Origin of the sequence: Arthrobacter sp. NicSoilB8 (genome assembly GCF_019977355.1) — a bacterium.
Taxonomy (GTDB): domain Bacteria; phylum Actinomycetota; class Actinomycetes; order Actinomycetales; family Micrococcaceae; genus Arthrobacter.
This window is the reverse complement of the sequence record NZ_AP024655.1, coordinates 3,092,191-3,149,861: the sequence shown is the minus strand read 5'-3', so window position 1 is coordinate 3,149,861 and position 57,671 is coordinate 3,092,191. Positions and strand designations below refer to the sequence as shown.

At 67.1% G+C, this 57,671-nt stretch carries 41 protein-coding genes and 1 pseudogene (2 of these 42 only partly in view); 28 read left to right on the top strand and 14 right to left on the bottom strand.

Annotation, left to right across the window (positions count from 1 at the left end):
- The 12 genes from LDO15_RS14175 to LDO15_RS14120 form a co-directional block, all read left to right on the top strand.
- Nucleotides 1-712 carry the end of a glycosyltransferase gene (locus tag LDO15_RS14175; protein ID WP_223979619.1) on the top strand. Its footprint begins 1,211 nt before the window's first position, so the window shows 712 of its 1,923 coding nt (coding positions 1,212-1,923); the start codon falls outside the window, past its left edge; its stop codon occupies nt 710-712.
- A gap of 7 nt (nt 713-719) precedes the next feature.
- On the top strand, nt 720-2,030 hold the full coding sequence (wecC, locus tag LDO15_RS14170) for a UDP-N-acetyl-D-mannosamine dehydrogenase (RefSeq protein ID WP_276572924.1): 1,311 nt from the start codon (nt 720-722) through the stop codon (nt 2,028-2,030).
- A 13-nt stretch (nt 2,031-2,043) separates the two neighbouring features.
- A complete protein-coding gene (locus LDO15_RS14165; protein ID WP_223979617.1) occupies nt 2,044-2,859 on the top strand; it encodes a hypothetical protein in 816 nt (271 codons plus the stop codon).
- Between the two features lie 4 nt (nt 2,860-2,863).
- Nucleotides 2,864-4,795 (top strand): glycosyltransferase, encoded by a 1,932-nt coding sequence (locus tag LDO15_RS14160; protein ID WP_223979615.1) that lies wholly within the window; start codon nt 2,864-2,866, stop codon nt 4,793-4,795.
- Between the two features lie 108 nt (nt 4,796-4,903).
- Nucleotides 4,904-7,072 carry a glycosyltransferase family 2 protein gene (locus LDO15_RS14155; protein WP_223979613.1) on the top strand — a complete coding sequence of 723 codons (2,169 nt, stop codon included), beginning with the start codon at nt 4,904-4,906 and terminating at the stop codon, nt 7,070-7,072.
- Nucleotides 7,073-7,082: 10 nt separating this feature from the next.
- Nucleotides 7,083-8,228, top strand: a complete 1,146-nt coding sequence (locus tag LDO15_RS14150; protein ID WP_223979611.1) for a hypothetical protein — start codon at nt 7,083-7,085, stop codon at nt 8,226-8,228.
- Complete coding sequence (locus LDO15_RS14145) at nt 8,117-11,269, top strand: hypothetical protein (protein ID WP_223979609.1); 3,153 nt, start codon at nt 8,117-8,119, stop codon at nt 11,267-11,269. The genes LDO15_RS14150 and LDO15_RS14145 overlap by 112 nt, the downstream gene beginning before the upstream one ends.
- Nucleotides 11,270-11,281: 12 nt before the next feature.
- Nucleotides 11,282-12,607: a hypothetical protein gene (locus LDO15_RS14140; protein WP_223979608.1), complete on the top strand. Its 1,326-nt coding sequence runs from the start codon at nt 11,282-11,284 to the stop codon at nt 12,605-12,607.
- A 323-nt stretch (nt 12,608-12,930) separates the two neighbouring features.
- Nucleotides 12,931-13,581, top strand: coding sequence for a hypothetical protein (locus LDO15_RS14135; RefSeq protein ID WP_223979607.1), 651 nt, complete (start codon nt 12,931-12,933; stop codon nt 13,579-13,581).
- Nucleotides 13,582-13,603: 22 nt separating this feature from the next.
- Nucleotides 13,604-16,297, top strand: coding sequence for a glycosyltransferase (locus LDO15_RS14130; RefSeq protein WP_223979606.1), 2,694 nt, complete (start codon nt 13,604-13,606; stop codon nt 16,295-16,297).
- Between the two features lie 65 nt (nt 16,298-16,362).
- Entirely contained in the window at nt 16,363-17,682 is a 1,320-nt protein-coding gene (locus tag LDO15_RS14125) for a glycosyltransferase 61 family protein (RefSeq protein ID WP_223979605.1), read from the top strand.
- A 221-nt stretch (nt 17,683-17,903) separates the two neighbouring features.
- Nucleotides 17,904-19,190, top strand: a complete 1,287-nt coding sequence (locus LDO15_RS14120) for a UDP-glucose/GDP-mannose dehydrogenase family protein (RefSeq protein WP_263428172.1) — start codon at nt 17,904-17,906, stop codon at nt 19,188-19,190.
- 145 nt (nt 19,191-19,335) lie between these two features.
- On the opposite strand, the gene LDO15_RS14115 is transcribed toward LDO15_RS14120, so the two are convergent.
- From LDO15_RS14115 to LDO15_RS14090, 5 genes are all read right to left on the bottom strand, one after another.
- Nucleotides 19,336-20,199, bottom strand: a complete 864-nt coding sequence (locus LDO15_RS14115) for a glycosyl hydrolase (protein WP_223979603.1) — start codon at nt 20,197-20,199, stop codon at nt 19,336-19,338.
- Between the two features lie 272 nt (nt 20,200-20,471).
- Entirely contained in the window at nt 20,472-21,404 is a 933-nt protein-coding gene (locus LDO15_RS14110; protein WP_263428171.1) for a glycosyl hydrolase, read from the bottom strand.
- A 193-nt stretch (nt 21,405-21,597) separates the two neighbouring features.
- The gene (gene wecB, locus LDO15_RS14100; protein WP_223979602.1) at nt 21,598-22,743 is read right to left on the bottom strand and encodes a UDP-N-acetylglucosamine 2-epimerase (non-hydrolyzing); all 1,146 of its coding nucleotides are present in this window, start codon (nt 22,741-22,743) and stop codon (nt 21,598-21,600) included.
- A 50-nt stretch (nt 22,744-22,793) separates the two neighbouring features.
- Nucleotides 22,794-23,120 (bottom strand): hypothetical protein, encoded by a 327-nt coding sequence (locus LDO15_RS14095; RefSeq protein WP_223979601.1) that lies wholly within the window; start codon nt 23,118-23,120, stop codon nt 22,794-22,796.
- A 163-nt stretch (nt 23,121-23,283) separates the two neighbouring features.
- Nucleotides 23,284-23,871 (bottom strand): YdcF family protein, encoded by a 588-nt coding sequence (locus tag LDO15_RS14090; protein WP_223979600.1) that lies wholly within the window; start codon nt 23,869-23,871, stop codon nt 23,284-23,286.
- Between the two features lie 446 nt (nt 23,872-24,317).
- Between LDO15_RS14090 and LDO15_RS14085 the strand changes: the two genes are divergently transcribed.
- The 5 genes from LDO15_RS14085 (at nt 24,318) to rsmD (ending at nt 32,111) form a co-directional block, all read left to right on the top strand.
- Nucleotides 24,318-26,774, top strand: coding sequence for a hypothetical protein (locus tag LDO15_RS14085; RefSeq protein ID WP_223979599.1), 2,457 nt, complete (start codon nt 24,318-24,320; stop codon nt 26,772-26,774).
- Between the two features lie 226 nt (nt 26,775-27,000).
- Nucleotides 27,001-28,044, top strand: a complete 1,044-nt coding sequence (gene thiL, locus LDO15_RS14080; protein WP_223987397.1) for a thiamine-phosphate kinase — start codon at nt 27,001-27,003, stop codon at nt 28,042-28,044.
- A 22-nt stretch (nt 28,045-28,066) separates the two neighbouring features.
- Nucleotides 28,067-29,257 carry a DAK2 domain-containing protein gene (locus LDO15_RS14075; RefSeq protein WP_223987394.1) on the top strand — a complete coding sequence of 397 codons (1,191 nt, stop codon included), beginning with the start codon at nt 28,067-28,069 and terminating at the stop codon, nt 29,255-29,257.
- The gene (locus LDO15_RS14070) at nt 29,247-31,496 is read left to right on the top strand and encodes an ATP-dependent DNA helicase RecG (protein ID WP_223979598.1); all 2,250 of its coding nucleotides are present in this window, start codon (nt 29,247-29,249) and stop codon (nt 31,494-31,496) included. The genes LDO15_RS14075 and LDO15_RS14070 overlap by 11 nt, the downstream gene beginning before the upstream one ends.
- Nucleotides 31,497-31,520: 24 nt before the next feature.
- Nucleotides 31,521-32,111 carry a 16S rRNA (guanine(966)-N(2))-methyltransferase RsmD gene (gene rsmD, locus LDO15_RS14065; RefSeq protein ID WP_223979597.1) on the top strand — a complete coding sequence of 197 codons (591 nt, stop codon included), beginning with the start codon at nt 31,521-31,523 and terminating at the stop codon, nt 32,109-32,111.
- Between the two features lie 64 nt (nt 32,112-32,175).
- Here rsmD and LDO15_RS14060 read toward each other — a convergent pair whose 3' ends face one another.
- The 3 genes from LDO15_RS14060 to LDO15_RS14050 are packed head-to-tail and all read right to left on the bottom strand — an operon-like array spanning nt 32,176 to nt 35,083.
- Nucleotides 32,176-32,961 (bottom strand): fused MFS/spermidine synthase, encoded by a 786-nt coding sequence (locus LDO15_RS14060; protein WP_223979596.1) that lies wholly within the window; start codon nt 32,959-32,961, stop codon nt 32,176-32,178.
- A gap of 2 nt (nt 32,962-32,963) precedes the next feature.
- Nucleotides 32,964-34,172: an aminotransferase class I/II-fold pyridoxal phosphate-dependent enzyme gene (locus LDO15_RS14055; RefSeq protein WP_223979595.1), complete on the bottom strand. Its 1,209-nt coding sequence runs from the start codon at nt 34,170-34,172 to the stop codon at nt 32,964-32,966.
- Nucleotides 34,169-35,083 (bottom strand): SDR family NAD(P)-dependent oxidoreductase, encoded by a 915-nt coding sequence (locus LDO15_RS14050; protein WP_346655962.1) that lies wholly within the window; start codon nt 35,081-35,083, stop codon nt 34,169-34,171. The genes LDO15_RS14055 and LDO15_RS14050 overlap by 4 nt, the downstream gene beginning before the upstream one ends.
- Before the next feature lie 48 nt (nt 35,084-35,131).
- Between LDO15_RS14050 and coaD the strand changes: the two genes are divergently transcribed.
- The 7 genes from coaD (at nt 35,132) to LDO15_RS14015 (ending at nt 40,884) form a co-directional block, all read left to right on the top strand.
- Nucleotides 35,132-35,632 carry a pantetheine-phosphate adenylyltransferase gene (gene coaD / locus LDO15_RS14045; protein ID WP_223979594.1) on the top strand — a complete coding sequence of 167 codons (501 nt, stop codon included), beginning with the start codon at nt 35,132-35,134 and terminating at the stop codon, nt 35,630-35,632.
- Nucleotides 35,633-35,808: 176 nt separating this feature from the next.
- Nucleotides 35,809-36,333, top strand: a complete 525-nt coding sequence (locus LDO15_RS14040; RefSeq protein ID WP_223987388.1) for a YceD family protein — start codon at nt 35,809-35,811, stop codon at nt 36,331-36,333.
- Between the two features lie 36 nt (nt 36,334-36,369).
- Nucleotides 36,370-36,573 (top strand): 50S ribosomal protein L32, encoded by a 204-nt coding sequence (gene rpmF / locus LDO15_RS14035; protein ID WP_056738282.1) that lies wholly within the window; start codon nt 36,370-36,372, stop codon nt 36,571-36,573.
- A 21-nt stretch (nt 36,574-36,594) separates the two neighbouring features.
- Nucleotides 36,595-37,329: a ribonuclease III gene (rnc, locus tag LDO15_RS14030; RefSeq protein WP_223979593.1), complete on the top strand. Its 735-nt coding sequence runs from the start codon at nt 36,595-36,597 to the stop codon at nt 37,327-37,329.
- Nucleotides 37,330-37,338: 9 nt separating this feature from the next.
- Nucleotides 37,339-38,310, top strand: a complete 972-nt coding sequence (gene mutM / locus LDO15_RS14025) for a bifunctional DNA-formamidopyrimidine glycosylase/DNA-(apurinic or apyrimidinic site) lyase (protein ID WP_223979592.1) — start codon at nt 37,339-37,341, stop codon at nt 38,308-38,310.
- Nucleotides 38,311-38,494: 184 nt separating this feature from the next.
- Nucleotides 38,495-39,844 (top strand): MFS transporter, encoded by a 1,350-nt coding sequence (locus tag LDO15_RS14020; protein ID WP_223979591.1) that lies wholly within the window; start codon nt 38,495-38,497, stop codon nt 39,842-39,844.
- Nucleotides 39,841-40,884 carry a hypothetical protein gene (locus LDO15_RS14015; RefSeq protein ID WP_223979590.1) on the top strand — a complete coding sequence of 348 codons (1,044 nt, stop codon included), beginning with the start codon at nt 39,841-39,843 and terminating at the stop codon, nt 40,882-40,884. The genes LDO15_RS14020 and LDO15_RS14015 overlap by 4 nt, the downstream gene beginning before the upstream one ends.
- 25 nt (nt 40,885-40,909) lie before the next feature.
- Here LDO15_RS14015 and LDO15_RS14010 read toward each other — a convergent pair whose 3' ends face one another.
- The 3 genes from LDO15_RS14010 to LDO15_RS14000 are packed head-to-tail and all read right to left on the bottom strand — an operon-like array spanning nt 40,910 to nt 45,674.
- Nucleotides 40,910-41,893 carry an NAD-dependent epimerase/dehydratase family protein gene (locus LDO15_RS14010; RefSeq protein ID WP_223979589.1) on the bottom strand — a complete coding sequence of 328 codons (984 nt, stop codon included), beginning with the start codon at nt 41,891-41,893 and terminating at the stop codon, nt 40,910-40,912.
- Nucleotides 41,890-44,658, bottom strand: a complete 2,769-nt coding sequence (locus tag LDO15_RS14005) for an alpha/beta fold hydrolase (protein ID WP_223979588.1) — start codon at nt 44,656-44,658, stop codon at nt 41,890-41,892. The genes LDO15_RS14010 and LDO15_RS14005 overlap by 4 nt, the downstream gene beginning before the upstream one ends.
- Nucleotides 44,652-45,674 carry a 3-oxoacyl-ACP synthase III gene (locus tag LDO15_RS14000; protein WP_223987385.1) on the bottom strand — a complete coding sequence of 341 codons (1,023 nt, stop codon included), beginning with the start codon at nt 45,672-45,674 and terminating at the stop codon, nt 44,652-44,654. Before LDO15_RS14000 ends, LDO15_RS14005 begins: the two co-directional genes overlap by 7 nt.
- A gap of 267 nt (nt 45,675-45,941) precedes the next feature.
- Here LDO15_RS14000 and smc point away from each other — a divergent pair, with 267 nt between their 5' ends.
- Nucleotides 45,942-49,562, top strand: a complete 3,621-nt coding sequence (gene smc, locus LDO15_RS13995) for a chromosome segregation protein SMC (RefSeq protein ID WP_223979587.1) — start codon at nt 45,942-45,944, stop codon at nt 49,560-49,562.
- 36 nt (nt 49,563-49,598) lie between these two features.
- Here the strand turns inward: smc and LDO15_RS13990 are convergent, their stop codons facing one another.
- On the bottom strand, nt 49,599-49,832 hold the full coding sequence (locus LDO15_RS13990; protein WP_223979586.1) for a hypothetical protein: 234 nt from the start codon (nt 49,830-49,832) through the stop codon (nt 49,599-49,601).
- Nucleotides 49,833-50,171: 339 nt separating this feature from the next.
- Here LDO15_RS13990 and LDO15_RS13985 point away from each other — a divergent pair.
- Nucleotides 50,172-51,874, top strand: a pseudogene (locus tag LDO15_RS13985) (DUF222 domain-containing protein).
- Between the two features lie 277 nt (nt 51,875-52,151).
- Complete coding sequence (gene ftsY, locus LDO15_RS13980) at nt 52,152-53,360, top strand: signal recognition particle-docking protein FtsY (protein WP_223979585.1); 1,209 nt, start codon at nt 52,152-52,154, stop codon at nt 53,358-53,360.
- Nucleotides 53,361-53,427: 67 nt separating this feature from the next.
- Here ftsY and LDO15_RS13975 read toward each other — a convergent pair whose 3' ends face one another.
- Both LDO15_RS13975 and LDO15_RS13970 read right to left on the bottom strand, forming a co-directional pair.
- Entirely contained in the window at nt 53,428-55,143 is a 1,716-nt protein-coding gene (locus LDO15_RS13975) for a hypothetical protein (RefSeq protein WP_223979584.1), read from the bottom strand.
- A 124-nt stretch (nt 55,144-55,267) separates the two neighbouring features.
- Complete coding sequence (locus LDO15_RS13970; RefSeq protein ID WP_223979583.1) at nt 55,268-56,518, bottom strand: MFS transporter; 1,251 nt, start codon at nt 56,516-56,518, stop codon at nt 55,268-55,270.
- Between the two features lie 250 nt (nt 56,519-56,768).
- On the opposite strand from LDO15_RS13970, the gene LDO15_RS13965 reads away from it, so the two are divergent.
- Nucleotides 56,769-57,671 carry the 5' portion of an ammonium transporter gene (locus LDO15_RS13965; RefSeq protein ID WP_223979582.1) on the top strand. 462 nt of this gene lie beyond the right edge of the window, so the window shows 903 of its 1,365 coding nt (coding positions 1-903); the start codon lies at nt 56,769-56,771; its stop codon lies off the right edge, out of view.

Sequence of the window (57,671 nt, the reverse complement as noted above, 5' to 3'; positions counted from 1 at the left end):
GCTGGCCGTGACGGCACCGCGTGCCCAGGTGTCGGTCCTCGTTTCAAGCTTCCGCCCGCAGCAACTGGAGCACGTCATCGCCGGCGTGGCTGCCCAGCAGGGCGTGGATGTCCAGCTGGTCTACCTGGCCCATGGGTTTGAGCTCGACGGCGCCGCGTTCCGGCGGAAGTGCCTGGATGCCGGGATTACCGACGTCGTGGTTCTTCAGGAACCGCAGCAGAGAATGCTCGGCGAATGCCTTAATTCGCTCGTGGCGCACGCCGACGGTTCGTTCGCCACCAAATGGGATGACGACGACATTTACAGCCCCCTGTACCTGGGCGACCAGGTCCACGCCATGATGTACTCCGAAGCCGAGGTTGTGGGAAAGCGGGCGCACTACATGCACCTTTCCGGTGCCGGGGCCACCATCCTGCGCAACCCCCAGCTGGAACACCGCTACGTGGAAGCAGTGTCCGGGCCCACCATATTCGCCGCCACCGATACTTTCCGGCGTTTTCCGTTCGAGCCGCTGCAACGCGGAGAAGATTCGCGGTTCCTCAGCGACGTCATCGAGTCTGGCGCCCGGATCTATTCGGCGGACCGCTTTAATTACTGCCAGATGCGCGGCGCCGACGTGTCGTCGCACACCTGGCCAATCACCAATGAAGAGCTTCTGGCTTCTTCAAAGATTCAGTTCTTCGGTTCGCCCGAAGACCACATTTTAGTTTAGGGGAGACATGGACGAGACGATTTTTGATGTTGCCGTCATCGGACTTGGCTACATTGGCCTGCCCACCGCGGCCAGCTTCGCCGCCAAAGGCAAGCTCGTGGCCGGCGTCGATGTGAAACAGGCGACCATTGACGCCGTCAACCGTGGCGAGGTTCCCTTTGTGGAGCCGGACATGGGTGTGGTGGTCTCAGGCGCTGTCAGCCTGGGCAACCTGGTCGCCATGTCCACCGTTCCCGCGGCCGACGCGTTCATCATCGCTGTGCCCACCCCGCTCGCCGAGGGCAACGGCGCCGATCTGTCCTACCTTCGCAGCGCCGTCGAGGCCCTGGCGCCCAAGCTCCGCGGCGGCGAACTCGTCGTCTTGGAATCGACGTCGCCTCCCGGCACGACGGAACGCCTGGGCGCCTACCTCCTGGAACTGCGTCCGGACCTGTCACTCGACGCGGCTCCCGGACGCAAACAAGTGCACATCGTGCACTCTCCGGAGCGGGTTCTGCCGGGCCGGATCATGATCGAAATCGTCACCAACGACCGCGTCATCGGCGGCCTCACCGAAGAGGGTGCCCAGCTGGCCAAGCGGCTGTACGAGGTCATCTGCCAGGGTGAAATCCTGTTGACAGACGCCACCACCGCCGAGATGACCAAACTGGTGGAAAACACGTTCCGCGACGTCAACATCGCCTTCGCCAACGAGCTGTCGCTGATTTGCGACAATCTGGGCATCGACGTCTGGAAGCTGATCGAGCTCGCGAACCACCACCCCCGCGTCAACGTCCTTCGCCCCGGCCCCGGCGTGGGCGGACACTGCATCGCCGTGGATCCCTGGTTCATCGTCGACGCCGTCCCGGAGCACTCCGGCCTGATCCGTACGGCCCGCGAAGTCAACGACTCCAAGCCGCACCACGTTGTCCGGCAGGCTGTGGAGGCACTTGCCGACCAGCCTGGCGCCACCGTGGCCGTCCTCGGCCTGGCTTTCAAGGCCAACATCGACGACGTCCGCGAGTCGCCGTCGGTGACGATCGTCCAGGAACTGGTCCGGCAGTTGCCGGAGAGCACCGTCCTGGTGGTCGACCCGAACGTCGAGGAGCTCCCCGCGGCGCTGACGGCCTCCGGCCTCACCCGCCTCCACGGCGCGGAGGAAGCCGTAGCCGCGGCGGACCTCGTGCTGCTCCTGGTGGACCATGATGAATTCCTGGCCCTAGACTTCCTGTCCCTGGAGGGCAAGCAGGTCATCGACACCAAGGGCATTTGGAACCAGCACGATCTTGCAGAGTCCGGCCGGCCGCACACGCCCGTAGGGGCCAACGTAAGTGGATAGGGGAAGCCACGCCGTGTCCGCGTCCATTGAGGAAGAGCTGCGCAATGCCGGCTTTGCCCTCAAGGCCCTGCACACGCCGCGGCGCGAGACTCCTCTGGTCCGGATCCTGATTCGGGCCGCTAAGGCAACGGATCTGGAGATTGCGGGGACCGTCGCATCACTTTTCGGCTCCGCCTGCCAGGACTTCGCCGTCGACATCCTTACTCAGGACGGCGGCCGTCCCAAGCTCGAAGAGTGGCTTGGCACCGACCGCCGCTTTTCATTTCTCGAGACCGACGGCCAGCACATCGCGGAGGCCGACTACACCCTGGTGCTCAGCGCCGGAACGGCCCTGGGCCTGCACTCGCTGGAGGCCATGATCGACAGCCTGCGGCAGACGCAGGCACTTGTCCTCAGAGCCCTGGTGGACGGGCAGCCCGGCGCGATCGAACTGTGGCGGACAGCCACGCTTCGGGAGCTGCGGGAAGCCGGTGACCCGGAGAAGAACGCACGCAGCTCCGGCGGCGAACGCTGGGTCTCCGGCAGCGCCCTCGGCCTGCACGACTTCCGGCGGCCCAAACCGAAGCTGCACCTGCGCAAGGGTGCCGCGGCAACCCTTGACCTGAACATCGTGGTCCGGGACCTGGCGGACAGCGCCACGCGCCTGGACTACGAGCAGCGGATCCGGCACCTCGAGGCACGGCTGAAAAAGTCCGAAGTCGAGCGCCGCCGCCTGGAACAGGGGCTAGCCCCGAACCGGGGCATTTCGCGCGCCCGGGCGATTGCCCGCAAGGGCCCTGCCTATATCCTTGGCCGGCTCAAAGCCCGCACCCGCCGGGCCGGGAGCTAGCAGCATGCAGATCAAGAGCGTCGCGGTCGGCTCCGCCGGCCAGCCCATGGCCCGGCTGGCATTGGACCTTGGGCTGGACTACGCCCGCACGGACTGGGAGCACCGCGATCCCCGGACCGGCTCCGACTGGGAACACGGCGTCCCAGCGGAGCAGTTGTGGTGGGACAGCTATGTCGTCCAGGCGGAATCGCTGGCCGAGGCCCGGGCGCTGCTTCCGCTGTTCCGCAGCGAAGGACGGGCGCAGCGCTTCGTCCTGGTCATCCGGGGACTCTTCCCGGCCGCCGACCTGCCGGTCTGGACCCCGCGAAGCCTCCAGATCAAAGCCGGCGCATCCGCCATGACCGTCCCGGGGATTGGCTTCGCGGTGCTGGTCGAAGGCGGCAAATGGGTGAATGTGCATGCTGCGGCCCTCGCAGCGCTGGGCTGCTGCTCGCCCGCCACGCCGCGGCCGGTGCTGGGCGGATTGCGGGTCGGTTTCACGGAGCCCGCCGGCAGCGCCTGGCTCGCCGGGGACGCGCTGGGCAGCTTCATGACGGAGCAGCTCCTGCGGCCCGAGCCGGATGACATCTATTCCGTGGACGTGCTGATCGGGCACAGCGGGCTCACGCAGCAGCTCGGCGAACAGATGGCCGACAACCCCGGGCGTGTGACGCCGCCGGTCTGGACCCCGCCGGGGACGGTGCTGCCGCCCGTTGATACCGCCGTCGTCTCGCCCATGGGGTTCCTGCCATTCCCGGAGAAGCCGGCGCGGGCGCTCGAGCCGGGCGAACTCGGCCCCGGCGGAGACCTGCGCGAAGCCGACCTGGCCGCCTTGCGGCCGCACGACTACCTCGAGGTGAACGGCACCCGCTTTGGCGGATTGGACTGGCAATTGGCGCGGCGCCTGAGCCAGCTGGCCGTCGCCGGCGTGCCGCTGCTGACCCGGGAGCTGCCGGCCCCGGTGCGGTCCCTCCTCGGCCACAGGCTGGTGGATTGCATCGAGGCTTTCGACGCCGACGACCCGCCCGTGCTGCGGGAATCGAAGTCGATCGAGCTTCGCCGGACGGCCCTGGACCTGTACAGCCCGAAGGCCGTCTGGAACTCCCTGCTGGGCCAGTTGGGCAAGCCGCTGCTTCCCTCGCCTTCCGTGAGCGTGATACTGGCCACCCGCCGGCCCGAGAAGTTGGCGTCCGCCCTGGACCAGCTGGCACGCCAGAGCTGGGAAGCCTTGGAAGTGGTGGTGGTCCTGCACGGCTTCGACGCCGAACTGCCCGAGGTCCGGCGCGCCGTCGAGGCCTACCCCGGCGAGCTGCAGCTGCGCTCCGTTCCGGCCGACATGATTTTTGGCGACGTGCTCAACGCCGGCGTCCGCGCCGCCAGCGGAGACCTGGTCTGCAAGATGGACGACGACGACTGGTACGGCCCGCACCACCTGCGGGACCTCGTTCACGCCAAGGACTTCAGCGGCGCCACCCTGGTCGGGGCCCAAGTCGAATTCGTGTACCTGGAAAGCCTGGACATCACCACGCGCCGGCCCCCGCTCGGCGAGCAGTACTCGGACCACGTGGCGGGCGGCACCATGATGCTCGGCAGGGACGAACTGCGTGAGCTGGGGGGATGGCGGCCCGTCCACCGAGCCGTCGACCGCTGCCTCCTGCAGGCAGTCCAAACCGCCGGGGGACTCATTTACCGATCCCATGGCCAGAACTACCTGATGCAACGACATTCCGGCGCGGATTCGCACGGCGGACACACCTGGAATCCGGATGACAGCATCTTCATTCAGAGTGTGGCCGAACAGTGGGACGGCTTCCGGCCGCCGCCGCAGATCGGGGCCGTCCCGGGCACCTCGGGCGTCCCCGGGGGAACAAGGCTCGAGGACATGCGCAGCCACTTCGCCCGCGTGCCGGATCCCGTCGCGTCCCAGTCCTCCCACACCACCTACCCGCACATTTAGAAGGCTCAGCGAATGAAATTTCTACAAGCGCTCCGCAGAATTGCGCGCCTGTCCCCGAAGAAGAAAGCGGCCGCCGCTTCTTTCGCCGCCCTCTTTGCCCTGGTAGTGGTGGCCGCCTACGCACGCAACCCGTTGCTCCTTGGATTCCTGGTGGTGGCATTCATCGCGGCTCTCTTGCTCGCTGCGATGCGCCTGGACCGGCTCCTGCGTTCAGCCAGGCGGGCGGTCAAGTCCGCCCCTGTCCATCGCCGTCACCTGGACGCGCAGAAGAGGCCGGGCGCGCTGGCCTGGTGGGGGCGGAAGTCGATGATTTCCAACGCCAGGCTGGTACAGCGGCTGACGAAGCTCCGGTCTGTCGACGGCCGTGACGCTTTGGTCAGTTCAGTGACCTCCGGCAGGTGGAGCTGGGCGGACATGGCTACCGGGCTCGAGATGTACAGGATCGGCGGGAAGTCCCGCGAACGCGTGCAGCCAATTCTGAATTCCGCGCGCCGGTCCGCGCTGCTTCAGCTGGCCGATCTGTGCTACCGGCAGAACATCCTCAAAGACGACATTCTCAATGCATCGACGCTCTATACATTTGTCTATCAGAGGCTTGGCGCGGAACCGTTCCAGAACAAGCGACGCGGTGAGTTCTTCCTCGACTCCCTTGCCCGGACTGGGCAAGGCGCCGAGGTCATACGACTTCAAGGTCTCTACGACTCGGCCGAGATGAACGCCAACGATCTCCACCTGTATCGGGCCAACGCCGCGAATCCCTTCAAAGATGATTCCGCAGACGTGGACGCCTGGCTTCGCGAGATCAACGCGATGTACGAAAACGCGGGGCTCGCCCGGCTGACGCTGGCAGAGGGACCCGAACCTGCGTTCTTGCGGCTCACAACGGAAGCCGTCCTGCCCGTCACCGGCGGACCGCTCGTCACCGTCATCATGCCGGTGTACCGGCCGGACGAATTCACCGACCTTGCCATTAGCTCAGCCATCAAGCAGAGCTACCGGAACCTTGAAATCATCATCGTCGATGACGGTTCCGGCGGTGACGCCGCCGACCGCCTCAATAAATGGGCCGCAGAGGACAGCCGTATCAAGGTGGTGTTGAACGAGCAAAATTCGGGAGCGTACACGTCGCGCAATATCGGCTACTCGATGGCCGGCGGGGAGTTCCTGACAATTTTCGATGGTGACGACTGGCAGCACCCCCAGAAAATTGAACGGCTTGTTCGAGCGGCCGAGAAACAGGCCGATCGACGGCTTGTCTCCGCGCCCTGGACCCGCGCAGACGAGGACCTCTTCTTCCACTACCGTGGCTGGCGCGGCGCCTTCATCACTCCGGCGCACGTCTCCGCTATGTTCCACGTCGGGACTATCAGGGAACGGCTGGGGCATTGGGACTCCGTCCGCAAAGCAGCGGATACAGAGTTCATCCTCCGTTACCAGGCCCTCGTGCAAAGTGAGGAGCCGCTGGAAGTGACCGAGGCTCCGCTGACACTGTCCCTGGTCAGCAGCTCAAATCTTTCGATTGACGATTTCCGCCTGGGCTACCGGTCTCCGGACAGGGTGGCCTACCGGGATTCTTACGAACACTGGCACAAGAAGATCGAGTCCGGTCAGCACAGCGGGCACCTGCCCTTCCCCCAGACGAAGCGCGCGTTTCCCGCGCCGCTCCGGTTCCTGCCGGATGCGCAGCAAAGCCTGGAACTTGATATTCTTTTCGTCGGCGATTTTGGCGATGAATCGGGGGCATCCCAACTCATGTTCGACCACCTGAAGTCAGCGCAAGAGCAGGGGCTGAGGATCGGGCTCATGCATTTTCCGAGCCTTCTCCACGCAGACGCCATCGACAAGTCATACTCGGCCGAGCTGCTGGAGGATTTTGCTGAGGGCCGGCTTCATCGCGTCGAGGTTACCGACAGGGTCTCGTCCGAGGTCGTCAACATCTACGATCCGACGGCATTCCAATACAGCCGCGAGCTTCGCAGCGGCCACCAGGCCGGTGAAGTGGAAATCTGGGCCAGCGAGCCGCCGTACATCCACGAGTCTGATGAACATAAGTACGATGTAGGAGCGGTCGAGCGGAACGCGATGGCCGTATTCGGGGTTCCGGTTCACTGGACCCCCTTGGACCCGGCAACTGAACAAGTCTTTTTGAAGACCCGGTACGGCTGGCCGACGGTCAGCGATGAGAACGAGGCCCCCGAGCCTGCGGACACGGATGAGTTCGAGCCTGAGGAGTTTGCGCACGAACTGACAGGCTCAAACCCGAGTCCCTCACGTTAGGAGAGAAGCCGTGACCCTGCCGTCCACGACGCCCGGCAAAGCCTGGGATGAGCGGAACGCAGTCGAGATCCGCCGGTACGCTTCGGCCGGCGACATTGACCACACCTGCTCCGGGGCCTACGAATTCGTGGTGCCGGGCTGTTCGGGCGGACGCCTGGATATCACCGCACTGTACATTCCCAAGGCATCCAGGACGCTGATCGTCAGTTTCCACGGCTCGTTGCAGCGGTCCAAGTTCACGCTGCCCCGCTTCGAGTGGCGGAACACCATTGCCCCGTTTGATGCCGCTCAACTGTTCGTGGCGGACTCGAGCCTGCACATCAACAGGGCCATGGCGCTGGCCTGGTATATCGGAAATTCAGAGCAGGATTTCAGCTCGGACGTGGCTGACCTCATCAAGGACATCGCCGCGGCTGCAGGGTACGACAGGATTCTCCTGACGGGGTCCAGCGGCGGCGGATTTGCCGCGCTGGCGATCTCCCGCCAGATCGATGGCTCGGCGGCGGTCTGTTTCTCGCCACAAACCCGCGTCGGAGACTACGTCAACTCAGTGGTCAGCACGTTCTATCGCGCGTGCTTCCCGGGGATGGGGGGATACGCCGCCGTTGAAAGGGCACACCGTTCCCGGTTCGACCTGCGCCACCTGTACGCGGCGACGCCCGACAACAATTTCGTTCGGTTTGTGCAAAACACGCGGGACACCGACCACTACAGCAAGCACTACGCGCCGTTCGCCACCATGCGGGGGGTTGATCCGGCGGTCGGCGGCCTCGATGCATCCGGGCGGATTGAATTTGTGCCTCTGGCCTTGCAGGCAGGCCACGTGCCTCCGCCCCGGGGCCGGTTCCGGCAGCATCTTCAAGCGGCACATGCGGCGTTCTTCGGGAGTGACTTGAATAGTCTGGACGCCGGGGATTCCCGGACCGCCGGCTCCAGGCGAAGCGAAAGCACACCCACACACGAGGCCCGGCGCGGCCCGGCCATCGAGCCCGGCCCGGTGACGGATTCCGATCACCCGGCCAACGCTTCAATTGAGAGACAGGTATGGCAGACGACTCGCAGAATTCTGGTCAGAGGATTTCATTTCGCGAAGAAATTGCGGAAAAGGCTGCGTTGCCTCGTCCGCTCTTTCGCGACCTCGTGGCGAAGGATGTAACGTTCTTCGACCAACAGTGGTACGAAGCCCAGTGCGGGCAACGCTTCGATTCGCGCGCTGACGCGGTGAGGGACGCGGCGTCGAAGATGAAGGCCAGCCGGTTCTCGCCGCACCCGCTGTTCGATTTCGAATGGTTCCGGGAAGCGATGCGCCGGCGCCATCCGTCCGTTGAGCCCGCCTACGCGCTGCTGTTTCTCCCGGGCCGCCCTGTGGCCAATCCGCACCCCGTCGTGGACCTGGACGCCGTGGCGAGGCTTCATCCGGAATCCTTGAAGGATCCCCACGGAGTGTTCGGGTGGCTCCTTGCATACCTTGGAGTCGAATCCGGGGCCGAGCTGCCGGGCATCAGTAACGGTGCTGCCCCGGTGCTGTGGAACACGTTCCGCTCAGACATGATCGGGCAGGCAAAGGCCTGGCGTCAGGAGTTCGAAGCCCAACGGCGTCAGAAGTCAGAGGCGGAATCAGCCGGATTCGATTCCAGTACGAGCGAGCAGTACCTGGCGGCAATGGCCGCGCAGTCCATGGAGGCTGACGAAGGTACCGGGAAACCGGTGGTGTCCGTCATTGTCCACGGACACGACACTGCAGATGACCTGCAGTCAGCATTGGCATCCCTCCACGAGCAGGCGTCGGTGAGGGCGGACGTGATCGTCGTCGACCAGACCGACGGCGGAGCGCAGGCCTCCGCGTCCGGTCGCGACCTCCTGCCTTCGCGTCGACTGGATGCGAGGAACCTCGATACCGCATCCGCACTGAATTGGGCCGTTCGGGAGGCAACCGGACGGTATGTGGCGTTCCTGGGCCCCGGGCACCGCTGGGATCCCCGATTCCTGCAGACAATGGCCTGGTCCCTGGCGGCACAAGACGCCAGCCACGGTTTTTCGGTTCTCCACGAGAAGGCACCGAACAAGGCAAAAGACCGCTTTCACGTGCGTTTCGATGAAGAGGCCCTGCTCTCCGGCGGGGCGTTCAGTCTCAGCAACTGGATGGTGGAGAAGAGCCTCCTCGGTCAACACGCATTCGACGCCGGGCATGGCGAAGCCTGTGGCTTCCAGGCTGCCTGGAACGTAGGGAAACAGGCTGATCCGTTTCTGGTCCCCTTCATCGGTGCCTCGTCCGAACGACCCTCGCCGGGTTCTTCGAAATTGGCTCGGAGAGTCTTCGACGTGTGGCTCGAAGGGGTTCGCAAAAGCGCGATGGTCGACTGGCATCCGCAACGAGCAGCCGAGGATCGTCTCCCGGGTGTGTCGGCGATCCTCGTCTGGAAGGACGAATCCGCCTTTGAACTCTCGAAGACCCTGCGTTCCCTAACGCGCCGCAATTCCGGCGTCTCCGAAGTCGTCGTCGTCGCTGCCAAGACAGAGCGCTTCGGACGCTTCACGGTGCAAGCCGAACGGAGCCTGGCCACCGTGCCCGTCAAATTTCGGGTCGTGCCCTCAGCATCGTCAGCCCTGCTGGCCAACGTTGGCTTCGCCGAGTCGGCCCACGACCGTCTCCTCTTCGTTCGCCCGGGAACTGAATTCGAAGCAAGCCAGGTCGGCGAGCTATCGGTGATGCTGACACCTGGCGTAGCCGCCGTCCAGCCGGCACTGGTGGATCAGGACGGAACCGTCATATCGGCGGGGTATCAGTACACCCCGGCCGCAGTGCAGGCGAGGTTGCCTTTCGTGTTCCTTGAAGGGCACCACGAGGACGATCTGAAGAGCATCAGCGCAACGATACCGGCCGCGGGGGCAAGCCTCACGGCCATGCTGGTAGGGGCAGACGCCTTCTCCCGCCTGGAAGGTTTTGCCGCCGACCTCCCGGAGAGGTGGTTCGATGTCGACTACTCGCACCGGGCTGCGCGGGACCTGGGGCAACTTACGCTGGTGGCGGCATCGGTCCGGGTCATGGCGAGGAAGCCCAACGCGGCGCCGTCAGAACCCTGGTCACAGTCCTCGACTGAGCGCTTTATGGGCCGGTGGTCCGGGGCCTCGACGCGGAGCGCCGAGGATGTCTGGCGCGGCACGCCCTATTCCCTCATGGGCGCACGCTTTGACCCGGATGCACGAGAGGCGACCGATCGATGGATCCCGCGGCCCATCCTCAGGCGGACAGCGCCCCCCCAGGAGGGAACCACCGCTCCTTCCGTCATTGCCATCAAACACTGTGCCCCGGGGGGAACCCGGGGCGAGCGTTGGGGCGACACCTTCTTTGCACGTCAGCTGGCGGACGCCATGCGGGAATTGGGACACCACGTCTACGTTGACAACCGGGCTTCGGCAAGGCGCTTATCCACCTATCTCGACCAGATAAACATCGTGATTCGCGGACGCTACGACATTCCGCCCATACCCGGTGCGCTCAATGTTCTGTGGATCATTTCGCATCCCGAGCTGGTCCAGCCAGAAGAACTGATGGGTTTCGACCTGGTGTACGCGGCCAGTGAGAGCTGGGCGATGTGGGCATCGCGCAAGTACGGAGTGGACGTGCGGCCCCTGCTTCAGGCAACGGACGTGAGCCGCTTTCGGCGGTCGGGAGCCTCCAACGTCCGATCGGCCGATGTGCTGGTGGTTGGAAACCGCCGCTGGGAGTACGAACGGCCATCGGCCAAGGGACTGACACTTCTTGAAACAGATCTGAACCGGGGGATCTACGGCGAAGGCTGGGCGGGCGAGCCGGCCATGAGTTCAATGGTGCTCGGCGAGTACATCGATAATAGTCAATTGCCAGGTGCATACGCCGGGGCAAAGGTCGTATTGAACGATCACCATCCGTCAATGCGCCAGAGCGGCTTCATCAACAACCGGATATTTGACGCCCTTGCCCTTGGAACTCCGGTCATTTCCGACTCCATAGCCGGCGGTGTCGAGGTGTTCGGGGACCGCGTAAAATGGTACGAATCTGCGGACGAAATTCCCCTGCTGGTTCGGGACGTTATTGACAACCCCTGGTCAGGGCCCGAGCAGGATGAAGTGGTGGACTGGATTCGGGAAAGCCATTCATTCGGCAGCAGGGCGAAGAAAATTCTTCATGACTTACAACAGTGCTTTGGCGAGTAGGAACAGAACTTAATGGGCGGCTACTTCGAACGACTTCACGACGACGGCAGAACGGTGTCCGGGTGGGCGTATTCGGCACATTGCGCCAGCAATGGTGATCTTCTGGTCCGCGTCCTGCTGCGCGGAGCCGAGATCGGACGCGGGAATCCTTCCCGCGTCCGCGGGGACCTGTCCCACATCACCGACCAGCCCGCCGGATTCGAGATCAAGTGCGAAGAGGACGTCTCGGCGCTTGATGTCCTGGCCGGTAATGTTGTGGTCGAAATAAATGACGGCTCCCATCCCGAAGTTCTCAGGTTGTCCTCCGGAAATGCAAATCGACTGAGGTTGAAACTAGCCAATGAGTGGACAGGGGCAGGTTTTGTCGCGCCGGATCAGCCTCCTCAGCCCTCAATCATGACCGCAAATCAATCCTCTCTCGACACGATCATGGACAATGCCACAAATGGCGCGGTGTCGTCGGTATATTTGCCTGTTGGGCTGAAGTCGCCGGATGAGTCCGCCGTATTGGGACACGATGGACACCTCTTCCTCGTGGGCGGATCGAATGGATTGATCGATCTTTATGCAGAGGATCGTCCCAGCGCGGCCGAGGGGGCCGCTCAATGGATTGAAATCTACGACCATCGATTTGAGTCCCTCAGTCGCCGCGGCGTGGAATACCTCCAAACAATAATCCCGGAAAAGCTGACAGTGCTCTCACACTTGGCGCCGGTAGATGTGACTGTTCCTACGCCGCGGATGGCATTGATTGAAGAAACAGCGGCGAACAGGGACTACTATCGCGAATCACTGTCGATCCTGAGCAGCTGGCCGGGGCAGGCCGCCTACCGCACAAATGACCTGCACCTGTCAGCAGCGGGGGCCAGGGCATGTTTTCTTGCCATGACCACTCATCTGGATCCGCGGTTCAGAGATCTGGCGCTCCGTGTTCAGTTGTCAGACTCGAAAATCTCGGGAGGGGATCTCGCAGACAGATTTTTCGGTGTTCCAATCCTGGCGCGGGAAGCCAGGGCGACCCGCGCCTCAGTGGAGCACCTTGAGGAAGCCCTTGAACTCGTGGAAACTTTCGATCCTCCGTCTGGCCACCAGGGTAAGCGCCGGGTGTGGACCAATGCGTCTGCCCCTAGCTCGCTGAAGGTTCTTGTGTTCGGCAACTCCTTCTTCGGCGATGGACTGCATCCCGATCGTCTGGCCTGGTGGTTCGCCAGGTTCTTCAAGCAATTCCGCTTCGAATGGTCACCCTCGTTCGACTATGAGGTCATCGACTCCTACAAGCCCGATATTGTGATCGGCCAGACAATTGAGCGGTTCCTGCCAAAGGTTCCCCTGCAGTGAACCCCCGTTTGTCCGAGTGGCCATTGGGACCCGGACTCGTTAGTGTGGGGTGCGCGACGCGGCATTCAGGCGACGCGCCGGGCCGGTAGGAGAGAGTGCGGTCCCGGTTGCTATAGTGGGTCGGGGCGTAGCTGACTCGACGGAAAGGTTTGGCTTTTCCTCGTCATCTGCAGAGGGTGACTCAGATCGTACTGAGTGTCGGCTGGATTGAGTCTCTGACTCCACTTTTGAAGCCGCTTCCGTGGTTCCCCAGCATCGTCGCTGATCAATTTGAACTGACTGGCTGAACAACACCGGGAGAAAATTTGAAATCATCGAATCATGTGGCCATCCACCAGAACGCGATGGACCCCGGTGCTGAAGCCGAAACACCTATTGAGTGGTTGCTTGACCCGGCTGACCTTGCCATGGCATATCAGAAAAGCGCCGCTCTGCGGGCTGCGAGAATCACCTCCCTGCTGAAGCAAGTTGAAAAGCTGGAAACCAAGGTGGAGAAGCTGGCTCGCGTCAACGAGGCGTCAGCCAGCCAGCAGGCGTCAGTCGAAAATGCCGCAAAGCTGCACCCGAAAGACGTCGAGGTCCTTCAGAGCAAGACTTCCTGGCAAAAAAGCCAGATTGCCAAGCTTGCCGGCAAGAACGATGCCCTGCAAAGCAAAGTCGTGTGGCAGAAGAACAAGCTGGATCGGCAGGATACCGACGTGGCTGCCCTGAGAAGCAAAGTCCAATGGCAGCGGGGAAACCTGGCCAAGCAGGCGGAGAAAACGGCCGTTCTGCAGACGAGACTGGCGGCGCAGAAAACCACACTGGCCAACCAGGAAACCCTCATGAAGTCCCAATCGGTCCGTATCCAAGACCTGGAGAAGCGGAATAGGGCTTTGGAGAAGCAGTTCGAAGGATATTTGAAGTTCAGGTCCCGCCGAAGCGTGCGCGTGTTGCGAGGTATACGGAACCGGCTGCGCTCGTGGTTCAGCTAGCACTAACAACTATGAATGCGCTTTGGCCGGTAGTCGGAAATGTGTTGGGAGAATTTTGAGTAATCCTGTTGTGAGTAATTGGTCCGCCGAAGTAGTCGCCGAACTACTGCCACGCTTGTCAAGCGCGCGCGGCACCACGGTGACCATACCTGTCCACAACGGTGGCGCACGAGTCGTTGAGCGGTGCATCAGCTCAGTGCTGGAGCACTCGGGCGGCGCCCGTGTCGTCGTGATCGATGACGCGACCGTTGATCCCGCCGTTCTGGAGGTGCTTGCCGGCTTTAGCGATGCGGGAGCCGTTGAACTGCACCGCCACGAGACAAATTGGGGTTATACGCGAACAGCGAATCACGCCTTCGCGCTGGGCGGCGAGGACGACGTTGTCCTGCTGAACAGCGACACCGTGGTTGGGCCCGGATGGCTTCGCCGGATGCGTTGGACGGCATATTCGCGCGCCAACGTGGGGACGGTCAGTGCAGTTTCCGACAACGCCGGAGCCATGGCCGTTCCGACGCCCGGGAGATTCAATGAATGGCCGGAGCACCTCACCTGGGCCGAAGTCAGCCGTGGCGTCGCGAAAAAAGTGAACGTCGCGTCCATGGAGCTGCCTTCCGGCCACGGCTTTTGCATGTTCGTTCGACGGGACCTCATCAACGCAATCGGCGATTTCGACGAGGTGGCATTCCCCCAGGGCTACGGCGAAGAAAACGACTTCTGCCAGCGTGCCATTAAGAGCGGCTTCCTGAATCTCTTGGCGCCTCACGTGATGGTGGGCCACGCCCGGAGCCAGTCATTCGGCGAAGAACGCAGGGCCGCGCTGGTCCAGGTTGGCCGCGACGCGGTGGACGCCATGCACCCGGAGTACACGTCCGACATCCGGGCATGGAACTCCTCTGCGGAGATGGCACAGATCCGCACAGACTTTTCCTCCCATCGTGAATCCCTGGCGCGTGCGAGCTCAGTCAAGCCTGTGCTCCTGTACGTCATACACCGCTCGGGCGGCGGCACGCCCGCTACCAACAAGGACCTGCTGTCCCAGCTCGTCGACGCCCAGGACAGCTTGCTGTTGGAAGCTACGGCGACCGCCATCACGCTCTATGAGTTCACCGACGGTGTCTTCCACAAGCTCGAGACGTGGAAACCCACGCCGAAATTCGACGTGACCGACACATGGCGGGATGACTACGCACAGTACGTTGCAGAACTTATCCTCCGGCACAATGTTGAACTTGTGCACATTCGGCATCTTGTCAATCAACCGCTGACAACAATCCCAGAAGTCTGCCGGTTGATGAGTGTCCCGATGATTCTTTCGACACATGACTTCTACTACATTTGCCCCACGATTCACCTGCTTGACCAATCGCTGAAATATTGCGGCGGCGTGTGCACTCCAGGGGAGGGCACGTGCACGCTGCCCACCGCATTCGTCAAGAATGTTCCGTCGTTGAAGCACGACTGGGTCCACGAGTGGAGGCGGCGTGCAGCGGGGGTCCTCGACAGCGCGTCAGCCGTGATTGCAACAACTCCTTCCGCGGCTTCGATCTACGCGGACAATTACCCGGCCTATCAGGGCAAGCTGGAACTGATCGAACACGGCCGCGATGTGTCCGCGATCGGATTCCTGCGCGAGGGCGATCGGTTGCCCGGCCCCATGCGGGTCATGCTCCCGGCAAACTGGGCGCCGCAAAAGGGCATAGACCTCATCCAGGAGTTGGTGCGGCGAACGAGTCCGCATGTTGAGTGGCACGGCTTTGGCAAGAACAGCAAGAGCCTCGGAGACCTTGTCATCGGGCACGGCGAGTTCACGCGGGCCAACTATGCTTCACTCGCCCGGGAAGTTGACCCGGACTTCGTCGGAATCTTCTCCGTCTGGCCAGAGACGTATTCCCATACAGTCACCGAGGCCTGGGCGTTCGGCGTTCCAGTCCTTTCAACGGATATCGGGGCGCCGGCTGACCGGATTCGGCTTCATGGCGGCGGCCAGGTAGTTTCCCTGGACCCGGACTTGGCTGTCCAGCAGATCCTCGCCCTTGCCACGGCGCCGGAGGAATGGCCCGTGCTCCGTGCCGCAGTCCCACGGGACGCGATTCGTTCTGACGTCACCATGGGCCAGGACTACGCGATGCTTTACTCCAAACACATGCACGGCCAGGATCTGCCTCCGATTCTTGGAGTCTTGGATTCCGCCCCGACGGACTCGGCGGCCCGTTCTGACGGCCAGAGCCTGCAGTCGCTACTGGGCAGCATCCACCTATCCCGACTCGGCTTGGTGCGCCGCCTCGTTGTCAACGACCTGATCAGCGGCGCCGACGCAACGCAGTACGCCTCGGTCGTCGTTTCAGCCTCGGCTTTGGATAACGACACGGCCAGGCGAGTACTGGAACTCTCGAGGATTTCCGATCGACGGCTTGTCTTCGACCTTGACGACGACCGCCTCGCCGCTGAGGGCGCGGGACACCTGGAAAGCGCCGTCGTAGTGGCGCTGCTGCAGGCCTGCGACTTGGTGATCTCGCGCTCCGCCTCGCTGGCAAATCTCGCGGAACCGTTCGCGAAGAATTTGGTCTCGTTCGACTTCAGCGCCAATTCAGGGCAGCGGTTCGACCGTGAGTACCTCCAGGCCTGGCTGCAAACTATCGCCGGACTTGGGGACAACCAGCTTCCGGGGGAGCGCAACAATGATGCCGTTGTTACTGCCGGATTGGACCAGGCGTAGCCAAAGCGGGCGCCAAGCCTGGTTCGGCTCATCAGGGACCGGCATGTTCCTGTAATCTCGCAATCATGACTGAATCCTCTGCCGGGCGTGACCCCCTCGCGCCCGGACGGATCCTGCCGCAACTGGACGCGTCTTCGATGCCGCCGGCCCGGCTGGCGGTGCCCGGGTCGGTCGGCCGGCCCCAGCCGGACTCCGCCTCCGTTGCCCGGCTGGCGGTGGACGGTTCCTGCGCCGTGATCGACCCAGCCCCGCCGCGGACCCTGCTCGAGGCCATCAAGGAGCCGCTTGGAGACCCGCAGGGCGCCCATGATCAGATGATGCCGGACTGCTGGCTCCAAAAAGCCGAACCGGTAATAATTCCATCCCTATGGATGCTTGAGCGCGCTCACGTCTTCGGAGGCCGGATTACAGCAAGGTCGATCGAGTCGTGTGAAGCCGGCGCACCGGTCGAAGGCCATAACGGCGGACAGTTGCTGCTGACCGCCGATGGCGCCATGATCCCTGCGTCGTACGGGGTGCTGGACGGCAACAACAGCATTGCCACCGACTACCTGACCCTCACACCGGCCGGCCTGCAGCTTAAGCAGGCCCCGGACTCCCGCGAGTTGAAGGGAAGCTACTACTTCCTGGGTAACGTCCATCGCCACTTCGGCCATAACCTCGTCGAAGGCGTGTCGCGGGCATGGGCGCTGGATCTGATGAATGATGCCCTGCGGTCAGAAATTAACTTTCTCGTCTTCGAACCGGACCTCGCCGACCACAGCGTCGCGCTTTTGGAGTTGGCCGGGGTCCCTAAAGAGCGCATCACGCACGCCTCTGCCCATGATGTTGTTGAGCACCTCATCGTCCCCGATATGGCCATGCGCACCCATCGCTGGATTACCCGGCTGCAAGAGAAGGTGTGGCGGACCATGGCCGCTAATTCACAGCCAGCCACGCCGTATCGGAAGGTCTATCTCTCCAGATCGGCCCACGGACAGCGTCCCCTGACCAATGAGGCAGACGTTGAAGCTTACTTCCAGACGGCGGGCTACGAGATAGTCCAGCCCGAAAAACTGCCAGTGCACGAGCAGGTCAGGCTGGCCGCGGAATCTGTCTCACTCGCCGGATGCGTAGGGAGCCAGATGTACTTGGCCGCATTCCAGTTACCGGGAGCACACAACCTGGTTGTGGGGCCGCGGAACTTCTATCTCAAGGACGACGTGCTCATCCACCAGACCACGGGAGCCCGGCTTGAGGTCGTCCTCGGGTCGCCAATCGACCTTACTGCGAGCAAGTACGACAGGGCATGGGGCGTCTCGGTGGCCGACGTCGACAAGGCCATGTCCGCTGTCAACAAGACGCTCTCAGCACGGGTAGCCCGGATTATTGCCCCGGTAGCTTGACTGGCGCCGGGTGGGGCCCGGGGACCGGCCCCCGGACCCTGACCGGCAAGGATCGGCGGCCGCGAAATCTGTTTTTTCGAGGTGCCGATATATAGTGGACGCGTTTGGGTGCGCCATCCGCGCCTAAGACAATGACATGAACTGCAGCTACTGGGGGACTAGTGACACTACGACTAACCGTTATCGGTACGGGATACCTCGGCGCGACCCATGCGGCATGCATGGCTGAACTGGGATTCGAAGTCCTGGGCGTCGACGTTGACAAAGAAAAGATCGACAGCCTCAGCCGGGGCGAACTGCCCATCCACGAGCCCGGCCTGCCGGAGCTCCTGCGCAAGCACACGGAATCCGGCCGCCTGCGCTTCACCACCTCGTTTGAGGAGGCCGGCGCCTTCGGCGACGTCCACTTCATCGCCGTCGGCACCCCGCAACGGGCCGGCGAGCACGCCGCCGACATGACGTACGTGGACGCCTCGGTGGCGGCGATCGCCCGCGCCGCCACGAAGGACTCCCTCATCGTTGGAAAGTCCACTGTTCCGGTGGGCTCCGCACGCCGCCTCAAGGGCCTCGTCGCCGAAGAATCGCGCGACGGCGTGACGGTCAACTTCGCCTGGAACCCCGAGTTCCTGCGCGAGGGCTTCGCCGTGGAGGACACCCTGCGTCCCGACCGCCTCGTCATTGGCGTGGATTCCGCGGCCGCCGAAAAGACGCTGCGCGAGGTCTACGCCGACGCCATCAGCCGCGAGACCCCGTTCATCTCCACGGACTTCGAGACGGCTGAACTGGTGAAGGTCGCCGCTAACGCCTTCCTGGCAACCAAAATCTCCTTCATCAATGCTTTCTCCGAGGTCACGGAGACCGTCGGCGGCAACATCCGTACGCTGGCCGACGCGATCGGGCTCGATGCCCGCATCGGCCGCCGGTTCCTCAACGCCGGCATCGGCTTCGGCGGCGGCTGCCTGCCCAAGGACATCCGGGCGCTCCAGGCCAGGGTCTCCGAACTTGGTCTGGACACCACTATGCGCTTCCTGAACGAAGTCGACGAAGTGAACCTCCGCCGCCGTGACCGTGCTGTCCACGTCGCAGAAACACTGCTGGGCACCCTGGAAGGCAAGCGGGTCGCCGTCCTCGGCGTCGCATTCAAGCCCAACAGCGATGACGTCCGCGATTCACCGGCGCTGGACGTGGCTGCCAGGCTGTTCAACAGCGGGGCCGACGTCAGCGTCTATGACCCCGCGGCCAACGCGAACGCTGCCAAGCGGTACCCGCGGCTGAACTACGTCGACTCCCTGGCCACGGCCGTGGCGGACGCCGACCTGGTCATGCTGCTGACGGAATGGTCCGAATTCGTGAATGTCGATCCCGCCGAGCTGGCGGCAACGGTGTCGCGCAAGCGCATGTTTGACGGCCGCAACGTCCTGGATCACGAGAAGTGGAACGCTGCGGGCTGGGACATCGTCTCACTCGGCCACAAGAGCGAACTGTTGGAGCTCAGCGGAGCCAACTAGGAGCCCGTCAGCGAAGCTGATACAGCACCCGCAACACAAAAGGATCCCACCGGGCTAAAACGCTCCGGTGGGATCCTTTTGGCGTTAGCGGGCCCCGGCCGGATCCCTAGGTGGTCCCTCTGCCGCCCGAGGGGCGCTCAGTGCCTCATAGGGACGCGTAGAGCTTCCCGGTGGTGGTGAGGGTGCCGTTCGTGTGGAACAGGGCGGAGCAGCCCATTTTGATGTCGCCGGCCGGCCGGGTCTTCCACGCGAATCGCTCGACGAACGGCATGGCACGCAGGCCGGCGACCGTGGCGCGCATGAAATCCTCGGTCTGGGCCCGGGAATACACGCAGGGCCTGCTGGACGTCGCATCCCAGTCGGCCACCGCGTACTCAGTCACCCAGACGGGCTTGCCGTAACGCTCATGCAGTTCCGTCACCTTTTTGAGGAAGTCGTCGGCCTTGGGCCAGGCATAGCGGTGCATGGTCATGAAATCGACCCGCAGCCCCTTCTTTTTGGCCTTGGCCATGAACTCCGCAAGCCAGGGGCTCGCCGTACCCGCAGGCGCCGGGGATCCGAGCCGCAGCCCGGTCGCCTGCAGTTTGGGCCAAAGCTGGATGGCCCTGTCGACGGACATGTTCGCCTGGGCGCGGTTGTCCGGCTCGTTAAAGCCCAGCAGGTGCTTGGTTCTTGTTTCCCCCAGCTGCCGCGTAACCCAGCCGATGGCGTCCTGCTCCAGCAGGGTCCTCTCGCTCTTGATCATGGGGACGAAGGCCGGGTTGGTGGTGACGTTGTAATGCGATCCCCAGGTGTAATGCCAGTCCAACTTGAGGCTCTTGATTTGCTGGAGTGCCAGGGCGTCTTTCCCGCCCCACCCGAAGCCCTTGAGCGTGTCAGCGGGCAAGGTGACAGACGGGACTGCTGCCGGGATTGCGGCGGCCCGGGCGGATCCCGCGCTGGCGGCGAGCAGGGCTCCGGGCGCCGCCAGCGCGGCGAGGGGCATGGCAAGAAACTTACGGCGTTCCATGAGTTCCTTTCGTGGAAGGTTGGCTGGGCTCCATGACCGGCGCCCCATGACCGGTGCAGGGACGCAAAAACCGGAAGCGGGTGCGTCCCGACGGATTCCGCGCTCGAACGGCGGCATTGACGAGTGACTGCTCTGGCCTGTGTGGTCCCTGATTCAGCTGAGGCTGGAGTCAACTTAGCACGGGGAACACGCCGGAAAATCCCGGATATACACAGGAAATGCGCAGTTTTCCGGTGCGCCTTCAGCGCCCCCGGCACGGCCTGGGACGGGTCCTAGAGAGACCGGTACAGCTCGCCTGTGGGGGAGAGGGAGCCGTCAGCGCGCAGCAGGGCGGACGCGCCCATGATCGGATCGTCATGGGCCCTGGTCTTCCACGCGAAGCGCTCCACGTAGGGCATCTCCCGGAGCCCGGCAACGGTCTCGCTCATGAAAGCCAGAATCTGCTTCTCCGTGAACCGGGTGGGGGACGTTGCGGTGGCTTTCCAGTCGGCTACGGCGAATTCGGTGATCCAGACCGGCTTCCCATAGCGTTCATGGAGTTTCTGGACCGTTCTGAGGAACGAGTCTGCGCGGGGCGGCGCGTAGTGATGCATGGTGACGAAGTCCACCCGCAGGTCCTTCGCGGCGGCGGCGTCCATGAACTGCTTGAGCCAATCGCCCAGGGCCTGGACCGGAGCCGGCGACCCCAGCCTGAGGCCGGCCCGTTCCAGCTGGGGCCACAGTTTGATGGCCGTGCTGACAGACATGTCAGCCTGGCCCTTGTGGTCGGGTTCGTTGAAGCCGAGCAGGTGCCGGGCGCGGGACACTTCAAGCTCAGACCGGATTTCCGCAATGGCCTTGTTCCGCAACGTTGATTTCCCCCAGACCATCGGCACGAATTCAGGGGCAGGAGTGGCGGCCAGCTTCAGGGCGGGGAAGTCGGCGCCCCATGTGTAGTACCAGCCCACGTTGAGCGCATCCAGCTGCTTGGCGCCGAATTCCTTGATTCCGGTCATGCCGACGCCTTTGAGGCCAACCTCGGGTGTTGGCGGGGTCACCTGCGGTGTTGACGGGGCTGCCTTGGGCGTGGGGGAGGCCTTGGGCGTTGGCGGCACTGCCGGGGCAGACGTGCCGTGCGGTGCCGGTGCCGGCGGCTCGGGCGTACAGGCGGCCAGGGCGGCTGCCGCGACGGCAAGGGGAACGGCGAGGAACGTCCTGCGGTCCACGTGCACCCCCTGGAGTTGTGGCGAAATCGAGCCTGAATCCGGGGGGCCGGTTTCGTACTCAGAGAACGCAAATCCGGGCAACCCGCATCCTTGCCTGCTGAACACTCATTGTTTCACGAAACGCCCCGCCTGATCGACATGTCTTCCGAGGTCAGGCGGCCTTCGGGCGTCCCAGCAGGCGGTCGGCACCCGTCTACGCCTCGCCAAACTCCGCGGTCCGGTAGCCGACGCCGAGCAGCTCTTCAATGGCAGCCACTGTCCGCGCGGCAGCCTTGCCGTCGCCGTACGGGTTCACGGCGTTTGCCATGGCGGCAAAGTGCGCGGAATCGTGCAGGAGACGGGTCACCTCGGTGACAATCCGCTCCTCGTCCGTGCCGATCAGCTTCACAGTGCCGGCCTCGAGGGCCTCGGGCCGTTCGGTGTTGTCGCGCATCACCAGGACCGGCTTGCCGAGGCTGGGGGCTTCCTCCTGCACTCCGCCCGAGTCGGTGAGGACGATGCGCGCCCGGGACAGCAGCCGGGTGAACTCGCCGTAGGCCAGCGGCTCCGTGACCAGGACATTGGCTTTGCCCTCCAGCGCGGGAAGCACTGCCTCGCGCACCACGGGATTCTTGTGGGCGGGCAGGACGATCACGAGGTCCGGCTCGGCGTCGGCGATCCGGGCCAGGGCCCGCCCTACACTGCGCATCGATTCGCCCTGGTTTTCGCGCCGGTGAGTGGTGACCAGCAGGACCGGGCGGCCGCTGGCTGCCAGTTCTTCCAACCGGGGGTCGGTGAAGGGCAGCTGCTTGTCCACCGTGGCCAGAAGGGCATCGATCACGGTGTTTCCGGTCACCACGATGTCCTCCGGGCTAATGCCTTCCCGCAGCAGATTTTCCCTGCTGGTGGAAGTGGGCGCCAGGTGCAGGCGGGTGATCTGGCTGGTGATCTTCCGGTTGGCTTCCTCCGGGAACGGCGAGAGCAGGTCTCCGCTGCGCAGCCCGGCCTCGACATGGACCACCGGGATGCCGTGGTAGAAGGCCGCAATGGCGGCGGCCGTGGACGTGGTGGTGTCGCCCTGGACCACGACGGCGTCCGGACGGGCGGCGGCGAAGAGCTTCTCCAGCCCGTCAATGGTCCGCGTCATGATGGCCGACAGTGACTGGCCCTGCTGCAGGATGTTGAGGTCATGGTCCGGAACAATGCCGAACAGTTCGTTGACCTGGTCCAGCATCTCGCGGTGCTGTCCCGTGACCGTCACGATGCACCGGAAGAGCGGAGACTCCTGCAGCGCGCTGACGATCGGCGCCATTTTGATGGCTTCCGGCCTTGTTCCGAAGATCGGCATGATGCTGTGCATGGTTTATCCCCAAGGGTGTGCGAACGGTTGCTAAGGTTTGTGGCCCGGCTTCAGCCGAGCAGCAGGGCCAGTACGATTGCCGGCACGGCGATGGCGACAACGAGGACGGCCACCAGGGCCACCCGCCGCTTGCGCCGGTAGAGCTTGTCACGGGCGAGTTGCTGGGCCTCTTTGTCCTGTGCCTCTTTGTCCCGGGCCTCTTTGTCCCGGGCTGCAGCGGCCGCGTCTGCGGCTTCCTCGCCTGCGGCGTCTTCGCTTGCGGGGTACTGGCCTTCCGCGGCCTGCTCTGTGGTGTCCGGTTCTGCAGGGTCAGGGCTCTGAGGGGCCGGCGCCTCGGCCGGCGGTTCGGTGAGCGGAAGCGGCTCCGCCCCGGGCACCAGGAGGGCGTCCGGGATCTCCGTGTGCAGGCGTCGCCGGCGCAGGTGCCGGGGTGCGGCAGCCAGCGGGGGAGCGCCGTCGGGAGAGTGGTCCAGCGTGTCCTCCTCGCCTCGGTCAGATGCCCGAACCGGCTGACCAGTTCAACCGGATGAGGTTCAATTGTTACATTTCCGCACCGTGATTGGCGCATTCAGGCCTGAGGGAAACGTCCAGCAGGCCCCCGGTTTCGATCACGAACCGCCGGATCCACTGGCCCAGATCCAGGTCAGGGTGCGAGGCAACCATCTGTACGTCCGCCGTCGTGCACTGGCCGATCAGGCGCCCGGCACGGGTGACGTGGTAACTGGAGGTCACCACCGTGACTGACTTCCAGCCGTTGGCCTGGATCAGCCGCGAGATTGCCCGTGCTTCCCCCCGTGTGTCCAGGTCCGGGGGCCTGAAACAGATCACCGCGGGGTTGGGGAAGGCCGCTGAATTGCAGGCCTCATCGGCGACGCGGTTGCCGAACGTGTCGGTGTGCGAGAGCACCAGAACCGGAACGTGGAACTCGGACTGGATCTGACGGGCCACCGGCAGGCGCTCGGAGGCCGCACCGCCCAGCATGATGACAGCGTCCGTCCGGTGCACGCTGAGCGGATCCACGTTCACGAACAGTTGAAGGGCAATGATCAGCCACAGCATGAGGCCTCCGACGGCGAAGGCGAGCACCCTGCGGGTGGCGGTATTCACCGCGGTGACGGAAGAAGGCACGGCTAAGAGTTTGGCACGCGGTGTTCAGGTGGCGAAATGGTGCGTCCGCGCTGCGCAAAAGCTTGAAAAGAAAAGGCGTGATGCAGTTGTGATTTTGGAGATCAAAGTTAGTGGGGTGACAGAAGTGAATTGGCGTTTATGCTATAGGCACCTTACGTCGCTCCCACCACCAGGTCTCCACCTGCGGTCTCACCCCTAAGCGAGCAATCTTGCGAAAACTAAACATAGCGGCAACCGTGATTGCCGCCGTGATGCTGGCAGCAACCTTGCCGCAGACCGCTGTGGCCGCTGTTGACGTTCAGGCCGCCGGACAGGTGTCCGCCGGTGCCTTGGCGGGGGTTTCTGCGTCGGCGGCTGCCGTTTCCGCCGGTGCCGTGTCCGCCGCTGTACCAGCCGCTGTGCCAGCCGCTGTGCCAGGGGTGTCGGATCCGAACCCTCAGGGGCAGGTGGATGACTTTGTCCGTCCCGAGCTGCCGGTCAACGAGGCGAAGAGCGAGTACACGTATGTGAGCGCGCCGCTGGCGGGCACCTTGAAGACCACCCTGGTGACGGTGCAGCTGGCCGACAAGTCGGCGGCGGAGACGGACGCCGCAGTGCCGATGGCCGCGGCGAAGGCCTCGCTCAGCGCGGCCAACCGCTACTGGGCCCACGCCACCGCGGGCCGTGTGGACATTGCGCTGAGCTCCTCACGCCTGCTGCACAAGTCCGCCGCCAAATCCACCCAGTCGCCGTCGCAGATCGTGGACATCGTCTCCCAAGAACTGGGCTGGACGCAGCAGTCCTACACCGCGCTGGTGATCTTCATCCCGGGCGCGTACCTGAGCAACGGCACCGCGGGCATGACCTACAGCAACGGCAGTACCGGCGGGCGCATCCTGATGCCGCAGAACAGCCGGCTCTCGACTCCCGTGCTGACGCATGAGTTCGGGCACGCCCTGGGCATGGACCACGCCAACAGCCTGCTGTGCGGCAGCGGCGCCATGGACGTGGCCTCCGGACCCTACGCCGGATTCGCCGATCCCACCTGCAGCATCAAGCCCTACGGCGACAACCTGGACCTGATGGGGATCTCGCACTGGGACCTCATGCCGGAAATCAGCGCGAGCCTGTGGGAGATGGGCCGGTTCGGCAACGGCAACGAGATCACCAACCTCGGCACCCTGTCCGGCCCCCGCCAGGTGACCCTGACGCCCTGGGCCGGCGATGGCGCCAACCGGGCCGCGAAGTTCACGGACCCGAAGTCCGGTGAGGTCTACTACCTGGAGCTCCGGGCTCCGGTGGGCTACGACGCCGTCATTGCGCAGTCCGGAAACCGCGGCGTGAAGATCACCCAGCAGGGCGGAGGCAACTCCTCGATCCTGCTCCCGCCGGACACCCGCGGGTCCGCCTTCAACGGCTACTACAGCAACACCCAGGCCTGGCAGGCAGGGCAGACGTTCACCACGCACGCCGGCACCAAGGTGAGCATCGATTCCGTCAGCAACACCTCGGCCGCCGTGACCATCCGACCGCCCGGCGCACCCGCCGTGGGCTACGTCGAGTCCGCGGCCATCACCCGCTCCGGTACCAAGGCCACGCTGAACGTCTCCGGCTGGGCCTACGACTCCGCCAAGTCCTCCGAATCATCCACGGTCCACATCTATGTGACTCCGCCCGGCGGTACCGCAACGGGCTATGCCGTGGCCGCCAACCAGGCCCGCCCGGACGTCAACACCATCATGAAGGTGACGGGCAACCACGGGTTCTCCCGGTCCTTCGACCTGACCGCCGCCGGTGTATACAAGGTCTGCGTATACGCCCTGGGCAGTGCCGAGACCGCGGACCTGGGCTGCCGGTCCCTGACCCTTGCCGGCTCGCCGGCCACGGCCGGGTATCTCGAGTCGCTGACCCTCACCAGGGCCAGCGGCGTGACGGTGCTGCGGGCCACGGGCTGGAGCTATGATCCGGGGACGCCCGCCGCATCCATTCCGGTGCACCTCTACGTGACGGACCCGGCGGGCAACACGACGTCGAAAGCCATCACCGCCAACAAAAGCCGCAGCGACGTCAACACCGTGATGTCCGTGACAGGAAACCACGGCTTCGGCTGGGACATCCCCGTGACAACGAGCGGCGCGTACAAGGTGTGCGCCTACGGCATAGCCGTCACTGCGTTCAGCCAGGGCAACAGCCTGCTGGGCTGCAAATCCGTGACGCCGAAGGCAACGCCGGCGCCGTCCGGTTTCCTGGAGAGCACCGTGGTCAAGACGGACGCGCCGACGGCAACCATCACGGTCACCGGGTGGACCCTGGACCGCGGAACCCCGGCCGCGTCCATCCCGGTGCACCTTTACGTCACTGATCCCAAGGGAGTGACCAAAAGCTCCGCCTATACCGCCAACCAGTCCCGCGCGGACGTCAACCAGGTCATGGGAACCACCGGAAACCACGGCTACCGCGTGGCGCTGCCGGTCACGACGCCGGGCAGCTACAAGATCTGCGCCTACGGCATCGCCGTCAGCGTCTTCCCGCTGGGCAACAGCCTCCTGGGCTGCTCGACGGTGAGTGTTGCGGCCACGCCGGCGCCGATCGGGTACCTGGAGTCCGTCAAGGTCCAGCTTGGCGGGACCGGATCCGCGCTCGTGGCCAGCGGCTGGGGAGTGGACCCGGGAATGACGCGGGCGAACATTCCCGTCCACCTCTACGTCACGTCTCCCGACGGGACCACGAAGGGCACGGCCTATGTGGCCAACCGGTACAGGGCCGACGTCAACTCGGTCATGCAAATCAACGGCAATCACGGCTACCGGATTGTCATTCCGGTGACGAAACGCGGCGTGTACACCGTCTGCGCGTGGGGGCTGGGCGTCGCCGGGATGTCGTCCGGCAACACCCAGTTCGGCTGCCTGAAGACCACGTTCTAGCGTGCTCGTGGCAGGGCCCATGCCGGCCCTGCCACAGTCCTGCGGCATCACTTCTCGGCAGTCTCCCTGTCCGGCAGTCTCCCTGTCCGGCAGTCTCTCACTGTTCGGCGGCGTCAGTCCCGCGCGGTAGCGTAGTTCTGTGCCTGAAACTGCTGAATCCGAGACTCCTGTGTCCGAGACTCCTGTGTCCGAGACTCCTGTGCCCGAGTCTTCTGTGTCCGAACCCCTGCCGGCGGACGCCGCACTGACCGTGGGCCGGCTCTCGGAATCCCAGCTGCTGGCCTGCATCTTCCCGCGGCTCATTGCCCCGGAGCCCGCCGGTGGCCCGGGGGCGGCGACGTCCTTGCTGCTGGGCCCGGGCGACGACGCCGCGATCGTCGCGGCGCCGGACGGGCGGACAGTGGTCAGCATCGACACCCAGGTGGCGGACCAGGACTTCCGGCTCGAGTGGAACAACGGCTACCGGACCAGCGGGTACGACGTCGGCTGGAAGGCTGCCGCACAAAACCTCAGCGACATCAATGCCATGGGGGCCCGGGCCACCTCCCTTGTGGTGAGCCTGACCATGCCGCCGGAAACCCTTGTCTCCTGGGTGGAGGATTTCGCGGACGGCCTCATGGCCGGAATCAGGGGCCTGGGCGCCGCAGGCTGCACGGTGGCCGGCGGCGACCTCGGCCGCGGCCGCGAACTGGCCGTCAGCGTGGCGATCCTGGGCACCCTTGACGGCCGGGAACCCGTGCTGCGTTCCGGAGCCCGGCCCGGGGACACCGTGGCACTGGCGGGAACGGTGGGCCGGGCCGCCGCCGGGCTGGCACTGCTGGAGTCGGACATTCGCGTGGGGGACCTGAGCGCCGGGCAGCGGGCCCTCATGGACACCCAGTGCAGGCCGCAGCCGCCGCTCGCCGCCGGCCCCGTGGCCCGTGAATCGGGCGCGTCCGCCCTGATGGACATCTCGGACGGCCTGGTCCGGGACGGTAACCGGATGGCGGCGGCCAGCCACGCGGTGCTGAACCTGGACGCCGCGGCCCTGAAGGAGCTGGTTGTTCCGCTGCTGCCGGCCTCGGAGCTCCTGGGGGCAGACCCGATGTCCTGGGTGCTCGGCGGCGGCGAAGACCACGGGCTGCTGGCCACATTCCCCCCGGGGCTTCAGCTCCCTGCCGGTTTCACTGCGATAGGCTCGGTAGAGGCCCCTGCACCATCGGAAAGCACGGGAGTAAAGATCGCGGGCAGGCCCGCTGACGCTGTGGGATGGGATCACTTTGCAGACTAAAATTGCCGCCAACGCGCAAGCGATGAAGCGGTGGTTGGTCAAGGCGGAAACCACGCTCGGAAACCACAGCGACCGCCTGAACGCCATCAACATCTTTCCGGTGGCCGACGGCGACACCGGCACCAACCTCTACCTGACCGCCCGGGCCGCAGCCCACGCCGCGCACGGAACGGACGCCGTCGGCGGCCGCGCCGGCACGGACACATCCTTGCGCCGGTCCCCGCACAGCGCGGGACACTCCTCCGCGGACACCGCGCAGCACGCGACACAGCACACTACCCAGCACACGACACAGCACGCGGTCGCCGCACCGGACCCCGCCCAGCATGACGTCGGCGCCGTCCTGGCGCTGGCCGGCCAGGCCGCCATGGAACAGGCCCGCGGCAATTCGGGAACACTGTTTGCCGTGTTCCTCTGCGCCGCCGCCGAACCGCTGGCCGGACACACCCGGATCAGCTCGCCCCTGCTGGCCGCGGCCCTGAACCGGGCCCAGATCCGGGCCTGGTCCGCGCTGAGCGATCCCGTGCCCGGCACCATGCTGTCCGTCATGGAAGCCGCCGCCCGCGCGGCGGCCGCCGTGGACTCCGCGCACGACGGCGATGACAGCAACCAGACCCTGGGCCTGGCCCTGGATGCCGCCGTCGAGGCCGCCCTGGCCGCCGTGGTGCGCACGGAGGACCAGCTCGAGGCCCTGCACGCCGCCCACGTGGTGGACGCCGGCGGCGTGGGCATGCTCCTGATCCTGGACTGCCTCCGGTCCGCCGTGCTGGGCGAAGAGCTCCAGAGCGAACTGCTGGACGGGCTGCACGGCTACGACGTCCAGGATCCGCACATCCACGTCGGCATGCCGCGCGATGAGGGCGTCGAAGTCATGTGCACCATCTCGCTGTCCCCGCTGGACGCCGCCATGATGCGGCAGCGGCTCGACGAAATGGGCGACTCCGTGATCATGAGCCAGGTCGGCGGCACCGCCGATGCCGCCGGACAGTACCGCTGGCGTGTCCACGTCCACGTCCTGGATGCCGCACCGGCCGTCGCACTGATCCGTTCCCTGGGCGAGCCCACGGACATTTCCGTGAGCGAGCTCGCACTGCCGCGCGATCCGGACACCGAGGCCGCAACTGCCGCGGCCGCCGTCGCCGCCACCGTTGCCGCCACCGTTGCTCCGGCACCCGCCGCCGAACCCCGAAACCCCGACGGATATGCACGCTGAACTTGAACTGGGCCTGGAACGCCGCATTGGCAAGCGCTCCGCGGCCGTCATCGAAAAACATCTCGGCATCACCACTGTTGGTGAGCTGCTGAACTACTTCCCCCGCCGCTACCTCAGCCGGGGCGAGCTCACACCCATCAGCGAGGTCCCGCTGGACGAGGACGTCACCCTCATTGCCCGGGTGGTCTCCAGCAGCACCCGGGCCATGCGCGCCCGGCGGGGTTCCCTCACCGACGTCGTGATCTCCGACGACGCCGGGACCGCTTCTGCGCGCACGGGCGGCGGCCTTCCGGGCACGCTGAAAGTCAGCTTCTTCAACGGCTTCCGGGCGAAGGCCGAACTCCACCCGGGCCGGCGCGCGATGTTTTCCGGCAAGGTCACGCGCTACGGCGGATCGCTCGGCCTGACCAACCCCGAATTCCTGTTGCTCGACGAGGACCCCGACACCCCGGGCATGGACCCGGAGAAGCTCGCGGCCATGCCGATCCCGGTGTACCCGGCGACCGCGAAACTCACCAGCTGGTCCATCCAGAAGGTCATCTCGACGCTGCTGGACACCGCGGAGCTCGAGTCCCTCGGTGATCCGCTGCCCACGGAAATCGCTGCGCGGGAGAAGTTCCTGCCGGTCGCGGACGCCTACCGGCTGATCCACGCCCCGCAAACACCGGCGGACTGGCAGCGCGCCAGGGACCGCTTCCGCTACCAGGAAGCCCTGGTGCTCCAGTCGGCCCTGGCCCGCCGCCGCGCCCAGTTGGCCGCCGAGGAAGCGACAGCCCGGCGCCCGGCACCGGACGGGCTGCTGACCGCCTTCGACCGCCAGCTGCCGTTCACGCTGACCGCCGGCCAGGCCGCCGTCGGCAAGACGCTCGCCGCGGAGCTCGCCCAGGACTCGCCCATGAACCGGCTGCTCCAGGGCGAGGTGGGCTCCGGCAAGACCATCGTGGCCCTGCGCGCCATGCTGCAGGTGGTGGACGCCGGGGGACAGGCTGCCCTGCTCGCCCCCACCGAAGTCCTCGCCGCCCAGCACTATGACTCCATCCGGCGCACGCTCGGACCCCTCTCCCGGGACGGGCTGCTCGGCGGCTTCGGCCCGGACGCCGTCCAGGTCACCCTCCTCACCGGCTCCATGCCCACCGCGGCCCGGAAGCAGGCCATGCTGGACGCCGCCTCCGGGACGGCCGGAATCGTGATCGGCACCCACGCCCTGCTCAGCGACAACGTCTCCTTCTACGACCTCGGGCTGATCGTGGTGGACGAACAGCACCGCTTCGGCGTCGAACAGCGCGACGCCCTCCGGGCCAAGGCCAGCAAGCCGCCGCACCTGCTGGTCATGACCGCCACGCCGATTCCCCGGACCGTGGCCATGACCGTTTTCGGCGACCTTGAAACCTCCGTGCTGGACGAGCTCCCCGCGGGCCGCGCGCCGATCTCCACCCACGTGGTGGGGCTCGCGGAGCACCCTGCGTGGGCCGGCCGCATCTGGTCCCGCTCGCGGGAGGAGATCGACGCCGGCCACCAGGTCTACGTGGTGTGTCCGAAGATCGGCACGGACGACGACGGCGACTTCACCCCGGGCGAGGCAGAACCGTCCGCCGCGGACCTGGAAGCCGACAACGGCGCGCGCGAGCTCGCCTCCGTCACCGGCATCGTGGAGCACCTCCTGGACGAGCCGGCACTCGCCGGGGTATCCGTCGCGCCGCTGCACGGCCGGCAGGACCCCGGCCTGAAGTCCGAGACCATGGCCGCCTTCACAGCCAACGAGACCAAACTGCTGGTCTCCACCACCGTGATCGAAGTCGGCGTGGACGTGCACAACGCCACGCTCATGGTGATCCTGGACGCGGACCGCTTTGGCATCTCCCAGCTCCACCAGCTGCGCGGCCGGGTGGGCCGCGGCGGGCTGCCCGGAACCTGCCTGCTGGTCACCACCCTGGAGCCGGGGCATCCGAGCCGGCGCCGGCTGGACGCCGTGGCAGCCACCACCGACGGCTTCGAGCTGTCCCAGGAGGACCTCAAGCTCCGCCGGGAGGGCGACATCCTGGGCGCCTCGCAGTCCGGCGGGCGCTCCACGCTGAAGCTGCTGCGCGTGCTCGAGCACGAGGACGTGATTGCCCGGGCCCGGCAGGACGCCCAGCGGATCGTGGCCGCCGACCCCGCACTGGCGGCCCACCCCGGCCTCGCCGCGGCGATCGACGAATACCTGAACCCCGAGAAGGAGGCGTTCCTTGAACGCGGCTAGGACCACGCATCAAAGGCATCCGCAATGAGCCGGATCATTGCCGGCGCCGCCGGCGGCAGCCCGCTGACGTCCGTCCCGGGAAACCTGACGCGGCCCACGACGGACCGCGTCAAGGAGGCGCTGTTCTCCCGGCTCGACGCCTTCAATGTCATTGCCGGCGCCCGGGTCCTGGACCTGTATGCGGGATCGGGCTCGCTGGGCGTGGAGAGCGGCAGCCGCGGCGCCGGCTCCGTGGACCTGGTCGAATTCGATGCCAAGGCCAGCGCCGTCTGCCAGAAGAACGCGGACCTGGTCAACACCGTGGCAGGCCGCAAGGTGGTCTCCGTGCACCGCTCCAAGGTCGAGTCGTTCCTGGAACGGACCGCCGATGCTGTGCTCTGGGACCTGGTGTTCCTGGACCCGCCCTATCCCCTGGACGAGCCTGCTCTCGCCGCCGTGCTCGCCAAGCTGGCGCCGCACCTGGACGAGGGCGCCGTGGTGGTGGTGGAACGCTCATCCCGGACCCCCGAGCCGGCCTGGCCCGAGGGCATGGAACGGTTTGCGGAGAAGAAGTACGGCGAAACCCGGCTGTGGTTCGCCGAACCCGGTGTGACGTCCGGCGACGAGACTGACTAACCTCGCTGCAGGCTGATCTGCCTGCAGGTTGACCTGGCTGCAGGCCTCGGACTGGGAGGCGGGGCTATCCCGCCAGCACGTCCAGCTCCACGCCGGCGAGCACCTTGGCCGGGTGCGGGCCGCGCGCGGTGAGCGCCGCTGTCCAGGCCTCCGGCCACGGCCCCTGCGTCCCGGCCAGGATGATGTTCCCGGGGTACCTGCCGGTGAACATTCCGGTTTCCGCGACGGCCGCGACGCCGGTCATGGCCTGGCGCAGGGCCGCGACCTGGCTGCGCACCAGGGTCAGTCCGGGTTCGTCGCCGACGTTGACAATCAGTACGCCCCGCGGCGTCAGCCGGGCCGCCGCCTCCTGGTAGAACCCGGCGCACGCGATATGTTCCGGCGCCTCCGGCCCGGAGAAGATGTCCAGGATCACGACGTCGAAGCGCAGTTCCGCCGGAAGCGCGGCGAGGGCGTCACGGGCGTCGCCGATCACCGTGTGCAGCTGCGTTCCCTCCGGCAGGGGCAGCTGCGCCAGCACGAAGTCCAGCAGTTCCCGCTCCAGCTCGACGGCATACTGCACCGAGCCGGGCCGGGTGGCCTGGATGTAGCGGGCCAGGGTCAGGGCGCCCGCGCCCAGGTGCAGCGCGGTGACCGGCTCGCCCCACGGGGCGGCGAGGTCCACCACATGCCCGATCCTGCGCAGGTATTCGTAGAAGATGTCCGCGGGATCGGCCAGATTGACGTGGGACTGCTCCGCGCCGCCGATGCTCAGCACATAGCCGCCGTCGGTAAATGGATCCGGTTCGATCTCGGCGTGCTGCCCCGTGGTCCGCAGAAACCGCGAGCCGCCAGGCTGCTGCTCCGCCATCGTCACAGCCTGTCGCGCAAGGTCGCCAGCCGCTCGGCGGCCTCCTCGAGCACGTACAGCTGCTTGCAGAAGGCGAAGCGCAGCAGGCTGCGGGTGCGCTCGGCGCCGTCGGCGTGGCAGAACACCGGCACCGGGATCGCGGCGACGCCCACGAGGGCCGGGAGCCTGCGGGCCAGCTCCACGGAATCGGTGATCCCCAGCGGCGAGGTGTCCACGTTGACGAAGTAGGTCCCCTGCGGCGTCAGGACGTCGAGGCCGGCCGCGCGGAGTCCCTCGCTGAGGATGTCCCGCTTGTACCGGAGGGTGTCGGCAATGCCGGTGTAGAACTCGTCCGGAAGGCCCAGCCCCACCGCGATCGCGGCCTGGAACGGCGTGCCGGAACTGTAGCTCAGGAACTGCTTGACGGTCCGGGCGGCGGCCACGAGATGCTCCGGTCCGGACAGCCAGCCGATCTTCCAGCCGGTAAAGGAGAAGGTCTTGCCGGCCGAGGAAATGGTCAGCGTGCGCTCCGCCGCGCCGGGCAGGGTGGCCATCGGGATGTGCCGCACCCCAAAGGTCAGGTGCTCGTACACTTCGTCGGTGACGATGACGGCGTCGTGCTTCCGGGCGAGTTCGACGACGCGCTGAAGCACCTCGCGGGGGAACACCGCGCCGGTGGGGTTGTGCGGGTTGTTGATCAGCACCACCTTGGTGCGCGGGCTGAAGGCGGCCTCGAGCGCGGCGAGGTCCGGCATGAAATCCGGGGCCAGGAGCGGGGCCGTGACGTGTGTGGCGCCGGAGAGCCCGATGATGGCGCCGTAGGAGTCGTAGAACGGCTCGAACGTGAGCACCTCGTCTCCCGGGCCCACCAGTGCAAGCAGCGCGGCGGCGATTGCCTCGGTGGCGCCGGTGGTGACGATGATCTCGGTCTGCGGATCGGGAGCCAGCCCGTAGAACCGCTGCTGGTGGACCGCGATCGCCTCCCGCAGCGGCAGGATGCCCTTGCCGGGCGCGTACTGGTTGGCTCCGGCGGCGATGGCGGCCTGGGCGGCCTCCTTGATCTCCACGGGGCCGTCCTCGTCCGGGAAGCCCTGGCCGAGGTTGATGGCGCCCGTGCTGAGGGCCAGGGTGGTCATCTCCTCGAAAATCGTGACGCCGAGGGAACCGTCGGGGGAGAGCAGATTGGCGCCGGTCGCGGCGCGCTGCCACGGCAGCGGCATTCGGGAGTTCATCGGGTGGCCGCCTTCTCGTCCCTGCCGGTGAACCGGTCCATCGTGGAATAGATCCCAAAAACCTTCCCGCCCACGAAGTCCCAGGCCCGCACCGGCAGGATGCCCTTGAGCACCTTGCCCAGCTTGGCCATTGCCGGGGCAATCAGCTGCGGCTGCCCGGCGAGGGTTGCCCGCCAGGCCCGGTCCACGGCGTCCTCGGGGGTCATGAGCGGGGTCAGCAGCGGGCCGCGGGCTCCCGCGAACATGCCCGTAGAGATGTAGCTGGGGCAGAACGTGGTGACTTTCACGTGGCCGTAGCCCTGGTGCTCAAGTTCGAGCCGGAGGGAATCGCTCCAGCCGATGACCGCCCATTTGGAGGCCGCGTAAACGCTCATCCGCGGATTCGAGACCGTGCCGGCGGCGGACGCGACATTGAGGATCCGGCGCGGCCGGCCGGCGTCGGCCATCATGTCCGGCAGGAACGCGAGGGTGACATACATGGGGGCCAGGGCGTTGATCTCCATGGTCAGGGCGATGTCGCGGTCCGGGGCGTGGTCCCAGAAGTATGCGCCGCGGACGATTCCGGCGTTGTTCACCAGCAGCGCCAGCGGCCCCTCCGCGCGGGCTTCGAGCGCCGCGTCGGCGATGGCCGTTCGGTCTGCCAGGTCCACCGTCCGGGGGACGGCGCGGGCGCCGAGGGCCGCCACTTCAGCGGCAGTGCCGGCCAGGGCATCGGCGTCGACATCCCAAAGGATCACCACCGCGGCGCCTTCCCTGGCGGCGCGGAGCGCGTACAGCCGGCCCATGCCCATGGCGGCGCCGGTGACCAGGACCACGCCGCCGTCTACGCTGAAGGGCTGCGAGGTGACGGGCTGGGCGCTGAAAGGCAGGACGCTGAAAGGCAGGACGAAGCGCTTGCTCGATGCTGACATTCAGCCATGGTATCCCGGCCCGCGGCGCGAATACGGTAGGTTCGGACCATGAGACGCGCTGTATGCCCTGGCTCCTTTGACCCCATTCACAATGGACACCTCGAAGTCATTGCGCGTGCCGCGGGCCTCTTCGACGAGGTGATCGTGGCCGTGTCCACCAACTACGCCAAGAAGTACCGCTTCAGCCTTGAGGACCGGATCGACATGGCCAGGGAAACGTTCGCGTCATTGCGCGGCATAGTGGTCGAACCCGTGGGGGAGGGGCTCCTGGCCGAGTACTGCCGGCAGCGCGGCGTCTCCGCAATCGTCAAGGGCCTGCGGTCCTCCTCGGACTTCGACTACGAACTGCCGATGGCCACGATGAACCGGCAGCTGACCGGCGTCGAGACGGTGTTCCTCCCGGCGGAAAGCCACTACCTGCACCTGTCCTCCACCCTCATCAAAGAAGTCTTCTCCCTGGGCGGGGATGTCTCGGATTTTGTTCCCCGGTCCGTGCTGAAACGGCTGGGTCCGGGCGAGCCGGTCCAGAACCACGTGCGCAAAGTGTAAGCTTGACCGGTACTCGGCGGCCTGCTGCCGGTTGCGCGGCCCGATCCGGGGCCGGTTCGGCAGTGTCATGCTGCTGGCCATTGCCCGGTTTGAGTCCGTCCGGAAGTTCAGGCTAAGATAGTACGTCGGTCATATGTTCAACAGGAGTTCTCATTAAACGAGATGCTAGTTCGCCCCTGGCGTTCGACGTCAAGGACCTCGGACGCAGTCCGGGAAGCATGCGGACGCTGACGGAACATGTACCCGCGCCAAGTGATCTTGGTGTGGCGCTCATTGGCGTGCAGGAAGGCTCGGATGTCGAGCTGGATCTGCGGCTGGAGGCCGTACACGAAGGAATTCTGGTATCAGGAACCGCGCTCGTCGAAGTTACTGGCGAATGCGGCCGATGCCTGGATCCCCTTGCGTATGACCTTGAGGTCAATGTGCAAGAACTTTTCTTTTATGAGGACGCTGTGTTCTCGGACGAAGAAGACGAAGAAGAGCAACGTCGAGTCGAGCACGATCTAATCGATCTTGAGCCGGTGTTGCGGGACGCAGTTGTAACCATGCTGCCGTTCCAGCCGGTGTGCCGGGAAGACTGCCAGGGCCTTTGCTCCGAATGTGGAGTACGCCTGGAAGACGAGCCGGGGCATCACCACGAGATCGTAGATCCTCGGTGGGCCGCCCTGGCTGACTTGGCTAAGCCTGACCGGCAAAACTGATTTGTAAGTGTTGGACTAGAGAGAAATGAGTTAGCCGTGGCTGTTCCCAAGCGGAAAATGTCTCGCTCGAATACCCGCGCCCGCCGCTCCCAGTGGAAGGCAACTGCCCCCCACCTGGTGAAGACCGTAGAGAACGGCCAGGTTGTTTACAGCCTGCCGCACCAGGCAAAGGTCGTTACCGACTCGGCTGGCACTGCGCTGTTCCTTGAGTACAAGGGCCGCAAGGTCGCAGACGTCTAATCCGCCAACAGGCTGAAAAAGATGTCTTCAACTGAAGAGCTTCTGAAGCGTCTCGGTGTCACTATTGACGCCGGGACGCTTCGTCTTGCGCTCACACACCGTTCCTATGCCTACGAAAACGGCGGCATTCCCACCAACGAACGGCTCGAGTTCCTGGGCGACTCCATCCTGGGGTTCTCCGTTACTGACGCGCTGTACCGTGACAACCCCACGCTGCCCGAAGGCGATTTGGCCAAGCGCCGTTCCGCCGTGGTCAGCACCCGGGCGCTGGCCGGCATCGGCCGCAGCATCGGGCTGGGCGACTACATCTACCTCGGACAGGGCGAGAAGCTCACCGAGGGCAAGAACAAGGCCTCCATCCTCGCGGACACCATGGAGGCCCTGATCGGCGCCACCTACCTCTCCAACGACATCGAGACGGCCCGGCAGCTGGTCATGCGGCTGATCGGCCCGCTCCTGAAGGACGCAGCCGCCCTGGGCGCCGGAACGGACTGGAAGACTTCCATCCAGGAGCTGGCGGCCAGCCGGCAGCTCGGGACCATCAACTATGCGGTCGAAGGCTCCGGACCGGACCACGCCCGGACGTTCGAGGCCGTGCTGCGCATCGGCGGCACGGACTACGGCACCGGCACCGGAAACTCCAAAAAGGAAGCCGAGCAGGAAGCCGCCGCCGATGCATGGCGCCGGCTGACCGCCCCGGCCGCGCCAGCTCCGGCTCCCGAGCCGCAGCAGCTGCAGACCCAGACCGGCAGCTAGGCGGCGGCGTTGCCTGAACTGCCCGAAGTCGAGGTGGTGCGGCGCGGGCTCGTGAGCTGGGTCCGGGGCCGGACCATCACCTCCGTCGACGTGCTGGACCCGCGCTCCTTGCGCCGCCATGCCCTGGGCCCGGAGGACTTCGCCGGCAACCTCGAAGGCGCGCGGGTCCTGGACGTGGTCCGCCGCGGCAAATTCCTGTGGATGCCGCTGGCGGACACGCCCGCCGCGTCCGGAAACCCGGACTCATCCGCGGCGCCCGTCCCCGCCGTCGCGCTCATGGCCCACCTGGGCATGTCCGGGCAGCTGCTGATGCAGGACCCCGGCGTTCCGGACGAAAAGCACCTGAAGGTCCGGCTCCGGCTCAGCCCCGCCGCGGGCATGCCGGAGCAGCTCCGGTTCGTGGACCAGCGCATCTTCGGCGGGCTGTTCCTGACCTCGCTGATCCCCACGGACGACGGCGGCCCCGGCGGCCTCGCCGAAACGCCGCTGCCGCTCATCGCCGAGGAAGCCGCCCACATTGCCCGGGACCCGCTGGATCCCAACTTTTCCTTTGACGTGTTCTACCGGCGCCTGCGGGCGCGCAAGACCGGGCTCAAACGGGCGCTGCTGGATCAGGGCCTGGTCTCCGGGATCGGAAACATCTACGCGGACGAGGCCCTCTGGAAGGCGCAGCTGCACTATGCCCGGCCCACCGACACCTTGCGCCGTGCCGACGCACTCCGGGTGCTCGACGCCGCCCGGGCGGTCATGACAGACGCCCTGGCCGCCGGCGGCACCAGCTTCGATTCGCTCTACGTCAACGTCAACGGCGCGTCCGGGTACTTCGACCGCTCCCTCAACGCCTACGGCCGCGAAGGCCTGGAGTGCAAGCGCTGCGCCGCCGCCGGCCGGGTGGGCCTGCTGAAGCGGGAACAGTTCATGAACCGCTCCTCCTATACCTGCCCCGTCTGCCAGCCCAGGCCCCGCAACGGCCGCTGGTAATTCCGGTTCTCACCGCGCGTTTCACTGCGCGTTTCACCGCGCGAAAAAACAAGTAGCGCTACGCTTCCGAACCGGGCATCCCGCTGAAAGACTGTGGCGGTGGGAGCCTGGGCCCGCAGTCCGTCGACGGCGGGCAAGCGTCCGTGGGCGGCCACGACTTCGGAAACGAGAGAAGAGGCCGCCCATGTACATCTCGATGGCTGATCGGACCGGTGGCAAGAAGGACACCGACACCGCAGCTTCCCCGTCGGTTTCAGACACGGCCTTCCGGTTGTCGCCCGTCATCCTCTGGCTTGGGATCGTCAGCATGGCCACCGACATTTCGTCCGAATCCGTGGCGGCGATCCTCCCGTTGTATGTCACCGGGTTCCTGGGGCTCTCCACGATCGCCTTCGGGTTCATCGACGGCCTGAACCAGGGCGCCAGCGCGATCGTGCGCATTGCCGCCGGCTGGGCCTCCGACCGCACCGGACACCCGAAGCGGGTCGCCGTGGCCGGCTACGGGCTGTCCATGCTGGCACGCGTCGGCCTCCTGTTCGCCGGCGGATTCGTCTCGCTCATCGGGATCATCGCCGGCGACCGCATCGGCAAGGGCATCCGCACCGCGCCGCGGGACGCCCTGATCTCCGCTGTTGCCCAGCCGCAATACCTCGCCAGATCCTTCGGTGTGCACCGCATGCTGGACAACATCGGTGCCGCCACAGGCCCGCTCCTGGCGTTCCTGATCCTCCTGCTGATCCCGAACGGGTTCCATACCGTCTTTGTGGTTTCGCTGGCCTTCGCCGTACTCGGTGTGGCGGCGCTGTTCCTGGTGGTGCCGGATGTGAGGACGCCGCGTGCGGCGAAACAATCCAAACGCGCGCGCCCGGCCTTCACCTGGAGCCAACTGAAGGACCCCGGACTCACCCGGCTGCTCGTGACGGCAGGACTGCTGGCCTTGCTGACTGTCGGGGACGGCTTCATCTACCTCGTCCTCCAGGCCCGGGATTCGTTCGCCGTGCAATGGTTCCCATTGCTCTACGTCGGAACCAACGTCGTCTATCTCGTCCTCGCGGTTCCGCTGGGACGGCTCGCGGACCGCTGGGGCCGGGTCAGGGTATTCCTGGGCGGCCACCTGGCCCTGCTGGCGTGCTACCTGCTGGCGGCGGCTCCCTTCGGCGGGCTGGGCATGACACTGGCATGCCTGGTGCTGCTGGGACTTTTCTACGCCGCCACCGACGGCGTGCTGGCCGCGCTGGCCAGCCGGCTGGTCAGCCCCGAAAAGGTGGCCACCGGCATCGGGGCCGCCCAGACTGTCGTGGCGCTGTGCCGCATGGCGGCATCCGCTGGTTTCGGCATCCTCTGGTTCGCGATCGGTGCCGCACCCGCCATGCTGGCGGCCGCCGTCGCGCTGGCCGCCGCCCTGGCGGCCACGGCCTTGTTGATGCGCAACTCGAAAGAACGCACTTCGGAAGAACGCACTTCGACCGAAGGCACCGCGGAAGACCGCAGCTCGCAGGAACACAGCTCACAAGAACAGGGCACCGGCGCATGACGACCCTGCGGATCATCAGCCGACGGCGCCTGGCGTTGCTGTTGCTCATCACAGTGGCCGTCGTGGCGGCCGCGGGCATCTACACGGCGCTCGCGTTCCAGGACGCCCGTGAGAGCCAGGCCGCGCCGGCCGCCGTCGAGGTCACCAGGTCCGAGTCCCTTCCGGCGGCGCCCTACGTCGTGTTCCGCAACACCGCGTCCGGCCAGGGCTTCGGCGAGGCCGCGACCGTGCCGCTGACGGATCCCGGCGGTCAGCGCGCACTGAGCGGAAAAAGCTGCGACCGGGTCTATGGCACGGACAAGCTGACGTTCTGCCTGCAGACCAGGCACGAGCTGGCAACGATCTTCCAGGCCTCCGTGTTGGACGCAGGGTGGAAGGAGACGGCCGGCTGGCCGCTTGCCGGCATCCCCAGCAGGGCGCGGACCAATGCCGCCGGCACACTCGTGGCTACCACCGTTTTCGTCTCGGGCCACGCCTACTCCGGTGCCGGGTTCTCCACCGAAACCGTGATCCGGGACCGGTCCGGGGCGGGCACCGGCACCATGGAGGACTATGCGCTGATCCTGGACGGAAACCGGATCAAGGCCTCCGACAGGAACATCTGGGGGGTCACCTTCGTCCCGGGACAGCCCGATGCCTTCTACGCCACAGCCTCATCGCAGGGAAAGATCTGGCTGGTCAAGGGAAGCATTGCCGGCCGGACGCTCACTGTAGTCCGCAGCGGGGTGGAATGCCCCTCAATCTCCCCGGACGGCACGCACCTCGCCTACAAGAAGAGCGACAGCGGCGCCTTGACCGGTCACCGCAGCATCGCCGTCCTGGACCTTGCCAGCGGGGTGGAGTCCGTCCTGGCCGAGCAGCAGAGCATCGATGACCAGATTGAGTGGCTGGACAACTCCACCTTGCTGTACGGGCTTCCCCGTGACGGCTCCGAAACGGACAGCGACGTCTGGTCCATCAAGACCGACCTGTCGGCCCGGCCGGCGCTGTTCATCGAGCACGCATGGTCCCCGTCGGTGGTCCGCCCGGGCGCCCGGTAGCCCGGCCCGCCGGTCAGCCTGCCGGTCAGCCTGCCGCTCGAAGTGAGCGGTAGTGCTCGGCCAGCCTCGCCAGGCCGTCGTCGAGTGAAACGGCGGGGGTCCAGTTGAGGAGCTCGCGGGTCTCGCGCTGGTCGAACCAGTGGGCGGTGGAGAGCTGTTCGGCGAGGAACCTGGTCATCGGCGGCTCGTCGGTCCGGCCGGAAAGGCCCCAGACCTTTTCAACCACTGATCCGGCTGCCCGCGCGAGCCTGCCCGGCACCCGCCACGACGGTGCGGGGACGCCGCCCGCGGCGCAGATGCCCGCCAACAGCTCGCCGACCGGGCGGGGTTCGCCGTTGGTGATGACCAGCGCCCGGCCGTGAATGTGTTCCATCCGGTGGAGCGCGGCCACGATGGCCGAGGCGGCGTTGTCCACATAGGTGGTGTCGATCAGGGCCGCCCCGGCGTCGAGCAGCGGCAGACGGCCGCGGCCGGCACGTTCCAGCACCCGTTCCACCAGTTGCGTATCGCCCGGGCCCCAGACGACGTGCGGGCGAACCGCCGCGACCCGGAATCCGGGCGAGTCCGCGGCCAGCGCCAGCAGCTCGGCCTCGGCCTTGGTGCGGGAATAGTCGCCGTGCGCGCGGGCCGGGTCCGCCGCCTCGGCGCCCAGTCCGGCGATGGCGGCCCCGGAGTTGGCCACGGACGGGGAGGAGACGTACACCACATCCCGCACGCCGGCCTCGCGGGCCGCACGGAGCAGGACTCGCGTGCCTTCGACATTCACTTCGTTGAAATCCGCGGTGCGGCCGGTGAAGGATACCTTTGCCGCCAGGTGGATGACGCCATCGGCCCCGGCGACGGCGCGACGGACGGCGTCCCGGTCCGTGACAGACCCGGTGAGGTCCGCGGCGCCGTCGACGCCCGCGGGACGGCGCTGGAAGGTGGTGACGGCGTGGCCTTGACGCACCAGGATCCCGGCCACAACACGGCCGAGCAGGCCGCTTGCGCCGGTGACGAGGACCTTCACGGCGTGCCCGGACGGCCGCCGGCCAGCACCGCGGAAGCCCACCGGGACAGCCGGGTCCTGTCGATCTTGGCGTTGTGGCGGATGTCGGTCGGCTGGGAGGGCACGACGAGCACGGCCGAGACGCTGACGCCTGCCTGGCGGGCCGCATCACGCACGCGCCCGGCGAGCTGCGGCGTCGCGGGGCCGGCCCGGCGCGCCGGCGGAACGGTTTCGACGACGGCGACGACGGCCTGCGTCCCGGAGGGGCCGACCCCGACGACGGCGGCCAGTCCGAGGCCTTCCAGGCGCTCGATGGCCTGCTCGGCGCCGACGGGCGTCACCACAGCACCGGGCGCGGTCACGACGTGGGCGAGGCGGCCTTCCACCCAGAGCCGTCCGGCGGCGTCGAAGTGCCCGACGTCGCCGGTGCGGTGCCATCCTGCCGTGCGGACGCTGTCCCGCTGGGTGAGCCAGAGCCTGTCGTAAGTTTCCTTCACATGCGGGGCGCTGACGAGGATCTCCCCGGTCAATCCCGCCGCCGTGACGGGATGGTTCCCGGGCGCGGAGCCGTCCGCGGCGAGCGGGATGACGGCCACCCGGGCGCCGTGCACCGGCCGGCCCACGCATACGCCGTTGCCGGCCCCTGCCACGGTGCCGGCGGCGGCGTCGGCCTCGGCGGCGCCGATCTGTTCGAGGCTGATGTCGGTGACGGGCAGGGCCTCGGTCATCCCGTACGGGGTGTGCAGCGAGGCCCGGGGCAGCAACCGCTGCACTTGCGCGAGCAGGGCTGCGGGGACGGGTGCGCCGGCGGAGAGCAGCAGCTTCACCCGCCCCAGGGCCTCGTGCCCGGCCCCGCCCAGGCCGCCCTGGGTCGCAAGGACGTTGCGCAGCGCCGCGGGCGAGGCGAAGACCACGGTGGCGTCGATGGCCGCGGCGGCGTTCCCGAGCGCGCGGGCCGTCAGGGTGCGGGGCACGGTGACGTCCATGGCGGGCGTCACCGAGACTGCTCCGAGCGCCGGTCCCAGCAGGGCGAAGGGCGCGAAGCCTGCCACCAGGCGCGCGCCCGGGCGGATGCCCAGCGTCGCGGCCACGGTATCGCGCATCGCGGCCAGCTGCCGGTGCGTATACAGCACGCCCTTGGCCGGGCCGGTGGAGCCGGAGGTGAAGAGCACGGCGGCCGGGGCGTCCGGGGCCGGGGACTGGCCTTGGCGTTGGCTCCCGCCCGGTCCCTGGCCCGGTCCCTGGCCCTGTCCCGGAACCGGCGACGGCGGCTCCGGGCGGACCCGGGCTCCCCGGCGGGCGAGCGCGGCGAGGGAGGTTTCGACGCCGAGGACGCGGCGGCGGGCAGCCGGCAGATCCCGCACACTGATGCGCCGACCCGACCAGCCGAGTACCGCGGCAGCCGCCAGCGCCCTGTCGATGCCGATGAGGAAATCCGGGGTGGCGCCCTTCACGGCGCGGCTCAGGCCGCGGGTGCCGAGGCCGGCGTCGGCCACCACGACCACAGCGCCGAGCCGCAGGCAGGCATAGAGGACCACGGTCAGGTCCACGCCCGGCGGGACCATCAGGCTCACCCGGCTGCGGTGCCCCACACCGGCGTCCTTCAGGCCCGCCGCGAGGGCGGCGATGCTTTGGTCCAGCTCCTGCCAGCTGAGCGAGCGGGCGATGCTGCCGTCCGGGCCCATTTCCGCGACGGCGGTGTCCCCACCGGAGGGTCCCGCCGCCAGCCCGGTGAGAGGCGCCCAAAGGGGCGGGTCCTCGTTGCCGGGCTCCAGGGGCCCGGCAGCGGCCTTCAGCGTCGGGGGGTCGGCCGGGTCATCGGTCGCGACCGTCCGTTGAAGGCCGGATCCGCTGTCCCCGCCGCGTTCGGCAAGCCACTCGAAGATGGGGCCGGCGAGGTCGCGGTCTTCCGCGACGAGGTGGCCGGCACCCTCGAAGCGGTGAACTTTCGCGTCGGGCAGCCGGCCGATGAGGTCCTTGAGGTACCGGTCGGAAAAGATCGGATCCCGCGGCCCCCAAAGCATCAGGGCCGGAACCTTCAGCCCGCGCACCCCTTCGGCGACTCGGCTGAGCGCCGGGAAGCTGGGATGGGACGGGCCGGCGGGAATGTCAGCTACGAAGTTCCCCACGCCGGCGCGGCGGCCGGCGCCCCGGTAAGGGGCCATGTAGGCACCGCGGACATCCTCGGCCAGCGGCGGGCGGGCCAGGGAATGCGTCACCCGAAGGAAGGTGTCCGACGTCGTCGTTCCCCAACGATGCACGGCCGGGTGCAGGGCAAGCCGCAGCGCTGGCGGGAGGTGCGCGCCGGAGGGCTGGTGGACAGCGGTGTTGGTCAGTACCACCCCGGCGAGCTGCTGCGGATGCGCCACGGCCCAGCCGAGGCTGATCACGCCACCCCAGTCGTGTCCGACGGTGACCACCGGCCCGTCCAGTTTTAGCGCGGCGGTGAGGTCGCCCAGGTCGTTGATCCGGTCCGTCAGGCGCCGGAACGTGCCGGTGCGCTCGGAGAAGCCCATATCCAGCTGGTCCACCGCCACCACGCGCCACGGATGAGCGGGGTCGGATCCGGCGGCCAGCAGGGTCCGCCACAGGTAGGACCACGTCGGGTTGCCGTGCACGCACAGCAGGGTGCCGGCAGGAGCCAGGCCGCGGCGCGTGAGCTGGGCACCGTTGTCGAGCAGGTGCCAGCGGCGCACGGTTCCGGGCTCATCCGCGGCGGAGGTGGACGCCACATCGATTTCGCGCGACCATTCGGGGTCGACGCCGGGCCAGTCGGCGGCTACCAAACGATTTCCACCATGGCGGTGTTCAGACCGGAACCCACACCCATGCACAGCACGCGGTCCCCGGTTGCGAGCGTCTGCGCTTCGGCCGCGAGGGTCATGGGGAGGGATGCCGGGCCCACATTGCCCCAGTGCGGGAACGTGATCGGCACCTTGTCCGGGTCCAGGTCAATGGCGTCAATGATGGCCTGGGTATAGGCGTTGCTCACCTGGTGCGTGACGTAGCGGTCCATCGAGGCCCAGTCCCACTCCGGCTGGGCCTCGTGCCAGGCGTCGACCACGAGCTGCAGGCCGCCGTCGAGCAGGCCCTTGGTGTCGGTGGCCATGCCGTCGATGCCGCCCACGCACAGTTCATGGTGCTCGGTGCCGGCACGCATCACGCCGCCGAGGATGCGGTGCGCCCCTGAGTGCTGGTCCGCCGGGCCGAGGACGGCCGCAGCGGCTCCGGAGCCGAGGGTGAGTGTGGCGAACTCGCGGTTGAAGTCCTCGCGGGTCGTCTCGGGCCGCTGCAGCCGGGCCAGGGTGGCCTCCTGCGTTGCCTGGGCGTCCTCACCGTTGACGATCATCGCGTACTTGATCTGGCCGGAATCGATCATGTTGGCCGCCAGCGTCATGCCGTTGACGAATCCGAGGCAGGCGTTTGCCAGATCAAAGTTCATCGCCGACGACGGCAGGCTGAGTCCGTGGTGGATCTTCACCGCGACGGACGGTTCCAGGTTGCGCCGCGTGACGGAGGTGTTGATCAGCAGGCCAATCTCGGACGCTTCGATGCCGGACTCGGCCAGCGCCTTTGCGCCCGCTTCGATGGCGGCGTCGTCGAACGAGGTCCCGGGGGCCCACCAGCGCCGGTGCGTGATGCCGGCGACCCGTTCGAGCAGCTTCGGGGGGACCCTGAGCCGCCGCAGGGTCGAAGCCAGCCGGCGGTCGAAATCCATGGAACTGACGATCGTCGGGGCTTCGACGCTGCTCACCGAAAGCAAGGCGGTGTTGGAGTGCCGGAATGTTGCGTTGCCTACCAAAATCAAGCCCCTGTTCATATCCGTCCTGTGCACCGGCGGTTCGCCGCACCTCAAGCGCAAGCCCAAGGGCTTAACTATGCCCTGTGCAGGACCGTTTCCGCATATGCGGCCTGAGCCATCTGCGGCGGCTGCGCGCGGGTTCTGCGCGGAATGGCCGCGGCTGCGCAGTAGATTGTAAGTATCCGGGGCCGCCCCGAACCCCGCGTCCGTTTCGAATCACGTTTCGAACAGCGCGCCCAGTCCGCCGAGCAGGAGAACCGAAATACCTTGCACCTCAAGAGCCTGACCGTCCGGGGATTCAAGTCGTTTGCCTCGGCGACGACCTTCGAATTCGAACCCGGCGTCACCGCCGTGGTGGGCCCCAACGGTTCCGGCAAGTCCAACGTGGTGGATGCCCTGGCGTGGGTCATGGGCGAGCAGGGGGCCAAAACGCTCCGGGGCGGCAAGATGGAGGACGTGATCTTCGCGGGAACCTCGGGCCGGCCGCCCCTGGGCCGGGCCCACGTCTCGCTGACCATCGACAACAGCGACGGTGCCCTCCCGATCGAATACAGCGAGGTGACAATCTCGCGCACCCTGTTCCGGACCGGCGGCTCGGAGTATGCCATCAACGGCGCGGCCTGCCGGCTGCTGGACATCCAGGAACTGCTCTCCGATTCCGGCCTGGGCCGCGAGATGCACGTCATTGTCGGCCAGGGCCAGCTGGACAAGGTCCTGCATGCCACCCCCGAGGACCGGCGCGGCTTCATTGAGGAGGCCGCCGGCATCCTCAAACACCGCCGCCGCCGGGAAAAGACGGTCCGCAAGCTCGAAGCCATGCAGGCCAACCTGTCCCGGCTCAGCGACCTCACCGGCGAAATCCGGCGGCAGCTGACCCCGCTGGGAAAGCAGGCGGAAGTGGCCCGGCGCGCCCAGAGCGTCCAGTTCGAGGTCCGCGACGCCCGCTCACGCCTTCTGGCCGACGACCTCGTCCAGCTGCAGACCGCCCTGGCGCAGGACGTCGCGGATGAAACGGCGCTCAAGGCACGCCGCGCCGTCGTCGAGCGGGAACTCAACGCCGGACGTCAGCGCCAGGCTGTGCTCGAACGACTCGCCGCCGAGGCCACGCCCACGCTGAACGCCGCCCGGGAAAACTGGTACTCGCTCTCCACCGGGCGCGAACGGCTCCGGTCCCTCGGCTCGCTCGCCGAGGAACGCCGCCGCCTGCTCGGCGCCGCCGACGCCGTGCCGGACACCGGCCGGGATCCGGACCAGCTGGAGAAGCAGGCCGCCCGCGTCCGCGACGAGCAGGCCGGGCTGGAACGCCAGATCCTGGAGCGGACGCAGGCGCTGGACACCGCCACGGCGGCGAAGCAGGATGCCGAGCAGGCCGCCGCCGCCGAGGACAAGCGCCTCGCGGCCCTGCTCCGGGCCGCCGCGGACCGGCGCGAGGGCCTGGCCAGGCTTGCCGGGCAGGTCGGGGCGGCGCGGTCCCGCGTCGAGTCCGGCCAGGCCGAACTCGGGCGCCTCCGCGAATCGCAAAAGGCGGGCGAGGAGCGCCGCCGGCAGGCGCACAGTGAGTTCACTGCGCTGGAATCGCAGGCGGCCGGCGTCGAGGACGGCGAGGAATCGCTCGACGCCGACTACGAGGCCGCCAGCGCGGACCTGGACGCCGTCCTCGCCGAGATCGCCGAGCTCGAAGCGGCCGAGCGCGAGGACGAGCGGGAACGCGGCGCCCTCAAAGCCCGCCGCGATGCCCTCCAGCTCGGGCTGAACCGCAAGGACGGCTCCGAGCATGTGCTGGGAGCCGTAACCTCCGGGGTCCTGGCCGCCGGCGTTCTGGGATCCCTGGCGTCCATGATCACGGTCGAGGCCAGATTCGAACCCGCCATCGCCGCCGCGCTTGGCCCCGCGTCCGACGCCGTGGTGGTCCGGGACCGGGAGACCGCCGCCGCCGCCGTGCGGCTCCTGCACGACGACGACGCCGGACGCGCCGCGCTGCTGCTCGCCGATTCTTCCGCCGGTGCCCCTGCCGGCAGGACCGCGCTTCCCGCGCTTCCGCCGGGCGCGCGCTGGGCCGCGGACCTGGTGGATCTGGTGACTGCTGCCGGTCCCGACGCCGCCGGCCTGCCGCTGGCCGCCCTGCTGGCGGGCGTCGCCGTCGTCGATGACCTGGACGCGGCGGCGCAGCTGATCGCCGCGCGGCCCGAGCTCACCGCCGTGACGCGGGCCGGGGACGTCTTCACGGCGCTGACCGTCACCGGCGGCTCCGCGACGGCGCCGTCGCTGCTGGAAGTCCAGGCCGCCGTCGACGACGCTGCCGCGAAGCTTGGCGCCGTCACCGCAGGGCTGGAACGCAACCGCTTCGCCCTCGCCACGGCCCGCGCCCGGCGCGCCGAAGCCCAGGACCGCACGGACGCGGCCCTCGCCAAGCTCCACGACTCCGACGCGAAACTCGCCGCCGTCGCCGAACGCCTGGGCCACCTGAACTCAGTGCTGCGCAGCGCCGTCGGGGAAAGCGAACGCCTGGCCGCGTCCCTGGCCAGGGCCGAGGCCAACATTGTCAGCGAACAGCTTGCCCTGGAAGCCGTGACTGCGCGGCTCGCCGCGGCCCAGGAAGCCCCCGCCGAGCAGGAACCCTCGCCGGACCACCGCGATGCCCTTGCCTTGGCCGCCTCGCTGGCCCGCACGGCCGAGATGGAAGCCAGGCTCGCGCTGCGCAGCGCCGAGGAACAGCTGACCGCCACGCGGAACCGGGCTGCGTCGCTGGAGCGGGCCGCCGCCACCGAGCGCCGTGCCCGTGAGGAAGCCGCGGAACGGGCCCGCCGCCGCCGGCTCCAGGCCGGGCGCGCGGCCGCCGTCGCCGCTGCCGTGCAGCAGGTGGTCGCGTTCATCGACGTGTCCGTGGAACTGGCCCGCCGGGAGCGGGACAGCGCCGAGGAGCGCCGGGAAGAGATGGAACGCCAACTGGCAGCGGTCCGCGGCGGCAACGACGCCCTGGCCCGCGAACTGGCCGAACTCACCGATTCCGTGCACCGCGACGAGCTCGCCCGCACACAGCAGCGGCTCCGGATCGAGGCGCTGGAACTCAAGAGCGTGGAGGAGCTCGGCCTGACGGCCGAGCAGCTCGTGGCCGACTACGGTCCGGATCGGCCCGTCCCGGTGCCGGCCGGCGACTCGGGGGACAAATGGGCCGCCCTGCGCGCCCCGGTGGATGAGGACGGCCGCGAGATCGCCGAAGGCAAGCCCTTCGTCCGGGAGGAACAGGAAAAGCGGCTCAGGCGCGCCGAACGCGACCTCTCGGCGCTCGGCAAGGTCAACCCGCTGGCGCTGGAGGAGTTCGCCGCGCTCGAGGAGCGCCACCAGTTCCTCGCCACCCAGCTCGAAGACCTCAAGTCCAGCCGCAAGGATCTGCTGGACATCATCAAGGAAGTCGACGAGCGGGTCCAAAAGGTCTTTGCCGAAGCGTTCGAAGACACCTCCCGGCAGTTCGTCCGCGTCTTCGCCCGGCTGTTCCCCGGCGGCGAGGGCCGCCTGGTCCTGACCGACCCTTCGGACATGCTCACCACCGGCATCGAGGTGGAGGCCCGGCCGGCCGGGAAGAAAATCAAACGGCTTTCGCTGCTCTCCGGCGGGGAACGGTCCCTGACGGCGGTGGCGCTGCTGGTGGCTATCTTCAAGGCAAGGCCCTCGCCCTTCTACGTCATGGACGAGGTCGAGGCCGCCCTCGATGACACCAACCTGGGCCGGCTCATCACCATCTTTGAAGAGCTGCGCGAATCCAGCCAGCTGATCGTCATCACGCACCAGAAACGCACCATGGAAGTGGCCGACGCCCTCTACGGCGTCACAATGCGCGGCGACGGCGTCTCCACCGTCATCAGCCAGCGTCTCGGCGCGGAGGTATAGGCCGAGCTGCCCGCTTGGGAGTGACGGCTTGTGGCGCTAAATCCCACGGGGGTGACGTCGTGCCGGCGTCACCCCCGGAACCCGGCCCTTCATCAAACTGTCGGTGGCTCGCGAGATGATCGAGGCATGGATAACACGGCGGCGTGGAGTGCGGAAAGCAGGGAGGCCCTGGCGGCCGTCGCCGCGTCCGTTGCCGCCCTTGCCGCCGGCCTGGCTGCTTTCGCGGACGCCGGTGCCGGCCGCGCTGATCCGCCCGGTGCGACGTCGCACGCGCCTACCGTTAGTCGGTTAGGGCGTCACGATGCACCTCATCAAATTGTCGGTGGCTCGCGAGATGATCGAGGCATGGATAACACGGCGGCGTGGGGTGCGGAAAGCAGGGAGGCCCTGGCGGCTGTCGCCGCGTCTGCTGCCGCGCTTGTTGCCGAAGTTGCTGCTTTCACGGGCGCCGGTGCCGGTCTCGGAACCGTTGCCGGCCGCGCTGTTCCGCCCGGCGCTGACCGGCCGCACAACGGGGATCCGCTGCGCAAGGTGAATCCGCTGCGCAACGCCGATTCACTGCACGATGCCGATCTGTTCCGGCCCGCCGGCCCGCGCAACGCTGATCCTTTGCGGGACGCGGATCCGCTACACAACGCCGATCCGTTTCGGGGCTCTGATCCGTTGCGGGATCTGGCGGATGGGTGTCTGGACGGGTTGGCCGGGGTGGCGCGGCTGGAGGCCCGGACCGCGGCGTTGAAGGTGCGGCTGGCCGCGGACTATCTGCGGGCGGCCACGGCCCTGGCGGCCCCGGCGGTGTCCCCGCGGGAGCACGCCGTGCAGGAAATGGCGCTGGTCGCCGAGGTCGCGGGTGTCCTGACCGTGAGCGAACGCGCCGCGGGGGCCCTGCTCGCCGAGGCCCACGCCCTGACCACGGCGCTGCCGCTGACCCTGGCCGCGCTGGGCGCCGGGACGATTTCCTGGGCCCACGCCCGGGTCATTATCGACGAAACCCAGAACCTGGACCGGGCCGGGGCGGCCGGGCTGGAGGCGCACTTCCTGGACCCCGTCGCCCCGGACCCGGCCCGGGGCTGCCCGGCCGGGGAGCTCACGGCGTCCCGGTTCCGGGCCAAGGCCCGCACCTGGCGCGAACGCCACCACCGGGACAGCCTCGAGGCCCGCCACGCCCGAAGCGCCGCGGACCGGCGGGTCGAGTTCGTTCCGGACCGGGACGGCATGGCCTGGCTCTCGGCCTACCTCCCGGCCGACACCGCCGCCGGGATCTGGGACCGGGCCACCACGGCCGCCCGCGCCCTCCAGGGCCGGGACGAGGCCCGCACCCTGGCCCAGCTCCGCGCCGACATCACCGCCACCTGGCTCCTCACCACCACCGGCACCACCACCGGCGCCGGCATGGCCAACTGCGGGCCGGCCGGCACCACCACCGGCACCGGCGCGGGTATCGCCGGGGCGGGCGTCAATACCGGCGGGTGTGTGGGTGGGGGTGTGCCGTCGCCGCGGGCGCAGGTCCTGGTCACCGTCCCGGTCCTGTCGCTGCTCGGCGTCACCGGGGAACCGGCCGTCCTGGACGGGTACGGGCCGATCCCGCCGTCGATGGCCCGACGCCTCGTCGCCGGCGGCGCCGGGTCCTTCTACCGGGTCCTGGTTGACCCGCGGGACGGGGCCCCGCTGGAAATCGGCCGGAGCAGCTACCGGTCACCAAGGCCCAGCGGCACTGGCTCCGGCTCCGCGACAGCCACTGCACGTTCCCGGGCTGTAACAACCACTCCCTGGACAACGACGCGGACCACCTGCTGGCCTGGGCCGACGGCGGCACCACCGGCATCGCCAACCTGGGCCAGCCCTGCCCCAAACACCACCGCCTCAAACACTCCTCGGCCTGGCAACCCGTCGGGGCCAGCAAAACCAGCCCGCCCGGCTGGATCTCCCCCTCGGGACGGCACTACCCCGCCGAACACCAGGACTGGGAACCACCCCACTGGCCACACCACACCCCGGCCACGCACAACGGCCCGGACGATACACTGCCCCTGGACCCCGGACTTCCCCCGGATGCAGAACCTCATCACGGACCGGACCTGGAGCAGCGACTTTCCCCGAATCCCGACTTTGGCCTGGGACTGTTCCCGGACCCCGGACTGGACCCGGGACTGCCCGCGGATACAAGCCCGGACGATCCACTGCCCGCGGACCCCTTCCCGGATTGGCACCACTTCACGGCCGCACACCCATTGCACGGAGCAGACACCGCGGGCTGGCAGGCGCCCCTCGACAACCCCTTCCCGGAAGACCTCCTGCTCGTCAGCGCGTGAGCGACCAGATCGGGGCTCCTTATGGCCGCGGCCAGAGGACGACGCGTAGTGGAAGACGCCGGCACGGCAGGTCAGGGCGGGTTTGTCATCGCGGTGGCAATGGTGCGCTGTGGCCTGGCGAAGTGAAGGACCTTTCGACAGTGTGGCGGCCTTCGGAGGTCTCGGAGTCGAAGCCCACGGCTCGCCCGCGACGAGGACGCATTGTTGCCCGTCACGGCATCATGCGGAACGAAAATGCTGGCCACAGCCCGTTTGGGGATTGTGAGAAGCTAGGGGAGTGAACGACATCCTCCCCATTATTCTGCCCATTCTCGCTGTCCTGGTGGTCCTTGGCGCGCTGATCCCGGTGCTCATGAAGACCCGGAAGAACGTCAAGAACTATCCCGGCACGCGTGACGCAAACGACCCCGTGCAGGCCCCGGGAGCCGGAACCCTTGTGGAGGACCGTGCCGCGCCCGCACCCGAACGGACCGCACCGGACGCCGTCGAGCTCGCAGGACCCGAAACAGTCGAGGTGCCGGACAACGCTGCCGGCCTGGAAACCGTGCCGGTGGAAACACCGCTGCCGGTGGCCGGACGCCTTACCCGGCTGCGCGAGCGGCTGGTCAAGTCCAACAACATCCTGGGCAAGGGACTCCTTGCCCTTCTCTCCGCGGACAAGATCGACGAAAACGTCTGGGACGAGGTCGAGGAGACCCTCCTGCTGGCCGACCTCGGCACCGAACCGACGATGCAGCTGGTGGACGCGCTCCGCGAACGCGTCAAGGTGATCGGCACCCGCTCGCCCGAACACGTCAAGGCCCTGCTCCGCGAGGAACTCATCAAGCTCGTGGATCCCACCATGGACCGCAGCCTGAACGTCCAGCGCCACGCGGACAAGCCCGCCGTCATGATGGTGGTTGGCGTCAACGGCGTCGGCAAGACCACCACCGTGGGCAAGCTCGCCCGCGTGCTCGTGGCCGAGGACAAGGACGTGCTGCTGGGCGCCGCCGACACCTTCCGCGCCGCCGCCGCGGAGCAGCTGGCCACGTGGGGCCAGCGTGTGGGCGTTCCCACCGTGAAGTCGGACATCGACGGCGCCGATCCGGCGTCGGTGGCCTACGAGGCTGTCAAGGCCGGCATCGACCAGGAAGTCGACGTCGTCATGATCGACACTGCCGGGCGCCTGCAGAACAAGGTGGGCCTGATGGACGAGCTCAGCAAGGTCAAGCGGGTCATCGAAAAGCTCGCCGAGGTGGACGAGGTGCTGCTGGTCCTGGACGCCACCACCGGCCAGAACGGCCTCAACCAGGCACGGGTGTTCTCGGAGGTTGTGAACATCACCGGGATCGTCCTGACCAAGCTGGACGGCACGGCGAAGGGCGGGATCGTGGTCGCCATCCAGAAGTCCCTTGGCGTTCCGGTCAAGCTGATCGGCCTGGGCGAAGGCGCCGACGACCTCGCGCCGTTCGACGCCGAAGCCTTTGTGGACGCGCTGCTTAACTGACAGGTGCCGCAATAAGAGAATGCCCCGGTCCAGAAGGACCGGGGCATTCTTTATTGCCTTGAAGCGGCTAGTACTTGAAGTTCAGGACCGTCACTGTGCCTGCGGTCAGCTTGAACTGCTGCGTCTGGGACTTGTACGCGAAGCCGGGCACCGTGGGGCGCTCGGCGAGGGGCTTGGACTCGGTCTTGGCGCCGTCGATGACGGTCTGGTCCTCGGCCTTGTAGCTGGGCCCGCTGAGCTGGGTCATGGTCCCGGTCACGGGCCTGCCCGGCAGGTTAAGCGTGACGTCAGTCTGCGCGGCCTTTTCGGGGTCGTTCTCGTTGACGATCACCACGCTGGTGCTGCCGTCCGCGTTCTGCAGCGCGTAGCTGAACGCGAGGCCGCCTCCGGAGCTGTTCAGTTTCATGAACTTTCCGGCCTCAAGCTCGGCCACCATGGAAATGCCGAAGAAGTTGGCCCGGCCGGACATCTGGCCGTTACCGAACGGGTAGGCGCCGGCGCTGCAGATGGCGGACAGGGGCGGCCCGCCCTTGCACGTGAGCAGCGAGCTGTGGAAGCCGATCCGGGTAATGCCCAGCTGCGCTGCGTTGAGGGAATAATCGGCCGCCCACAGCGCCGAGGCGTGGGTGCGGGAGGTCTCGTTCGAGCCGGGGCATGCCGCGATCCCGGTTTCCGGGAGCCACGTCTCCAGGCCCGCGGCCTGGCCGACTGCGAGGGCGGACTTCTGGTAGTCGGCGGCCCGGTCGTGCATCAGCTGGCTCATCAGGTTGGCAATCGTGGGCGAGCCCTTGGGATCGCTGCCGTCACAGCTGTAGAGCGGGTAGTTATGGAACGTCAGGATCTTCTTCTGCGGGATGTCCGCATCGACGAACGGCTGCCACCACTTCTGGTCATAGGCGCCCGGTCCGGAGATCGGCACGTTGGGGGCCACGGCGTAGATCGCGTTGGCGTAGTCCTTCAGTTCCCGGACATACTGCTCCAGGCTGTAGCCGCTGCCGGCCTTGACATCGTTGAACACGAAGCCGTTGGGCTCGTTGCCCACGGTGATGCTGAGCAGCCGGTCACCGAAAGTCTGGGAAGCAAACTTGACCATGTCCGCCGCCCGGGCCGGGTCGTAGTGGCCCAGGTCCACCGTGAGGCTGACTTTGGCGTTTCCGGCCTCCAGCAGTGTCTTGAGCCGGGCCAGGTCTGCCGGGCCCACGGCCTTGACCGGGTGCGTCTTGTCCCCCTTGTAGCCGGCGGGGATCGCCTCGCCGGTGGACGTCCAGAAGAAGCGCCGGTCCACGGCGTTGCCGCCGAAGCGCAGGACGGGCTGGTCGATCTCCTTCAGGAGCTTGACCATCGACGCGTTATCGCTGCTGAGGTCCGGGTCGGCCAGATCCGTGGCCTCCAGGGAGATTCCGGTCACGCCCTTGTTCAGGGACGTGCCCACGAGGTCGTTAGAGACATCGACCTTGAGCGGTTCAACTTTTTCCAGCGGTGACCCGGCCGGCGGCCCCGGCTGCTGGTAGTAGGTGACCGGCGGCCCCACCTCGGCGGGGGTGGGCGCGGGTGCCGACGACGGGGCGGTCTCGGAAGCGGCCGGCGGGGCCGGCGTCGGGCTGCCGAAAGTGAGCGGAATCAGCACCGCCGTTGCAGCGACGACGGCGACGATTCCGGCGCCGGCAATGATCCGTGCGCGCTTGCTTTTTCCCGCGGTTTTTCCCGCGGGCTGTCCCGCATTCGCGGGATCGGCGGGGTCGGGGCTATCGGCTTTCCCGGGGGAAGAGTCGAATCTGGCCATGGGGGATTACCTCCGGAAGATTGTGGCAAGTGCCCCCAGCTTAGCCAAGGGAGGGCGCCGCCGCTGACCGGACGGTCCGAAACAGGGCCCCGAGCGCGGTGATCCGTGGCGGCAGCGCCGCAGGTCACGCGCCCTTCGCGGCGGCGCGGCCGAAGGTTTCGCGGGCCGGCACCCATGCGGCGGCCGCGGCCAGCAGCATCCCGCCCGTGACCCCGAAGGCCCAGCCGTAGCCCAGCCGGTCCGCCAGCAGCCCGGCCACCACCGGCCCGACGATCGCGCCGCTGTCGGAGGCCATCTGGAAGACGGCCAGCACCCGCCCGCCCGAGCGCTCATTGCCGATCACGTCCGCGATGGCAGCCTGCTGGGCCGGTCCGAGCAGCCCGGAACCGATCCCGGCACAGGCGGACGCGAGCAGGAACCAGGGCAGCTGGTGCGTGAACCCGATCGCCGCCGTGGCCGTGCCGGTGACCAGCAGCCCGGCCAGCAGGAGGGGTTTTCGGCCCAGGCTGTCCGCCATGCGGCCGGAAAACGTCAGTGCCACCGCGTTCCCGCCCGCAAACACGGCCAGTGCCCAGCCCGCGGATTCCGGACCGGCGCCGAGCGCCACGACGGCGAACAGCGGCACTGTGGCCATCCTCACCCCGAACGTGGCCCAGCCATTGGCGAAACTCGAAAACAGGCCGGCCCGGTACGCGCTGTCCCGCAGCGCGTCGCGCAGTTCCATCGCCGGAGCCGTGGCGCCGGACTGCCGCGAGGCGGCCGGGACGTGGCTGAGCTGGGTCTGCACCACGAGGGCGGCCAGCAGCAGGGCCGCCGCGTACGCCAGGAACGGAACCCTCAGCCCGAAGCCGGCGAGCAGGCCGCCGACGATCGGGCCGCAGACGTTGCCGATCAGGAAGGCCGAGGCGTAGGCACCGGAAACCCGGCCCCGGCTTTCCGGCGGCGCGAGCCGGACCACGAGCGCCATGGACGCCACGGTGAACATCACCGAGCCCGCACCGCCCAGGCCGCGGAAAATCAGCAGCTGCCAGTAGTCCTGGGCGAAGGCGCAGGCCGCCGTCGACGCCGCCACGATCAGCAGCCCGGCAACGTACACGGGCCGCTCGCCCAGCTTCACGATCAGGGCGCCGCCGGCCGGGGCGAAGACGAGCCGCATGAAAGCGAAGATGCTCACGATCACCGCTGCCGCCGTCGCGCCGACGTCGAATGTGGTCGCGAACTGGGGCAACACCGGTGCGACGAGGCCAAAACCGATGGCGATCAGGAAGGCCGCGACCAGCATCACCTTGATATCCCGGGGCAGGCGCGGACGCCCCGGCGCCCGGGCGGGCACCTTGGGGGCTGCTTCGCCGGCGGGGCGGGAGGTGTTGCTCATAGTGCGGTCGTCCTTGGGTCGAATCGGGGCCGGCGGGCTGCCGGCGCTCAAGCGCGAGATTAAGCCGATGAAACATAACCGTAACAAGTGTGAGATGCACCATTTACGTCAGGGAGGTTCTTGTAACAACCCGGCAATGTAAATCCTCCGCCAGCGAAACACAGCCCCGCGAAACTCTTTACTAGAACGCAAATAATGCGTTGGGACCGGCGGACTACTCCGCACCTAATAGCAAGAGAGGACGTAGACCATGGAACTCACCGCAGGTCTCGTTTGGCTCCTGGTCGCCGCAGCGCTAGTGCTGTTCATGACCCCGGGCCTGGCATTCTTCTACGGCGGCATGACTCGCGCCAAGTCGGCTTTGAACATGATGATGATGAGCTTCGTCGCCATTGGAACCGTTGGCATCATGTGGGTCCTGTGGGGCGCTTCGATGGCTACGAGCAACGAGGACAACTTCTTCCAGATCTTCGCGAACCCTTTCAGCCACTTCGGCCTCCACGGCTTCACCGAACCTGCTGATCTGCTCAAGGTCGGCTACGCAGCCACCTTCGCCATCATCACGGTGGCCCTGATCTCCGGCGCGGTCGCCGACCGCGCCAAGTTCTCCGCGTGGGTTGTCTTCACCCCCATCTGGGCCACCCTGGTCTACGCGCCGCTGGCCTTCATGGTCTGGGGCGGCGGCCTCTTCTCTGCTGATGGCTGGTTCGGCCAGACGTTCGCGCCGGTCATCGACTTCGCCGGCGGCACCGTGGTCCACATCAACGCCGGCGTCGCGGGCCTGATCCTGGTTCTGATCATCGGCAACCGCAAGGGCTTCGGCAAGGACCCGAACCACCGCCCGCACAACATTCCGTTCGTCATGCTCGGTGCCGCCATCCTGTGGTTCGGCTGGTTCGGCTTCAACGCCGGCGCTGCTGCGACCGTTGAACAGGCCGGCCTGATCTGGATCAACACCCTGGCCGCCCCGGCCGCCGCCATGCTCGGCTGGCTCGCCGTGGAACGCTTCCGCGACGGTCACCCGACGTCCCTCGGTGCAGCCTCCGGTGTGGTGGCAGGTCTCGTCGCCATCACCCCGGCCTGCGCCAACGTCTCCCCGCTCGGCGCGATCGCCCTCGGCGTCGTGGCCGGTGTGGCTTCCGCCCTCGCCGTC

Excerpts from the sequence above, each read along its gene's own strand:
- LDO15_RS14050 (WP_346655962.1), bottom strand. The coding sequence starts at position 35,083 with ATGTCAGCATCGAGCAAGCGCTTCGTCCTGCCTTTCAGCGTCCTGCCT.
- LDO15_RS14140 (WP_223979608.1), top strand. The coding sequence starts at position 11,282 with ATGGGCGGCTACTTCGAACGACTTCACGACGACGGCAGAACGGTGTCC.
- LDO15_RS14115 (WP_223979603.1), bottom strand. The coding sequence starts at position 20,199 with ATGGAACGCCGTAAGTTTCTTGCCATGCCCCTCGCCGCGCTGGCGGCG.
- LDO15_RS14060 (WP_223979596.1), bottom strand. The coding sequence starts at position 32,961 with ATGGCGGAGCAGCAGCCTGGCGGCTCGCGGTTTCTGCGGACCACGGGG.
- LDO15_RS14160 (WP_223979615.1), top strand. The coding sequence starts at position 2,864 with ATGCAGATCAAGAGCGTCGCGGTCGGCTCCGCCGGCCAGCCCATGGCC.
- rsmD (WP_223979597.1), top strand. The coding sequence starts at position 31,521 with ATGAGCCGGATCATTGCCGGCGCCGCCGGCGGCAGCCCGCTGACGTCC.
- LDO15_RS14120 (WP_263428172.1), top strand. The coding sequence starts at position 17,904 with ATGGCTGAACTGGGATTCGAAGTCCTGGGCGTCGACGTTGACAAAGAA.
- LDO15_RS14125 (WP_223979605.1), top strand. The coding sequence starts at position 16,363 with ATGACTGAATCCTCTGCCGGGCGTGACCCCCTCGCGCCCGGACGGATC.
- LDO15_RS13970 (WP_223979583.1), bottom strand. The coding sequence starts at position 56,518 with ATGAGCAACACCTCCCGCCCCGCCGGCGAAGCAGCCCCCAAGGTGCCC.
- LDO15_RS14055 (WP_223979595.1), bottom strand. The coding sequence starts at position 34,172 with ATGAACTCCCGAATGCCGCTGCCGTGGCAGCGCGCCGCGACCGGCGCC.
- LDO15_RS14020 (WP_223979591.1), top strand. The coding sequence starts at position 38,495 with ATGTACATCTCGATGGCTGATCGGACCGGTGGCAAGAAGGACACCGAC.
- LDO15_RS14070 (WP_223979598.1), top strand. The coding sequence starts at position 29,247 with ATGCACGCTGAACTTGAACTGGGCCTGGAACGCCGCATTGGCAAGCGC.
- rnc (WP_223979593.1), top strand. The coding sequence starts at position 36,595 with ATGTCTTCAACTGAAGAGCTTCTGAAGCGTCTCGGTGTCACTATTGAC.
- LDO15_RS14145 (WP_223979609.1), top strand. The coding sequence starts at position 8,117 with ATGGCAGACGACTCGCAGAATTCTGGTCAGAGGATTTCATTTCGCGAA.
- LDO15_RS14015 (WP_223979590.1), top strand. The coding sequence starts at position 39,841 with ATGACGACCCTGCGGATCATCAGCCGACGGCGCCTGGCGTTGCTGTTG.
- wecB (WP_223979602.1), bottom strand. The coding sequence starts at position 22,743 with ATGCACAGCATCATGCCGATCTTCGGAACAAGGCCGGAAGCCATCAAA.
- wecC (WP_276572924.1), top strand. The coding sequence starts at position 720 with ATGGACGAGACGATTTTTGATGTTGCCGTCATCGGACTTGGCTACATT.
- LDO15_RS14075 (WP_223987394.1), top strand. The coding sequence starts at position 28,067 with ATGAAGCGGTGGTTGGTCAAGGCGGAAACCACGCTCGGAAACCACAGC.
- coaD (WP_223979594.1), top strand. The coding sequence starts at position 35,132 with ATGAGACGCGCTGTATGCCCTGGCTCCTTTGACCCCATTCACAATGGA.
- LDO15_RS13975 (WP_223979584.1), bottom strand. The coding sequence starts at position 55,143 with ATGGCCAGATTCGACTCTTCCCCCGGGAAAGCCGATAGCCCCGACCCC.